Raw genomic sequence first — 57316 nt, forward strand, 5'->3', positions numbered from 1 at the left:
ATCGGCAAGAGCGACCTGGACGATCTGCTCTCCAACCGCGAGAAGCTCAACCAGGGCCTGGAGTTGATGATCGACTCTCCCGCCGTCGGGTGGGGCGTGCAGATCGACCGGGTCGAGATCAAGGACGTATCGCTCCCGGAGACGATGAAGCGCTCGATGGCGCGGCAGGCCGAGGCCGACCGCGAACGGCGGGCCCGCGTGATCAACGCGGACGCCGAACTGCAGGCCTCCAAGAAGCTGGCCGAGGCCGCGCACGAGATGTCGGACGAGCCGGCCGCCCTCCAGCTGCGGCTGCTGCAGACGGTGGTGGCGGTCGCCGCCGAGAAGAACTCGACGCTGGTGCTGCCCTTCCCCGTGGAGCTGTTGCGCTTCCTGGAGCGGTCCACGCAGCAGCAGCAACAACAGCAGCCCGCCGCCGTGCCCGAGTCTCCCGCTGCCGTGTCCGAGTCCCCCGCCGCCGTGCCTCAGGCTTCCGCCGCGCTGCCGGAATTCGGTACGAGGGATTCGGAAGCCGGAGAGCTGGGTGCGCCAGGAGCGTCGAGAACCGGACAGGACTAGTCCTTACCCGCTGCCGATCACCCGCTCGCACGCGGTGTTTGCAGCGGGAACCGACGTGGTGAGACCGGCGCCGGTGAAGACACGGGGGGCGCAACGTGATTGTCGAGTGCGCGTCCTGAAGTAGACCTTGTGTGCTACCAGGCGGTATCGGGATAGTGGGCCGCACCCTTTGGCATGGACGCGGCTTTCGTAGCGTGAGCGACTCCGTGCCGGTACGCCTTCCGGTCCCCAGGTCCCCACACCGAACGGGCCGACCCCCCACAGGAGGACGTGACTTGAAGCACCGACGCATATCCAAGCGACGTGCAGCCGTGGCAGGTGCGGGCATCACCGCACTGATCGCCGCCGGAATCACCTTCCAGACTGCGAACGCGAGTGAGAGTGCCCCGACCCCCACGCCGGACACCCTCTCGGTCGCGAAGGCCGGAAAGCTCGCCTCGTCCCTGGGCAAGGACCTCGGCCTGGACGCGGCCGGCACGTACTACGACGCCAAGGCCAAGAACCTCGTCGTGAACGTCCTCGACAAGAGCGCGGCCGACGCCGTCGAGTCGGCGGGCGCCAAGGCGAGAATCGTCGAGAACTCCCTCAAGGAGCTCAAGAGCGCCCGCTCGACGCTCAGCGACAAGGCGTCCATCCCCGGCACCTCGTGGGCGGTCGACCCGGCCACCAACAAGGTCGTCGTGACGGCGGACCGCACGGTCAAGGGCGCCGACATGGACAAGCTCGACGCGGTCGTGAAGGGGCTCGGCGGCAAGGCCGAACTCCAGCACAGCAAGGGGGAGTTCAAGCCCTTCATCGCAGGTGGCGACGCCATCTGGGGCGGCGGGAGCCGCTGCTCGCTCGGCTTCAACGTGGTCAAGGACGGCGCTCCGCACTTCCTGACCGCCGGCCACTGCACCGAGGCCGTCACCAGCTGGTCCGAGGAGCAGGGCGGCCCGGCCATCGGTGAGAACGCGGGCTCCAGCTTCCCCGAGAACGACTACGGCATCGTCAAGTACAGCGGCGACACCGCGCACCCGAGCGAGGTCAACCTCTACAACGGTTCGACCCAGGCGATCACCAAGGCGGGCGACGCGACCGTCGGCCAGAAGGTGCAGCGCAGCGGCTCGACCACGCAGCTGCACGACGGCTCGGTGACCGGTCTCGACGCCACCGTGAACTACGGCAACGGCGACATCGTCAACGGACTCATCCAGACCGACGTCTGCGCCGAGCCCGGTGACAGTGGTGGCGCGCTCTTCGCGGGTGACACCGCGCTCGGTCTCACCTCGGGCGGCAGCGGTGACTGCAGCTCGGGCGGCGAGACGTTCTTCCAGCCGGTTCCGGAAGCGCTGAGCGCCTTCGGTGCGGAGATCGGCTGACCCTTCGGGTAGCTTCACAGGAAGTTCCGGTCCCACCCCTGCGAGAGCAGGGGTGGGACTTTTTCTGCGAAACGGGAAGCGCGCCTGATCCGGTTCGCCGTCCGCGGGCCGTGTGTGGCTTGCCGCGCAGTTCCCCGCGCCCCTGACGGGGCGCGGCCTAGCGCTTGGGCCAGTACCACAGCGGCTCGTCCAGTGGCCCTTCGCGCCCTGCCACCGTCGTCTGGCCGAACTCCTTCAGCAGTTCTATGGAGTTCACGTCGAGGCGGTGGCGCGGGGCGCCCTTCTCGATGGCGTCCGCGAGGGGGCGGGCATGGGTCACCAGGACGATCTGCGTGTCCTTCGTCGCGGTCAGGATCAGGTCCGCGAGGGGGCGCAACAGATCCGGGTGCAGGCTCGTCTCCGGCTCGTTCAGGACGAGGAGCGAGGGTGGCCGGGGAGTGAGCAGGGCAGCGGCCCACAGCAGATAGCGCAGCGTTCCGTCGGAGAGCTCGGCCGCTCCGAGGGGGCGGTTCAATCCGCGCTGGTGCAGCTGGAGTTCGAAACGGCCCCCGCTGTCGACGACCCCCACCCGGCTGCCGGGGAAGGCGTCGTCCACCGCCGCGTCGAGGGACGCCGGATCGCCGATCTCGCGGATGGTCTGCAGGGCCGCCGCCAGGTCCGCGCCGTCATGGCCGAGGACGGGGGTGCGGGTGCCGACGCGGGCGGCGCGGGCAGGAGCCTCGGCGTCGGTGCGCACGTGGTCGTAGAGCCGCCAGGAGCGGATCAGTTCGCGCAGCCTGAGCAGGTCGGGGGCCAGCTGCGGGTCGGCCAGTTCGCTCAGCATGCTGTCGTACGGGCGGATGCCCTGGGTGCGGTGCCAGCCGCCGTCGGCGGTGCGGGTGCGCACGGTGGGGCCCGCGCGGTCGCAGAGCAGCGCGGCGGGGCGCAGCACGGGGCCCGCCCAGGTGCACTCGCGCTTGATCTCCGGGTCGAGATTGAACAGGGAGGGTTCGGCGCCCGCGCCCGAGGTGGGGATCGGGTGCCCGAAGTCGACCGCGTACCCGAACTCGTCGCCCGCGAAGCCCAGGCGCAGGCTGGTCGGCTCCGCCTTCGTGGGGCCCGCCCACAGCGCGGAGGGCAGCCCGCCCTCGCGGGCGAGCGCGGCCACCGCACCGCCTCGGGCCGACTCGGCGAGCAGGCGCAGCGCGCGGTACAGGCTCGACTTGCCGGTGCCGTTCGCGCCCGTCACTACGTTCAGGCGGTCCAGCGGGACGATCAGTTTGCGCAGGGAGCGGTAGTTCTCGACCGCCAGGGTGGTGATCATTGCTCAAGCCTCGCACCCGGGTCTGACAACGGCCGCGGGGAGCGGGTCTTCACCGGCGGTGGGCGCCGGTGTCTCCCGTGTCCTCCATCGCGGGCCGCCGGCCCGGCTGGTGGTCGCCGCGCAGCGCGGACATGACCAGGGTCACGGCGGTGCCCACGACGGCCCAGGCGGTGAGCACCAGCATCGGTCCGGTGATCGCGTTGCCCTTGAAGTACGCGATCGAGCGCGCCACCCAGGTGCCCGCGCCCGGCGGCAGCCAGGGGCCGATCTCCTTCCAGAACGGCGGCAGCATCGGCAGCGGGAAGGCGCCGCCCGCGCTCGGGTTGCCCGCGATCACGACGAGCAGGACCGCGAGGCCGATACCCACGATGCCGGTGAGCGACTGCAGGGCGAGCGTGATCATGCCGACCCCGAAGACGACCAGTGACCCCAGGCCCCACAGGCCCATGATGCTGCCGGGCAGGGCGCCGAGGATCGGCCCGATGATCAGCGCGCCGCCCAGGCCGCCCGCGATCGAGTAGAGCGCCATGACGCCGGTCCTGATCAGCGCGCGCGGGCCGTTGGCGGCCCGGGAGCCCGCGCTGATCGCCAGGATCGACGCGCACAGATAGCCGCCGACGCACCAGCCGACGACCAGGTAGAAGGACGAGAGGCCGTCGAAGTCCTTGGTGGACGCGGGGGCCACGTCCACGGTCTTGACCGTCCGCTTCTGGGCCCCTTCGACCTCGGTGGCGATCTTCTCCAGCGCGGTGGCCAGGACGGTGCCGCCGCCCGAGCCGACCAGGAGGGTGTCGGTGGTGCCCCGGGGGTCGACGATCAGGGCGCCGTCGATGTCGCGGTTCATGATCTGGTGCCGGGCCGCGGCCTCGTCCTTGACCACGCGCGGGTCGAGTGGTTCACCGGGGAGTTTCCCGAGCTTGTCCGAGGTCTCCTCGGCCGCGGGGCCCGGAGCGACGACTCCGAAGGGCACGTCCTTCGGTTTCGGGTCGTGCAGGGCCCCTACGTAGGAGGCGATGAACAGCAGCTGCAGGGCCAGTACACCGATGACCAGCAGGGCTGCTCGCGGGGTGACGGCGCTCTTCAACTCATCGGTGAAACTCATGCACCCACGCTCCGTGGCCTCTGTCGTTCCCGCAGGTGGGCGGGGCCGAATGGGCGACGAGGGGTGCCGTTCGACTCGGGTGTCGTACGTACGTTCGAAACTTGGTCTATGGTGGAGGCGGGGGATGTGAGGTCGGATCGGTTCAGGGTTCAGGAGGTGCGTGTGCCAGGGTTCACGCATCTGCACACCGTCTCCGGGTTCTCCCCGCGCTACGGCGCCTCGCACCCGGAGCGGCTCGCCGAGCGCGCCGCCGAGCGGGGCATGGACGCCCTCGCGCTCACCGACCGGGACACCCTCGCGGGCACCGTCCGGTTCGCCAAGGCCTGCGCGAAGGCGGGGGTGCGGCCCCTGTTCGGGACCGAGCTCGCGGTGGGTGAGCCTGCCCCGGCAGGCGGTGCGCGGCGACGGACCCCGGTGCGCGGAGGTGCCTTCATCGACGAGTCGACCCCGCGCGTCACTTTCCTCGCCCGCGACGGCGCCACCGGCTGGGCCGCGCTGTGCCGCCTGATCACCGCAGCGCACCGGAGCGGCGAGGCCCGGCCCGTGCTCCCGTGGGAGGAGAACCACGGCGACGGCATGACCGTGCTGCTCGGCCCCGCTTCCGACGTGGGGCGCGCGCTCGCCGCCGGACGCCCCGACCGCGCCGCCCGCCTCCTCACCCCCTGGCGCGAGCGCTACGGAGACGCGCTGCGCCTGGAGTCCGTGTGGCACGGCCGCGAGGGCACTGGACCCGGTTCGCTCCGCCTCGCCGCCCGCACCGTCGGCTTCGCCGCCGAGCAGCGCGTCCGCCCCGTCCTGAGCAACGCCGTCCGCTACGCCGACGCGGGCCTCGGTCCGGTCGCCGACGTGCTCGACGCCGCGCGCCGCCTCGTCCCCGTCGACCCGACCAAGGAACTCGACAGCGGGGAGCGGTGGTTGAAGGGCGCCGACGCCATGCTGGGCAACGCCGAGCGGATCGTGGAGGCGGCAGGATTCCGCCGTGACACCGCTCACCGTCTCGTCGAGCAGACGCAGACGGCCGCCGCCGAGTGCCTCGTCGACCCCGAGGACGACATCGGCATCGGCTCCGTGCGCTTCCCCGAGCCGCACCTCGTCGGCGCGGGCCGCCGTACCGCGCAGCGCGTGCTCGCGTCGCGGGCGGCTGCGGGCATGGTGCTGCGCGGCCATGACTCCCGCCGGGAGTACTGGGAGCGGATGCACCACGAGCTGGACATCATCGCGTACCACGGCTTCGCCTCCTATTTCCTCACCGTGGCCCAAGTGGTCGACGACGTACGCGACTTGGGGATCCGCGTCGCGGCGCGCGGCTCCGGAGCCGGGTCCCTGGTCAATCACCTCATCGGCATCGCGCACGCCGACCCCGTCGAACACGGCCTGCTCATGGAGCGGTTCCTGTCCACGCGCCGTGCCGTCCTGCCGGACATCGACATCGACGTGGAGTCGGCCCGCCGCCTCGAGGTCTACCGCGCGATCATCGGCCGCTTCGGCACCGAGCGGGTCGCGACCGTCTCCATGCCCGAGACCTACCGCGTCCGCCACGCCATCCGGGACGTGGGCGCCGCCCTCTCCATGGATCCGGCCGAGATCGACAAGCTCGCCAAAGCCTTCCCGCACATCCGCGCGCGGGACGCCCGCTCTGCGATGGACGAGCTGCCCGAACTGCGGGCGGTGGCAGGGGAATCGGAGAAGCACGGTCGCCTGTGGGAGCTGGTCGAGGCGCTGGACGCGCTGCCGCGCGGGATCGCGATGCACCCGTGCGGGGTGCTGCTCTCCGATGCCTCGCTGCTCGCGCGTACGCCCGTCGTGCCCACCAGCGGCGAGGGCTTTCCCATGTCCCAGTTCGACAAGGAGGACGTGGAGGACCTCGGGCTGCTCAAGCTCGACGTGCTCGGCGTGCGGGTGCAGTCGGCGATGGCGCACGCGGTGGGGGAGGTCGAGCGGGCCACGGGCGAGCGGGTGGACGTGGACGCGGTGCCGCCGGGGGACCCGGCGACGTATCAACTCATCAGGTCCGCCGAGACGTTGGGCTGTTTCCAGATCGAGTCGCCGGGCCAGCGGGACCTGGTCGGGCGGCTGCAGCCCGCGACCTTCCACGACCTGGTCGTGGACATCTCGCTCTTCCGGCCGGGTCCTGTCGCCGCCGACATGGTGCGGCCCTTCATCGAGGCCCGGCACGGCCGCGCGCCCATCCGCTATCCGCACCCGGACCTGGCGGGGCCGCTCAAGGAGACGTACGGCGTCGTCGTCTTCCACGAGCAGATCATCGAGATCGTGGACATCATGACCGGCTGCGGGCGCGACGAGGCGGACCGGGTGCGGCGCGGGCTCTCCGACCCCGAGTCGCAGGGGCGGATCCGGTTCTGGTTCGCGCAGCAGGCGGCGGCCAAGGGGTACGACGCCGAGACGATCGGGCGGACCTGGGAGATCATCGAGGCCTTCGGTTCGTACGGCTTCTGCAAGGCGCACGCGGTGGCCTTCGCGGTGCCGACATACCAGTCGGCGTGGCTGAAGACCCATCACCCGGCCGCCTTCTACGCCGGGTTGCTCACCCACGACCCCGGCATGTACCCGAAGCGGCTGCTGCTCGCGGACGCGCGGCGGCGGGGGGTGCCGATCCTTCCGCTGGACGTGAACCGGTCCGCGGTCGCTCACCGTATCGAACTGGTGTCCGAGCCCAGGGAGGCTTGGGGCCTGCGCCTCGCGCTCTCCGACGTCCACGGCATCAGCGAGGCCGAGGCCGCGCGGATCGCGGACGGGCAGCCCTACGCCTCGCTCCTCGACTTCTGGGAGCGGGCAAGGCCCGGCAAACCGGTGGCGCAGCGGCTTGCGCAGGTCGGTGCGCTCGACGCGTTCGGCGCCAACCGCCGTGATCTGCAACTGCACCTGACGGAGCTCCGGCGGGGCTCGCGGGGTGCGTCCGGCGGTCAACTCCCCTTGTCCGGCGGGCGGAAGACGGCCCCGGCGGGGCTGCCCGACCTGGACGACGCGGAACGGCTCAGCGCCGAGCTCGGCGTCCTGGGCATGGACTCCTCGCGCCATCTCATGGGCGACCACGCGGAGTTCCTGCGGGAGCTCGGCGTGCTGACGGCCCGTCGCCTCCGGGAGGCCGAGCACGGGGCGACCGTCCTTGTCGCGGGCGCCAAGGCGGCCACCCAGACCCCGCCGATCCGCTCCGGGAAGCGGGTCATCTTCACCACTCTGGACGACGGTACGGGCCTGGTCGACCTGGCCTTCTTCGACGACGCCCACGAACGGTGCGCGCACACCGTCTTCCACTCCTGGCTGCTCCTGGTCCGCGGAGTGGTGCAGCGGCGCGGCCCGCGCAGCCTCAGCGTGGTCGGCGCGGCGGCGTGGAACCTGGCGGAACTGGTGGAGCTGCGGCAGGAGGGCGGGCTCGAAGCGGTGGGCGCGCGGCTCGCCGAGCCGGGACCGGAGGAAGAGCCTGACGGATCCCCGGCGGGCGACGGTACCTCGCCCCCGGCGGACGGCGGGCGCCGCATCCGGATGTCCACGGGGTACGAGATGCACCCCTGGGCCGACCTGCAGCCACCCGGTGAACGGGCGGCGACAGGGCGGAAGTTGTGGCATCAGAGCCCGGGGAGTGCGGGATGAGCGGGGCGGAGCGGGAGCGGGCGGAGACGCCGGAGACGCCGGAGATGTCGGAGACGCCGGGGGAGGGCGAGGGTGGGTGCTGGGTGCCGATGCGGGTGTCTGATTCCGAACCCGATTCCGAGCCCGAGCCCGAGTCCGAGTCCGAGCCTGCGGGCGTTCTCCACGTGCGTTTCCTCCTCCCGCCCATGTACGAAGCCGTCCTCCCCCAACTGCTCTCGCTGCTATCCGAGTTCACCCCCGGGGTCGAAGCCCTGCCGCCCGACTCGGCGGTCGTCGACATACGGGGAGCGATGCGTTACTTCGGGCGTGATGCCGTCCAGCTCGCCTCGGTGATACGGGTGCGGGCGCTCGCCCTCTACGGAGTGGACTGTGTGATCGGTGCCGGGCCGGGGCCCATGGTGGCGCGGATGGCCGTGCGGGACGCCGTGCCGGGCGTGACCCGGGTGGTGGGCCCGGACCCCGGCTCCGTCGCGGAGTTCCTGGGACCGAAGCCGGTCGGCGAACTGCCGGGGGTCGGACGTGCCACCGCCCGCACCCTCTGCTCGTACGGGCTCGACTCCGTCGGCAAGGTGGCCGCCGCGCCGCTGTCCACGCTGCAGCGCCTCGTCGGCGCCCGCGCCGGCCGCGAGCTGCACGAGAAGGCGCACGGCGTCGACCGCGCGCACGTCGTGCCGAATGCCGCCGCCCGCTCCCTTGCCTCGGAACGGCCCTTCCCCCGCGATGAGTTGGACCCCACGCGGCACCGCAGGGCGCTGCTCTCGATCACCGAAGAACTCGGTGCGCGGATGCGCGACGAGGGCCAGGTGTGCCGCTCCCTGACCCTCACCGTGCGGTACGCCGACCGTTCCACGACGACCCGCACCCGTACGCTGCCCGAGCCGACCGCGCACTCCTCCGCCCTGACCGGATCCGCGTACCGGATGTACGAGGCGCTCGGCCTCCAGCGGGCCCGGGTGCGCGGCATCTCGCTGCGCGCCGAAGGGCTCGGCCCCGCCGAGCACGCCGCCCACCAGCTGATGTTCGACCCGGTGGACGACAGGGCCCGCCGGATCGAGGCGGTGGCCGACCGGGCACGGGCGAAGTTCGGCCCCGGCGCGATCGTGCCGGGAACGCTGGCCGCGTAACCGCGTAACCGCGTAACCGAGTTCCGGGGGGCTACAGGTCGCGGCGGTGCTCCGTCACGACCGTGACGGCCGCCGCCACCAGCGGCCACACCGCGAACACGATCCACGCCTCGGTGACCGAGACCGGGTACGGGCCCTCCGGGAAGCCGATCGAAGGGTTCTCGACCAGCTTCTGCCACGCGGTGACCGGCATCGCGTTGCCGATCTCCATGACCCAGCGATGGGTATCGCTCTGGAAGAGCGCGGGGAGCAGGAGCAGCGTGATCAAGGTCGTGACGACGGTGCCCGTGGCGTGCCGCACGAGGGCGCCGACCGCCATGCCGACCAGCGCGCACAACGGAGCGAGCAGAGCACCCGCCGCGACGGCATGCAGCGCGCCGGGATCACCGAGCGACAGGCCGCCGTACTCCCTCAGGATCGCCTGGGTCGCGCCGAACGAAGCCCCCGACACCACCGCGCCGAGCACGAGCATCACCGCCGCCACGACGGCCACCTTGGCCGTCGCCACAGCGCGCCGGTCGGGGACGGCCGCGAACGTCGTACGCGCAAGACCGCTGGTGTACTCGCCGAAGACGGCGATGGCGCCGACACTGCCCGCGATGACCATGAAGATCTGCCAGGCGGGATCGACGAAGGCGGTGTGCAGCGGATCGAACCGCATGTGTGGATCCAGGCCGTCCGGGGGCGGCAGGTGCGCGAGGTGATCGGCGTTGGACCGCGCGGAGTTCACGTTGATCCCGACGACGACCAGCGCGCCGACCCCGAGGACCCAGTACGTGGAACGCAGCGACCAGAGTTTGATCCACTCGGCGGCCACGAGGTCGCGGAATCGGGCGCGGGGTTCTTCCTTCGCGGCGACCGCGAGGGCGAGTGTCGTCGTCATCGGGCTTCTCCTGCCAGGTATTCCGCGCTGTCGGCGGTGAGTTCCATGAACGCCTCCTCCAAGGACGCGGTCCGAGTGGTCAACTCGTGCAGCAACACCCGTCGCTGGAAGGCGAGTTCGCCGATACGGGCGGCGGGCAGACCGGTCACGGTAAGCGCGTCGCAGTCCGCCTCCACCGACGCGCCTTCGGCGCTCAGTGCGTCCGCCAGCGTCAGGGCGTCCGGCGTACGCACGGTCACGCTCAGCCGAGTCCCCCGCGCCGCGAAGTCCGTGAGGCTCTCGGCCGCTATCAACTCGCCCCGGCCGATGACGATGAGCTCGTCGGCGGTGTTCTCCATCTCGGACATGAGATGGCTGGACACGAAGACGGCGCGGCCCTCGGCGGCCAGGCGCCGGAAGAGCCCTCGTACCCACAACACGCCTTCCGGATCCAGCCCGTTGAGGGGTTCGTCGAAGAGCAGCACCGGTGGATCGCCGAGGAGAGCCGTCGCGATCCCGAGCCGCTGCCGCATGCCCAGCGAGAATCCGCCGGTGCGCTGCCGGGCCACGTCGGCGAGGCCGACCTCGCGCAGCACCTCGTCGACCCGGGCCCGCGGGATGCGGTTGCCGCGGGCCAGAGCGGCCAGGTGGGCCACCGCGGTGCGCCCGGCGTGCACGTCGCCCGCGTCGAGCAGCGCGCCGACGTGCCGCAGGCCGCGCGGCCGGTCACGGAAGGGGCGGCCGTCGATGGTCGCGGTTCCGTCGCTGGGTTCGATCAGGCCGAGGAGCATCCGCAGGGTGGTCGTCTTGCCCGCGCCGTTCGGTCCGAGGAACCCGGTGACCCGCCCCGGGCGCACGGTGAAACTCAGCTTCCGTACGGCGTACTTGGCGCCGTATCGCTTCGTCAGTTCGTCGACTTGAATCACGTGGCCCACGGTGCCGCCGGCCGGGGCCGCACGGCATCGGGCCGAAGGCCACACCCGCCGCGGCTCGGTAGCCCACGGGCGTAGGACCGTGGGCCAATACCCCTGCGGGCAACGGGCACATACGATCGGCGCATGGACATCGACCCAGGTCAGCCCGCGACCGAGGAGGTACGGGGCCGACGCGTGCCCGGACGTCTGTGGCCGTCGGTGCGTGCGGCCCTGGCCTGGAGCGGAGCCGTCGTCCACCCGTTCGTCACGTACGTGACCTTCGACCACGGACAGCAGGGCTTCGACCTTCTGATGGTCCTCGCGTCGATCGCGCTGACGGCCGTGGTCGCCTCGCTCCTCAGACGCAGGCCACTGCCGGCGCTGTCCTTCCTGCTGCTGGGCGCGGTGGCGGCCACGATGGAGATGCGCAAGACGGAGGTCAGCTATCTCCAGACGCTGGTCGGGGTCTGCGCCGTCGGCTATCTCGCCGCCACCCGGCCGCGCCGCACCTCCGTCGTCGCCGCCCTCATGGCGTTCACGACGCAGGCCATCACTCTCTTCGCCTTCCCGCCCGACGGCGACTGCCGGCCCCCGTACCAGGCGGGCGGCTGCGGATCCTCCGGCTGGGCGAGCAACAACGGCGAGACCGTCGCGTTCATCGCCGTCGCCCTCATCGCGGCCTGGACGGCGGGCAGTTCGGCCCGCGAGCGCCGTACGCACGCCGACGTGCTGCGCGCCCAGGCCACCGCCCGTGCTGTCACCGCCGAACGGCTGCGCATCGCACGGGAGTTGCACGACATGATCGCGCACAGCATCGGCGTCATCGCCATCCAGGCGGGCGTGGGCAGCCGGGTCATCGACACCCAGCCCGCGGAGGCCCGCAACGCGCTCACCACCATCGAGGCCACCAGCAGGGAGACCCTCGCGGGTCTGCGCCGGACGCTGGTCGCGTTGCGCAGACCCGAGCCGGAGCCGGGAGCCGTTCACGCACCGGATCCGGGAGCCGCCGATGGGACGGGCTCCGCCCGCGACGCGTCCGCCGCGCCACCCCGCGAACCCGCCCCCGGGCTCGCCGACGTCGACCGCCTCGCCGCGTCGGCGCTCGACGCCGGGGTCCACGCGGAGGTCATATGGCGGGGGGAGCGCGGGCCGCTGCCCGCCGACATCGACCTGGCCGCGTTCCGCATCCTTCAGGAGGCCCTCACCAATGTCGTACGCCATGCGGGAACGGATACCTGCCGGGTGACCGTCGCGCGGCGGGACGGCGAGCTGTCCCTCGGGATAGAGGACGACGGCCGCGGCGGACTGCCCGCGGGTATCGGCTTCGGCCTCGTCGGCATGCGCGAGCGCGTCGCCCTGCTGCACGGCCGGTTCACCGCGGGACCGCGCCCTGAGGGCGGCTTCCGGGTGACGGCCCTGCTGCCCCTGCCGCCGGAGGCGGCGCGGTGACCGGCCCCGCCGTCCGCGTCCTCCTGGCCGACGACCAGCCCCTCGTCCGCGCGGGCCTGCGCGTCCTGATGGTCGACACCCCCGACATCGAGGTCGTGGGGGAGGCGGGGACGGGCGCCGATGCGGTCCGACTGGCCCGTGACGTACGTCCCGACGTCGTCGTGATGGACATCCGCATGCCCGGCATGGACGGCATCGAGGCCACGCGCCGCATCATGAGCGAGTCCGGCGCGACGACACGCGTCCTCGTCCTCACCACCTTCGACGATGACGACTACGTGTACGGGGCGCTCCGCGCGGGCGCGAGCGGATTCCTCGTCAAGGACATGGCGCTGGAGGACATCCTCGCGGCGATCCACGTGGTGGCCGCCGGGGACGGGCTGATCGCGCCGAGCGTCACCCGGCGCCTGATCGAGGAGTTCGCCGCGCGGCCCGAGCCCACGCCCTCGGTGCGGCGGACCGTGGACGGCATCACGGACCGCGAGTGCGAGGTGCTCACGCTGGTCGGACGCGGCCTGTCGAACGCGGAGATCGCGGCCGAGCTCGTCATCACCGTGGCCACGGTCAAGGCGCATGTGGCGCGGCTCTTCACCAAGCTGGACTCCCGTGACCGGGTCCAACTGGTCATCATCGCCTACGAGGTGGGGCTGGTGGAGCCCCCTCGGTAGGAGCCGGAACGGGGCCGGGGGCACCGGGAGGGGCCCGTGACGGGGGCCGTGAGGGATCGCGCCAGTGATTACTGGAAAGTTTTACTGACGCGTAACTTCACACTTCTACGACCCGCGCTTAATTTGGCGTGTGCACGGCATCCTCGTGATCCGGATCACAGGGCTCACTCATCGCAACTCCCTTGAGCCGCAAGGAGATCACACGATGCTGCCCTGGAGACGAGCGCTCAGAGCGTTCACCGCCGCCCTTCTCATGACGGGCGCGCTCACCCTCGCCCCGGCCGCCACGGCGTCCGCCGAACCTGCTGCCGCCGCCTCGTCGCGCGGCTGGAACGACTACGACTGCGAGCCGTCCGCCGCCCATCCGCGCCCCGTGGTCCTCGTCCACGGAACCTTCGGCAACTCCATCGACAACTGGCTCGTGCTCGCGCCCTACTTGGTCAAGCGCGGCTACTGCGTCTACTCCCTCGACTACGGCCAGCTGCCCGGTGTGCCGTTCTTCAACGGCCTCGGCCCGATCGACAGATCGGCCGAGCAGCTCGATGGTTTCGTCGACAAGGTGCTCGCCTCGACGGGCGCCGCCGAAGCGGACCTCGTGGGCCACTCACAGGGCGGCATGATGCCCCGCTACTACCTGAAGTTCCTCGGCGGTGCGGAGAAGGTGAACGCCCTCATCGGCCTGGCGCCCGACAACCACGGCACCACCCTGCTCGGCCTGACGAAACTGCTGCCCTACTTCCCGGGCATCGAGGACCTGCTCACCACCAAGACCCCGAGCCTCGCCGACCAGGTGGCCGGATCGCCGTTCCTGACCAAGCTCAACGAAGGCGGCGACACCGTCCCCGGCGTCCGCTACACCGTCATCGCCACCAAGTACGACGAGGTGGTCACCCCGTACCGCACGCAGTTCCTGAACGGCCCCGGCGTACGCAACGTCACCGTCCAGGATCTGTGCCCCGTCGACCTCTCCGAGCACGTGGCGATCGGCATCCTCGACCGGGTCGCGCACCACGAGGTCGCCAACGCCCTGGACCCGGCGCACGCGACACCGACCACCTGCTTCTCCTGAACCGTGAGCCGCCGCTGACTGGGCTCAGCGGCGGCTCACGGCGTTCTCAGGGGGGGGCTCAGCGGCCGTGGCGTGCCGTCCGGCGGCGGGCCGTGCCGAACATGGCCGCGGCACCGATCGCGAGGGCGGCGGCGCCACCGATCGCGATGTACGGGGTGGTGCTGTCGCCACCGGTCTCGGCGAGGTTCTCGTCGGCCGCCGCGACGGGCTTCGCCGCGCCGCCGTTCACCTCGGGCTCGTTGGCCGCGGCGTCGTCACCCGCGGCCGGAGCCGCCTCGGTGGCCTCGGCGCCCGTCTTGGCGTCGCTGTCACCGTGGCCCTTGTGCTCGACGGTGGACTTCTCCGCGCCCGCGGCGATGTCCTTCTCCGAGGGGGCGGAGGCGACGGGGGCCTCAGCCGCTGCGTCGCCGCCACCGCTGTCCTTGCCGAAGACGACGTCGGAGCAGGTGTAGAAGGCCTCGGGGGAGTCCGAGCGCTGCCAGATCGAGTAGATGAGGTGGCGGCCCGACTTGGCCGGGACCTTGCCGTCGAAGACGTAGTCGCCGTTCTCCATCTTCGGGTCGGCGACGTCGACGAACGGCTTCTCCTCCAGGTCAGACCACTTCAGGGGCTTGGTCGGGTCGTACGAGTCCTTCGTGATGTACAGCTCGAAGGAGCCCTTGTGCGGGGCGGTGCCCTTGTAGTGGAAGGTGTGGTTGCCGCCGGACATCTTGCTGGACGGCCAGTCGGCGCGCGGCAGGTCGAGGCCCTTGTACTTGTCGTTGCCGGCGCTGCACAGCTTGCCGTCGGGGATGATCTCCTTCGACTTGCCGGCGGCGTTGGCGATGTTCACGCCGTTCCAGTCGTAGAAGGCCTGCGCGCCGCTGGCCGCGACAGCCGCCTTGCAGGCGGCCGAGGTCGGCGACTCCGGGCCCTCCTGGAAGCACGCGGAGACACGGCTCACCGGGTCCGTCATCGAACCGTGCGCGGCGGCGGGGGCGGCCGACAGGGCGGTCAGGGCGAGCGGGGCGATGCCGACGGCGGCGATCGCGGCGACCTTGCTTCGGCGTGCGGTCATGAGTGGTTCTCCTCAGCGGCGGTTCTGGGGGTGTGGGGGACACGAGACGGTTGCGAACGGCCGGTGCCGCCCCCCGATCGCGTGCGGCGCCGACGGTTCGTAACCGCCCCGGCGCCGAGAAAGCTAGCCGCTCGAAACCCCGAATTCGCCTGCTGAGAGGGGGTGATGGCGATCTTTATGGTCGAGTTAAGGGAGCCCTCAGGCTCCGCTCAGGTCGCGCCCGAATTGCGCCCCCAGCGGAGCGTCACCGCACCCACCGGTACCGCCGCTCCGGACGCCCCGTCCCCCCGTACCGAAGTGTCACCTCGACCCGCCCCGTGTCCGCGAAGAACTCCAGATAGCGGCGCGCGCTGACCCGGGAGAGTGCCCCCTCCTGTGCGCACTCCGATGCCGAAAGCCCGCCCGGGTGGCCCCGCAGCGTCTGCTCGACCAGGTCCGCCGTGTGTGCCGCCAAGCCCTTCGGGAGTTCGCGGGAGCCGGGTGGGCGGGGGCCGAAGAGCTGGTCGACGTCCTCCTGGCGCGCCTCGTCCAGGCCGTCGAGGCGGGCCCGCAACGCCGCCACGTGCAGCAACTGCTCGCGCAGCGCCGCCTGGTTGAACGGCTTGATCAAGTAGTGCAGCGCACCGGCCCGCAGCGCCGCCCGCACGATCTCCGCGTCCCTCGCGGCCGTGATGAACAGCGCGTCCAGCGGCTGCCGGTCCCGGTCGCGCTCCTCGGCGGCCCGCAACTCCCGCAGCACCGCGATGCCGTCCATATCGGGCAGATAGACGTCAAGGAGTACGAGATCGGGGCGCAGCCGCTCCACCGCCGCAAGCGCCTCCGTACCGCTGTGCGCCACTCCCACCACCGAGAATCCGTCCACCGCGGACACATATCGGCTGTGCAGTTTGGCGACCATGAAGTCGTCGTCCACGACCAGCACCCTTGTCATCGCCGCAGGCTATGGGCGCGACCACAACGACCACAACGTCCGTTGATTGCGGAAGAGAGACAGCTCCTTAACGCGCAGGCAACATGTGGGCCACCTCACAGGTATCCCCGTCCCCGCGGACAGCGGCCGGGTTCCCGCCCCCACGGGGAACCCGGCCGCACCAATTCCTCCGTACCGACATCGACTCCTACGTACCGACAGGTGGTGGCACTCGTGCGTCTGCGCACACCCCTTGCCCTGCTCGGGGCCGCGCTGCTCGTGCTCGCAGGGCCGCCGCTGCTCTCGACGGGCAGCGGCACCGAGACCGGCACACAGATCCCCGGCCTGCGCCTCATGGTCCCCAACACGCCGGGCGGCGGCTACGACATCACCGCCCGCACGGCGGCGAAGAACGCCGAGGACGCCGGCCTCACCCACAACATCGAGGTGTTCAACCTGCCCGGCGCGGGCGGCACCGTGGGCCTCAGCCGCCTCGTCGGCGAGCACGGCAACGGCAAGCTCGCGATGTCCATGGGTCTGGGCGTCGTGGGCGCCGCACGCTCCAACGACTCGGCCAAGACCCTCGCCGACACCACCCCCATCGCCCGCCTCACCGAAGAGCCGGACGTCGTCGTGGTCGCCAAGGACTCCCCGTACAAGAACATCAAGCAGCTGGTCACCGCCTGGAAGAAGAACCCCGGCAAGCTCCCCGTCGGCGGCGGATCGTCCCCCGGTGGCCCCGACCACCTCGCCCCGATGCTGATGGCACGCGCCGCCGGGATCGACCCGAAGAAGGTCAACTACGTTCCCTTCGACGGCGGCGGCGAACTCCTCGCGTCGATCCTCGGCAAGAAGGTCGCGTTCGGCGTCTCGGGCGTCGGCGAGTACCTGGACCAGATCAAGTCGGGTGAGCTGCGGCTCCTTGCTGTCACCGGGCCTGAGCGCGTCGACGGGCTCAAGGGTCCGACCCTCAAGGAGTCCGGCTACGACGTGAACTTCACCAACTGGCGCGGCATCGTCGCACCGCCCGGCCTCTCCGACGCGGAACGCAAGAAGCTCACCGGCCTGGTCAGGAAGCTGCACGACTCCCCTCAGTGGCGCAAGTCCCTCAAGACCAACGGCTGGGACGACGCCTTCCTCACCGGCGACAAGTTCGGTGACTTCCTGGCCGCCCAGGACAAGAGCGTGGTGTCCGTGCTGAAGGAGCTGGGACTGTGACGACGTCCACGACCGGAACCCCGCCCGAGCAGAGCGGCGGCCGCCGCGCCTGGCTGCGCGAGCACTCCGAACTCGGCGTCTGCGTGATGCTGTTGGTGCTCGGCGCCCTCGTGCTCACCGACGCGCTCACCATGGACGTCGAGATCGCCCAACGCGGCCCGATCGGCCCCAAGACCGTCCCGATCGCCGTGGGCATCGGACTCCTGCTCGTCGCCGTGATCCTCGCGATCGACGTCCTGCGCGGCGGCCGCGGCGAGGCCGAGGGCGGCGAGGACATCGACCTGTCCGAACCCGCCGACTGGCGCACCGTGGTGCTCCTCGCCGGAGTCTTCCTCGGCGCCGCCGTCCTCATCGATCCGCTCGGCTTCCCCATCGCGGGCGCCCTGCTCTTCTGGGGCGCCGCCTACGCCCTGGGCAGCCGTCACCTGGACCGCGACCCGCTCATCGCGGCAGGGCTCTCCCTGCTCACGTACGTCGTCTTCAACAACTTGCTCGGGGTGCCGCTCCCCGGCGGACCGCTGATGGGAGTGCTGTGACATGGATGCCTTCAACTCCCTGATGGACGGCTTCGGCACGGCCCTCACCCCCATGAACCTGCTCTGGGCAGCCGTCGGCGTGCTCCTGGGCACCGCGATCGGCGTGCTGCCCGGCATCGGCCCCGCGATGGCGGTGGCGCTGCTTCTGCCCGTGACGTACGGCCTTGAGCCGACCGGCGCGTTCATCATGTTCGCCGGCATCTACTACGGAGCGATGTTCGGCGGCTCGACCACGTCGATCCTGCTGAACACCCCGGGCGAGAGCGCAGCGGTGGTGGCCGCCATGGAAGGCAATCCGATGGCCAAGGCGGGGCGCGGCGCACAGGCGCTCGCGGCCGCCGCCATCGGCCACTTCGCGGGCGGCATCATCGGCACGATCCTCCTGGTCGCGCTCGCACCGACGGTCGCGGACCTCGCGGTCGACATCGGGGCGCCCGACTACTTCGCCATCATGGTGCTCGCGTTCATCGCGGTGACGTCGGTCCTCGGCTCCTCGCGCGTACGAGGGCTCGCCTCGCTCCTCATCGGCCTCACCATCGGGCTGGTCGGCCTCGACCAGATGACCGGACAGCAGCGCCTGACCTTCGGCTCGCTCCAACTCGCCGACGGCGTCGACGTGGTGATCGTCGCGGTGGGCCTCTTCGCCATCGGCGAAGCCCTGTGGGTCGCCGCGCATCTGCGGCGCACGAGCGGCGAGGCGATCCCGGTCGGCCGCCCCTGGCTCGGCAAGGCCGACGTGAAGCGCACCTGGAAGTCCTGGCTGCGCGGCCCGCTCATCGGCTTCCCGTTCGGCGCGATCCCCGCGGGCGGCGCGGAGATCCCCACCTTCCTCTCGTACGTCACCGAGAAGCGCCTGTCCAAGCACAAGGACGAGTGGGGCAAGGGCGCGATCGAGGGAGTGGCGGGCCCCGAGTCGGCGTCATCGGCATCGGCGGCGGGCACGCTCGTCTCCATGCTGACGCTCGGCCTGCCCACGACAGCGGTGGCGGCCGTGATGCTCGCGGCCTTCCAGCAGTACGGCATCCAGCCGGGCCCGCTCCTCTTCGAGCGCGAACCGGACCTGGTCTGGGGCCTGATCGCGTCGCTGTTCGTGGGCATGGTCCTGCTCCTGGCCCTGAACCTGCCGCTGGCCCCGGTCTGGGCGAAGCTCCTTCGCATCCCGAGGCCCTACCTCTACGCGGGCATTCTCTTCTTCGCGGCGGTGGGCGCCTACGCGGTGGGCGGCGAGTCCCTCGACCTGGTGATCCTGCTCATCATCGGTCTGATCGGCTTCGGCATGCGGCGCTACGGACTGCCCATCCTGCCCGCCGTCATCGGCGTCATCCTCGGCCCGAACGCGGAGCAACAGCTGCGCCGCGCCCTGCAGATCAGTGACGGCAGCGTCAGCGGCCTGGTCGAAACGCCCTTCTCGATCACGGTGTACGTGATCATCGCGCTGATCGTGCTCTGGCCGCTCCTGAAGAAACTGCTGGTGCGGGGCAGGAGCACTGACGTAGACGTAAAGGCATGACAGCCGACATCCGTCTCGCCACCGCCGCCGACGTCACCGCCGTGAAGGCGGTGACGTCGGCGGCGTACCACCCCTACATCGAGCGCATCGGTGTCGTGCCCGCCCCCATGGAGGCGGACCACGCGGCGGACGTGGCGGCGGGGCGGGTGTACGTCACCGGGGATCCGGTGGTGGGCGTCCTGGTCCTCGTCCCGCACGAGGACCACCTGTTCCTGGAAAGCGTCGCGGTCCACCCCGATGCGGCGGGCCAAGGAGTGGGCCGCCGCCTGCTCGCCTTCGTGGACGAGCGGGCGCGGTCCCTTGGACTGCCACAGGTCCGGCTCTACACGAACGCGATGATGTGGGAGAACCAGCGGCTCTACCCGCGATACGGCTACGAGATGGTGGAGCGCAGGGTGGACGGCCCGTACGACCGCTACCACTACAGCAAGCGCCTCTAGCGGTAGCCGCCCGGATCGGTGCCCCGCGCCTGCGGGCGTCTCATGCCCCGCCGGGGCCGGGCCTCACCCATCGGGCCACCAGGTCCGCTGGACGTCCTTGCGGACCTCGGGGCGTTCGCGGGGCCGCTCCTCGGCCTCGTACCTCTCCCGGATCTGTCGATTGGTGGGCTTCCCGACGGTCTTGTGCACGGTCACACGGCGCATGGCTGCCTCCCTGTACTACCGATGTCCAAGGTGGGACGTCTGTAGACCTCTGCCGGGAGGGTTTCTCATCGGAGTCGGATTGTCAGTGGCGGGTGTCACGCTCGGGTCATGACGATCGACTGGGACGCCGAAGCGGCCACATTTGACGACGAACCGGACCACGGCCTGCGGGACCCGGCGGTCCGGGACGCGTGGGCGCGGCGGCTGCGCGACTGGCTGCCACAGGCCACGGGCGACGTCCTCGACCTGGGCTGCGGCACCGGAAGCCTCTCCTTGCTGGCGGCCGAGCAGGGGCACCGCGTCACGGCGGTGGACCTCTCCCCGGACATGGTGGAACGGGCCCGCGAGAAGCTGGCGGGGCATGACGCACAGGTGCTGGTCGGTGACGCGGGAGAGCCCCCGGTGGAGGGGCGCCGCTTCGACACGATCCTGGTCCGGCACGTGCTGTGGACGCTGCCGGATCCGGAGGCGGCGCTGCGGCACTGGCGCGGTCTGCTGCGCAGAAGTGGACGCCTGATCCTCGTCGAGGGCGTGTGGGGCACGAAGAGCCCTTCCGGGATCCCCGCGGCCCGCCTGATCAGCGCGCTGGGGCCGGTGGCCACGCAGCTCCACACCGAACGCCTGTCGGGCGACGAGCGGCTGTGGGGGAAGCGGGTGGAGGACGAGCGGTATGCGGTGGTGGCGATCATCGCCGGGCCCCACCGCCACAAGGAGGTGGTGGACGTCCACCTCATCCTGCGCCGCGGCGAGGAGGTGCTCCTCGCCCGCCGCGCAGGCACCGGTTACGGGGACGGCTTGTTCAACACCCCCTCCGGCCACGTCGAGCCCGGCGAGGACGTCCGCACGGCGGTGCTCCGCGAGGCGAAGGAGGAGATCGGCCTCGACCTCGCCCCCGAGGACGTGAGCGCCGCACTGGTCGTCCAGCACCGGGGCCCCGGCGGGAAACCCCGCATCGGCTGGTTCTTCGAGGCGACGTACGGGGCGGGCGGCGAGCCGTTCAACGCGGAGCCGCACAAGTGCGACGAGCTGAGCTGGCACCGGGCGGACGCGCTGCCGGACGACATGGTGGCGTACTGCAGGGCGGGGCTTGAGGCATGGCGGGTCGGGGAGCGGTTCCTCCTGCACTTGCAGGAGGAGGGAGACCCGGTGGGATACGACAAGGGCGGGGCCCAGCGAGCAGTCGCCCTCGCGCCCCCGCGAGGTGCGCACCATGTGGAGCTCTGGGTACCGGACTTCGACGCGGCGGAGGCGTCGTGGGGCTGGCTGCTCGGGGAGTTGGGGCATGTCCGCGAGCAGCGGTGGCCGGGTGGCGGCAGCTGGCGCCGGGGCGCGACGTACGTGGTCCTGGAGCAGTCACCGGACATGCGGGACGGGGGACACGACCGGCTGCGGCCCGGCCTGAACCACCTGGCGTTCCACGTGGCGAGCAGGCCGGAGCTCGACCGGCTTGTGGACCGGGCGCCGGGACACGGATGGTCCTTGCTCTTCCCCGAGCGGTACCCGTTCGCGGGAGGGGAAGGGCACTGCGCGGCGTACTTGGAGGACGGGGCGGGGTTCGAGGTGGAGCTGGTGGTCGGCGGCTGAATCGAGAAGCAGGACTCAACTGCCGGAGGGAGGCGGGACCAGAGGCGGGACCAGAGGCGGGACCAGAGGCGGGACCAGAGGCGGGACCAGAGGCGGGACCGGGGAGAGGGAACCTTCCCCGCGTGCCAGACGCTCCAGCTCGTCCAGGGCGGCCAGAGCCGCCGCCGCGGCCTCGGGATCGCGCTCGGCAAGGCCGCTCTCGGTGAACTCGTCCTCGTCCAGGCGGACGATCGTCCCGCCGTCCGCCGAGCACCACAGGTCCAGGTCCAGGTCCTCCACCGTGAGCGTGGCGCCGTCCCGTTCCGCGGGGCGCGTCACGTCGCAGTACCAGCCCTTCAGGACGCCCTCGGACGTGCGGACCTCCTTCACCGCGTACCAGCGGTCACGCCAGTAGTGCTCCGTGAAGACGTCACCGGGCTCGAAGCGCACGAAGCCGAAGTCCCGTACGCCGTCGGCCGCCCACGGCGCGCGGACCGTCACCACGGTGCCGTCGTCCGCGACCACCTGTGCCGGGTAGCGGATCTTCGTGCGGCCCGCCTTCACCAGGACGACGTCCACCCTTTCGGCCGAGGTGTCGGTCGAGGTGTCGGTCGATGGGGCGGTCCATGTGTCAGCCGAGGACTCGGACATGACGTACCTCCGTCGCGCAGATCTCGTAGCCGAACCACTTGTTGATCGCCAGCATCGGCTCGTTGCCGGCGTCGTTGCCGGTGAACGCCTGGGTGCAGCCCGCGGCCCGCGCCCGGTGCAGGGAGTCGTTCTTGGCGAGCTTGGCGAGTCCGCGCCCACGGAACGCGCGTGCGGTGCCGGTCATGCCGCTCGCGTAGCGCGAAGCGTCGTCCGTGCGGGCCAGCGTGAAGGCCGCGGGGCGGCCGTCCACCACTGCCACCGAGGTCAGCTCGCGGTTCACCAACGGGTGGTTCCAGGTCTCGGCGAGCCAGTGCCCGTAGTCCGTGAACTCCGCGGCCACATCGCCCGGTTCGTCCGCGACGGTCTCCGCGTCCAGGTCGAAGAGGGCGCGCGGGTCGTCCCCGAACTCCGCTCCCGTACGCAACTCCACGCCGGCGGGCGGCTCTTGGCGGGCCGGCAGCGCACCGCCCGCCAGGTCGAGGCGGAGGAAGTGGGCCGAGCGGCTCGCCCGATAGCCGCGTACGGCGGCGAAGGCGCGGTTCGCGGGCTCGTCCAGGACCCAGGAGAAGACCGTGGTGACTCCCGCGTCCGCCAGATACTCCTCTGCCGTCCGCAGGATCAGCGAACCGGCACCCAGACCGCGCCGCTCGGGGAGTACGTAGACGTTGGCGAAGCCCTGGCCCGGCTCGGGGCTGTCGTGGGCGACGCCCACCTGCGCCGTGCCCACGATCTCCCCGTCGGCCTCGGCGACCAACTGGAGGTACCGGGCGTCGGGATGGGCGTGCGCCAGGTCGAACCGGATGGAATCGGCGGTGGCGAGCATGGCGGGCACGCAGGCGCGGCGGACGACGGCGAAGGCCTCGGCATCGAGTCCGTTGCCGGGGCGCAGGGCGCGGACTAGGACGGTCATGGAGCCGCACGCTACGCGCGGAGCGCGCCGGGGTGCCTCTTATTTTCCGGGGGTGCGGGACAATCGCCGCGTGACTTTGAAGATCGAGATCGACGGTGGCGCGGCGGAGAGTGGCGCGCCGCCCTACGAGCAGGTGCGGGCCCAGATCGCCGAGCAGGCGCTAGGTGGTGCGCTGCCGGTGGGGTACAAGTTGCCGACCGTGCGGGGGCTCGCCCAGGAGCTGGGGCTCGCCGCCAACACGGTGGCCAAGGCGTATCGGGCGCTTGAGGCGGACGGGGTGATCGAGACGCGGGGGCGTCATGGGACGTTCGTCGCCGCCGCGGGGGACGCTGCCGCGCGGGAGGCGTCCGCCGCGGCCCAGGCCTTTGCCGAGCGGGCTCGGCGGCTCGGCCTCTCCGAGGCGGGGGCGTTGTCCGCTGCGCGGGATGCGTTGCGTGCTGCCTATGGGGAATCGGGGTGACTTCTGCCCCGTGGCGGGGCGGTACTTGACGCCTGGCTGTATCGGCACCCCGTAGCTTCGCGTCGTGCCCACCCTTCCCCAAGCTCTCGGCTTCGCTCGAGCAGGGGAGACCCCGATCGCCCTGCGGAACGCCTGCCCACAACGGGGACGACTACAGGTACAGCCCCGCGTCCGCCCCCTCCCGGGGATCCGGGACCGACGTAGGGGAGGTCCCGCGACGCAGCGCGTACAGCTCCGCCAGTGTCGCGCCCTCGCGGGAGACGCCCTCCTCCGTGCCGAGCCAGTCGATCGACTCGGCGCGGGTGAGGCCGCCGACCTCGATCCGGGCGAGGCACCGTCCGGGCCGCACGACCGCCGGATGGAGCCGCTCCAGGTCCTCGTTCGTCGTCACGCCCACCAGGACGTTGCGGCCTTGGCCGAGGAGCCCGTCCGTCAGGTTCAGGAGCCGCGACAACGCCTGCCCCGCCGTGTGCTTCGCCTCCCCCCGGATCAGTTCGTCGCAGTCCTCGAGGAGGAGCAGCCGCCAGCGGCCCTTCGCCGTGCCGTCGTCCTCGCCGATCGCGATGTCCATCAAGTACCCGACGTCGCTGAACAGCCGCTCCGGGTCGAGGACACAGTCCACCTGGCACCAGTCACGCCAGGACCGCGCGAGCGTCCGCAGCGCCGACGTCTTGCCCGTGCCCGGCGGGCCGTGCAGCAGAAGCAGGCGGCCGGAGATGTCCTCGGGGCCCGTCTTCATCAGGGTGTCCATGGCCTCGGCGACCGGCGCGGTGTAGTTCTCCCGCACCTCCTCCCACGTACCGGCGGCGATCTGCCGCGTGGTGCGGTGCGGGCCGCGCCTCGGGGACACGTACCAGAACCCCATGGTCACGTTGTCCGGCTGTGGTTCGGGTTCGTCCTGCGCGCCGTCCGTCGCCTGCTTGAGGACCTTCTCCGCGAGGTCGGCGGTCGTCGCCGTCACTGTGACGTCGGCGCCGCGGTTCCAGCGGGAGATCAGGAGCGTCCAGCCCTCGCCCTCGGCCAGCGTCGCGCTGCGGTCGTCGTCGCGGGCGGCGCGCAGCACCGTCGCACCCGGCGGGAGCAGCGTGGAGCCGGACTTGACGCGGTCGATGTTCGAGCTGTGCGAGAAGGGCTGCTCGCCGGTGGCGAAGCGCCCGAGGAAGAGGGCGTCCACGACATCGGACGGAGAGTCGCTGTCGTCGACGTTGAGCCGGATCGGCAGGGTGTCCTGAGGGTTCGCAGACATGCCGCCATGATCCGGCACGCAAGTGCCCTCGTGCATCCTGGTTTACGTACTCCGTTCAGGGCCGGGTCGGCCGCGGGCAGGCCCGCGGAGCCGTGGGAAAGCCGCGAACCTGTGGCGCGGAACCTGTGCTACCGCCAACTGGCCCGGTTACGCTTGCCCTTGATGGGACGTCATGGGTGGAATTCGGGGGCACTGCGCTGGCGATTCGCCGCGCTGCTCGGCGTTGGTCTGGCCGCACTGGCCCTGGTCCTGACCGTCATCACCACGCTCCCCGGCGACGGCACGGGCACCGAGGGCACCACGCGCGACGGGGACAAGGTGCACGGCACCCCCGCCGTCCCGCCCGGAGAGGCGAAGCCGGCCGTCGGCTGGGGCTTCACGCACACCCAGTACAGCGCGGACGAGGGCACCGGGGCCGCCACGCGGCGCGCCGAGGCGATGCTCGTGGACCAGCCGCGCCCCCTTCCGCAGATCCAGCACATCATGGGCTGGGGCGCGAGCAACCCCGAGCCGGTCAAGGGGCGTTACGACTTCGAGGAGATGGACCGGCGGATGGACTTCATCCGCGCCACCGAAGGCACCCCGGTTGTCACCCTGTGCTGCTCCCCGGACTGGATGAAGGGCGGCAAGCCCGGCGCGGACAACACCGACTGGAGCGAGAAGGCCCTGGAGACCGCCCCGGACCGCGCCCACTACGAGGACTTCGCCGAGCTCGCGGCGACCGTCGCCAAACGCTATCCGGACGTACGGCACTTCATCGTCTGGAACGAGTTCAAGGGCTTCTGGAACGACGAGAAGGCCCGCTGGGACTACGAGGGCTACACCGAGCTCTACAACCTGGTCTACGAGGAGCTCAAGAAGGTCAACAAGGACATCATGGTCGGCGGCCCCTACCTCGTGATGGACAGCGTCGACCCGCGCCAGAGCGAGGGGGCATCCTCGAAGGTCAAGGGCGCATGGGGCCGCATGGACCAGCGGGTCCTCGACGCCTTCGACCACTGGAACAAGAACAAGGCGGGCGCGGACTTCATCGTCGTGGACGGCTCCAGCTACACCGTCGACGACGAGATGCTCCCGGACGAGTTCAAGGCCACCGACAAGCTCACGGCGGTCGGCAAGTGGGTACGCGAGCGCACCGGCGACCTGCCGCTGTGGTGGGCCGAGTACTACGTGGAACCGGGCGACAGCAAAGACGACCGCGACGACTGGTCCGAGCCGCACCGCGTCGCCGTCCAGGCGTCAGGACTGATGGCGATGGTCCGCGGCGGCGCGAGCAGCGGCTTCTACTGGAATCCGCAGAACAGGGGCGAGGACTGCGCGGGCTGTCTGTGGCGCTCCACGGAACTGGGCGACGGCGGCACGGAGCTGCCGATGCTGAAGATGCTCGCCCGGTTCAACGAGGCGTTCCCGCCCGGCACGGCGTACGAGAAGGTCTCCGTCGCGGCCGACGACGTACCGAACGTACGCGTCCTCGCCGACGACAAGACGGTGCTCGTCGTGAACACCCTCGACCGCTCGATCGACGCGAAGGTCGACGGCAAGCGGTTCGCGATGAAGGGGTACGAGGTCAAGTGGCTGAAGCGGTGATCTGACCCGCCTCAGCCACGCTCGCGTAAGCCACGCTCGCGTAAGCCACGCTCGCCTCAGCCACGTACGCGCACCCCCGCACCCTCACGCCATCGTCAGGAACCGCTGGATCAGCGAGGCGAGCAGCACCGCGAGCAAGGGCAGCGAGAACCAGAAGCTGCTCTGCAGTCGGCGCAACTGCCGCACGCTCGGCTCCACCGCCACCCGTACGACCTCCCGTGCGGTGAGCAGCAGGCCCAGGGCGATCGCCGCGAGCGCGCCCACCACCGACCAGGGAGTCCAGGTGATCTGCGGGCCGATCGGGCCCGGAGCGGCCTTCTCGACCTCGCCGCCCGGCTGCTCGCGCAGCGTGTAGAGGGTCGCGTCGTCGTTCGTGAGGACCTTCTTCAGCTCCTGGCGGTTGTCCAGGTTCGTGATCAGCCGGGTGTCCCAGGTCCTGGAGTAGCCCACGTCCATCTGGAGATAGACCGTCTGACTCTTGTTGATCATCAGATACGAGTTGGGGCCCGCGTCCTTGAGCGCCTTCACCAGACTGGAGACCAGGACCGGGTCGGCGGGGGCGAGGGTCGGGACGTACTGGACCTTCTCCATGTCGCGCGTGCCCCACGGCATCGCCGGCGTCACGTTGTTGACGGTGTCGTCGCTCATCCACAGCAGCCGCACCGTCGGGTCGTCGTGCTCGTACACGTACTCCATCGCGGCGACCTCACCGGCCCGCGTGCGCTCGAAGGGTTCGTTGCCCCAGCGCGCCACCAGGAAGCCGCCCATCAGGACGAGACCGGCGAGGAGCGCGGCGAGAGGCGCCAGACTCACCCGGTCGCGGTCCCGCTCCTTCGCGGTGATGCCCGCCCGCGGGAACAGTGCGAGACCGGCGAGGAGCGCGGCGCCCGGCAGCGCGAACATGAAGACCCGCAGGGCCATTTCGCCGCCGTACGACTGCATGCCGAAGCCCAGGAACGGCACGAACGTCAGGACGAGCAGCGAGCGCTCCGTGTACTTGTGGTCGCGCCGCCGCCACCAGCCCCAGCAGGCCAGCGCCATCACGCCGCCGGCGAGCGCCACGCGCGCGTAGAGCACGAGTTGGTGGGTCGAACTGCCGCCCTCGATGCGCCCGGAGACCGACGACGTCACATTTCCGCCGACGCCGCCGACCCCGCCGAACAGCTCGGCGAAGTGCCCCGACCAGTACGGCTCCGCGAGGAAGCCCAGCCAGACGGCGACGAGGACCGCGAAGAGGATCGGCAGGCCGCGCAGCTCCGAACGCCCCACCAGGACGAGCACGGCAAGGACGCCGAGCATCACGAACGGCGTGAGCTGGTGCGCCGGGACCGTCGCCGCGAACAGGGCGATCAGGACCACGAGCAGCACCGCGCGCTGCCGCCGGTCGACGGGCTCGACCTCCAGCTCGCCGGGGCGCCGCTTGGCCCACAGCACGTGCGGCGCGCGGAACCACACCAGGAGCACCGCGACGAACACCAGATAGAGCAGAAACGTGAAGCCCTGCGGGGAGAAGTAGTCCTGGCCTACCCAGCCGCTCAGCGCGAAGATCCACAGCCCGGCCCACTTGGCGCGCCAGGCCGCCCGCATGGAGCGCACGAGCAGGAACATCGGGGCCAGGTAGAGCAGTTGCATGGCAAGCGGCCACCAGCGGATCACCTCGGTCATGTCCGAGACGCCGCACGCCTTCGCCACGAACGTGGCCGCGGCGAAGAACCCGGGCCAGCTCCAGCGCGCGTCCAGGTCGGGTACCGCCGAGCCGGTCCTGTCGATGTACTCCATGAAGCCCAGGTGCTGCCAGGCCGTCGCGAACCGCGGCTCGTCCTCGATGACGGCGGGCAGCGCGTGCAGACACACCACCGTGGCGATCAGCGTCACCATGAGCAGGGCCTTGTGCGGCCGTTCCATCCAGAGCAGCGAGGCGAAGACGACGACGAGCAGCGCGGCCCCGAGCAGCGTCGGCGCGGGCAGGATGGAGATGAGCCCGAGCCCGCCCATCGCGTCCAGGTCCGCCTCGGTGATGCCCACGGCGGGCAGCCAGTAGAGGGCGAGCGCGAAGGCCAGGAGCAGCGCCATGAAGAGGGCGCGGCGGCGGGGGAGCGGTGGTTCCTGTTCGACGACGGGCGCGGGCGGGGCCTCTTCCGGGACGCGCGCGTGGGTGCCCGGCTCCTCGGCGGGCGCGGTGACGGCCGATGACACCGAAGGCGGCGCGGGCGGCGACGCCGCCGGTTCGCGCGGTGCGAGCGGCGTTCTCAACGCCCAGGTCGGCCGGTGCTCCATGTCGTCCCCCTCGTCCCCCGTGCCCGCGCCCGCGGACCTACCCGAAGCGGACTTCCCCGAAGCCGGCACGGGCTTCCCGGGAGTGCTCTTCCCGAAGGCAGGTGTCCCGGACGCGGGCGTGCCCGGCCCCGGACGTACGTCGGGCCTGCGCTCCGGATGCTCGAAGTCCATCTGCACGGCCAACTGCAGCGTGTCCGAGTCCAGTGTCTCGCGCAGCGCCCAGGCGGGCCCCCGCCGTTCCTTCGCCTGCTCCGTCCCCTCGGCCGCGGGCGCGGACGGCGCCTCGCGCGCCCCCAGATCGGCGAGATCGCCGTCCGGCGCCGCGCCGACGGCCGACGCGGACGAGGGAGCGCCCCGCGCCACCCGGTACAGCTTCGGCGCCGCGATCGCCACGATCACCGCGAGGCTGGAGATCTCCGCGACGCCCGCCCCCGTGAGCCCCATCCGCGGCAGCAGAAGCAGCGTCAGGCCGAGCACGAGGACGCACAACAGGCCCTGCATCCAGGCGATCCCGGACGTACGGCTCTGCGCGCGCATCACCGCGAAGTACGTCTCCATGACGACCCGCAGCGCCGCGCCCACCGCGAACCAGCGAAGCAGCGGCGTCGCCGCGTCCGCGTACCCCTGGCCGAAGACGCTCAGGATGTAGGGCGCGCCGATGAAGAGCAGCCCGCACACCGGCAGCATGATGCGCGCCATGCGGCGCAGCGCGGCCCGGGTGTTCGCCGCGAGCCGCGCCGGATCGTGCGCGCCCTCGACGGTCAGCGAGGCGCCCATGTTGATGGCGAGCAGATTGACCGTGCCGCCGATCGTGGTGGTGATGTAGAAGTACGCGTTGTCGACCGAGCTGACCTGCGAGGCGACGATCACCGGTACGAGATAGACCACGGCGAGCGAGAACAGCGAGCCCGTGTAGTCGCCGGCCAGGAAGCGGCCCATCTCACGCAGCGTCGGCGGATGCGCCTTGTCCTGCGTCGCCTTCACGTGCCGCGGCACGAGCCGCCGGAACACCAGATAGCCGAGCGGAATGACCGACACGGCGATCGCGGCGACCCAGGAGACGAACACGCCCGCCGTCGGGATCGCAACGGCCACCGCGATGAGCAGCACCAGTTTGACGACCGAGAAGATGGTGTTGCCGACCGGCACCCACAGCGCGCTGCGCAGCCCCGTGAGCACCCCGTCCTGCAGGGTGAGCAGCGACCAGGCGACGACCGCGGCGATGAAGCCGAGGCCGTTGAGCGGCCCGTGCAGGAATTGGTAGGAGGGCCCCCACAGATCGAGGGTGACCAGGAAGATCAGCGCGGCGAACGCGACGATCAGCGAACTCGCCGCGTACGTACGGAAGATGATCTTGCCCGTGGCGCGGCCCGCGACGGGGATGAAGCGGGCGAGCGCCCCCATCAGGGTGAGGGCGGTGAGTCCCGCGAGGAACTTCATGGCGGCGATCGCCGCCGAGCCCTGGCCGACCGCCGACTCGGAGTAGTACCGAGCGGCGGCCAGCCAGAAGCCGACGCCGAGCACGCCGGAGATGCCGGTGTTCAGCATCAGTGCGTAGGCGTTGCGGAACAGGGGGCTGCCGCCACCGGAACCGCCGCCCCGTCCGGGCAGCCGCATTCTGCGCGGCCTGCCCGACTTGCCGGACGGCGGCCGCTGTTCGGTGCTGGGAGTCCCAGATACGTCTGCCTGGGCGGTCGACGTGTCAGACACGGGTACGAGTTGCCTTCCGGCGGGCCTGTCGGGCTCTGCGGACCACGGCGTACCCCTTGGTGAGGGCGCAGTCCCTTGCGAAGTTGCGGGTGATCGCACGGCCTTCCACGAGCCGCTCGAACTCCTCGATGCCGGTGGAGCGCCGCACCGTCACCCGCCGCAGGGCGTACGGCCCCTGGCTGCGCCGCGCGAGGCCGTTGCCGACCGCGAGCGCCTGGGCGAATCCGGCGCCGCGCACCGTGCCGCGCACCCGGCGGCTCGAATAGCCGTACGGGTAGGCGAAGGAGGCGGGACGGGTGCCGAGTTCGTCGGTGACGATCTCCCTGCAGCGCGACAGCTCGAACCAGAGGTCGTCGTCGTCGAGTTGGTCGAGCTCCGGGTGCGTGTGGCTGTGTCCGCCGATCTCGGTTCCCTCCGCGGCCAGTTGGCGCACCTGGTCCCAGCCGAGCATCACGTCGAGGCCGCCCCCGGTGTCGTGCTCTCCGCGCAGCCAGCCCGTGGAGACGAAGAGCGTCGACGCGAAGCCGTGCTTGGCGAGCACGGGAAGACCGTGCCGGTGCACGCCCTCATAGCCGTCGTCGAAGGTGATCAGTACGGGCCTCGCCGGAAGGGCCCGGCCGGGCGTGCGCCAGATCGCGGCGAGCCCGGCGGTGGTGAGCGGCGTGAAACCCCGCTCGCCGAGCAGCTCGAGCTGCTCGGCGAAGGCCCCCGGGGACACGGACAACGCCCGTGTCTCCAGGGTCGGTTCATGCGCGATCGAGTGATACATGAGGATCGGCACAGGAGCGATCATGACGGCCCCCCTCGGCCGTTCGGTGCCGTACTCATGCCGCAGCCCCCTCACCGTCCGCTTCCTTCCCGATCTCCACGACCGAGAAAGTGGCGCCTCCCCTGCGCGCGCGGACACTCCCGATGACGTACCCTCCGGCCGCCGTGACCACGCCCGCCACGATGGCCCCCGCCCGGCCCGCGCCGCCCGGACGCGCGAGCAGCGCGTCACGCAGTCCGCGCCCGACGCCGGCGGGCAGGACGCGCGTGGTGTACCGCCGCTCGGATTCAAGTCCCTTGTCGGCTCCGACACTTCGGGCCACGAGCGCCTTGGAGAGGCCCTCCGCGTACGTCCGTGTCCGGAAGTAGTCGAAGCGCTCCCGTGCGGCGGGGACACGGTGGTGGATCACCGCGCGGTCGTCGATGAGCAGGATCGCGTCCGGTCTCGCGCGGGCGAGACGGATGCACAGCTCCGTCTCCTCGCAGCCCAGCGGGCGCTTGTCGCCGTCGCGCCCTATGCCGGTCGCGAAGCCGCCCGCCGCCTCGAAGGCGATGCGGCGGAAGGACGCGTTGCCGCCCAGGACGTTGCGCACCCGCACACGGCCCTCGGGCAGCCCCTTGTACGTACAGCCGACGACCCAGTCGAACTCCTCGGGGAACCAGAGAGGCCTGCGCCGGGACTCCCAGACGGGCATGGTGCGCCCGCCCACCGCGAAGACCTTCGGGTCGGCGTACCCCTCGGCGAAGTGGCGCAGCCAGTCCCGCTCCGCCACGGCGTCGTCGTCGAGGAACGCGATGATCTCGCCGCTGGACGCGGCGATCCCGGTGTTGCGGCCCGCGGAGAGGCCGCGGGGGCCCGCGTTGGCGAGCACCCGCACCCCTTCGGTCTCCTTGTACTCCTTGGCGAGCCGGTCAAGGAGCGCGGTGTTGTGATCCACCACGAGCAGCGTCTCGTGTGCCGTCAGGGACTGCGCCCGCACCGAGGCGACCGCCGCGAGGATGTCCTCCCAGCGGTCATCGGTGTAGACGCAGATGACGACTGAGAAGTCGACGAGCCCCGCGGCCGTGCTTCCCCCGTGGTGTACGGCAGTGCTCAAGACACCTCTCCCTGGCGCGTGCGGAAGGGGACACCGCGCGTACGACGGCCCTGCCGGCCGCGGCGGTTGGAGCGCTCCGTGAGGATCACCTTCAGGACGCGCAAACCGTCGCGTACGGCTCTGAGATTGCTGACGCCGTGGATGCGCAGATACTCGTGGCTGGGGATCTCCTGCACCTTGAGCCCTGCCTTGACCACCCGGATGTTCATCAGGGTCTCCACCTCGAAGCCCGTGCAGTCGAGGTCGATCTTGTCCAGGCAGTGCCGCCAGAAGGCGTTGTAGCCGTAGCACAGGTCGGTGTAGCGGGCGCCGAACTTGGCGTTCACGACGGAGCACAGGACGTGGTTGCCGAGCTTGCGGATCGGCGTCATGTCGTCCGTGGCACCGCCGTTGGCGAATCGGGAGCCCTTGGCGAAGTCCGCGCCCGAGACGAGGGCGGAGACATAGCTGACGATCTCTTCCCCGTCGGCCGAGCCGTCCGCGTCGACCATCACGATGATGTCGCCCGTGCATGCCTCGAATCCGGTGATCAGGGCGTCGCCCTTGCCCTTGCCGAGCTGCCGGACGACCTTCACGTCAGGCCACAGCTCGCGTGCCACGGCCACCGTGTCATCAGTGGAATTGCCGTCCACGAGGACGACCTCGTGGATCCAGTCGGGCAGTGTCTTGAAGACGTAGGGAAGATTCTCCGCCTCATTCATCGCGGGAATCACGACACTCACCGGCGGCGTGATCGCCAAGTGCGAGGATATCGGCCGGTAGTTTCCGGACAGCGTCGGCTTTAACGGGTCCTGGCCCGGCTCGGTCGCCGGGCGCACAACAGAAGTCATGAGTCTGATCCCTCTCGTCCGGTGGACCGCCCACCCCCGGGCGGTCCGGCTTTTTATCCGGTTCGAAAGGGGGGTTCTCACTTGCGCATGACGAAATAGATCTCCGTGCATGCCGAGTGAGCTGGCATCGCGCGGGACGTGACTCGGCACGGATTCAGTCGCCGAGCACGGCACCCCCCTACCGCGCCCCGCGCCGGAACCACCGCGATCTTGAGCCCTCCCCTAGATCGCATTGCGTGATGGACCGATGCGGGTGGATGTACGACGGTATTGATGATTGAGACCTTATGGCAAGACCTGGAACGTGGCCTCACATTTTTGTTGATTTGGCCAATCTCGGCGGGTCTATGCGGAGCACCCAGTTCCTCGCCGACTTCCCCCTATTCTTTCTTTCTTGATCGGATTTCCCCCATCCGTTTGAGCAGCTTGTCGGCCGGTTCGAATAATTCCGGTCGTGACAAGACGGTGTTGCGCAGCGCCCTGACCGGAGCGCGTCGCGCCCGGTGGGTGATCGCCGCAGGATGGCGCAGAGCCACCCATCCCTCGGACACGGTGAGTTCGCGTGTCTTCAGGGAGTCCTTGTACTGCTTCTGTCCGCGCCCGAGATCGAGATACGCGATGCCGTCGGCGGCGGCCGCCTCGGCCATGCGCAGATGCAGGACCAGGCCCGGCGAGTACTTGCCGAACGCCGGGTCGTAGGCCGGGAACCACTGGGCGAAGACCCGCTCGGAGCGCAGCCCGAAGTGCCCCGCGACCGGCACGTCGTCGACGTAGAGCATGGAGAGCAGGCCGGAGAACTGGTCGGACCTGGTGTGGAAGAGCTGCCGCACGAGCTGGGTGATCCAGGCCTGCGCGAAGCGGTCGCTGCGGCCGGTCCTGCGGTACTGGGCGGACTTCCACCCCATCAGGGTGCGCAGGGCCGCGGGGTCGCGCTCGTCGTGCACATAGCGCACGGTGCCGTGGTCGCGCTCGAGCCTGCGCCCCTTGGCGAGGGTGGTGCGGGTGAACTTCGGCGACTTCGCCTTGAGGTGGCCGAGATACGCCTCGTACCCCTGATCGATGTCCATGACGGGGGAGGCGAAGGAACCGGAGGCGCTCGCCTCGAACGGCCCCTGCCCGTCGGCCAGATGGTCGAACTCGTACATCGCGAGCCCGCAGGCCCGTAACAGTTCTCGCGCGTCCCAGGTGAAGCCGGGCCGGTGCACCAGGCCCTGGCAGTCGGAGACGCCGAGGCCGATGGCCCGGCCGACGCCGGTGATGGATCTCTGGAACGGGAAGAAGGCGGCGGGCTCGCCGCCTTCGCGTACGACCGCGATCCGTACCCCGCGTCTGAAGTGGCCCACCGCGAGGGTGAACTCGGGGGAGAGGAACGGATTGGCCAGCTCCGGTGCGCCGTTGAGGTGGGCCTTGGACTGCAGCGCCGTCCAGGCCACCCGGTCCGCGGCGGTGAGTTCTCCGGGGCGGTGCACGGTGATGTCCACGTCAGGAGGTCCGCCTCGTCGGGGTACGGCGTCGCAGCCGCCGTACCAGTACCAGCAGATAGGTGAGCGAGCCGATCACGGTGAGGGCGACCACCCCGCCGCGCACCGACCACATGTGCAGGGCCAGCATCGCCTGGGCCACCAACAGGTTGACCGCGACGGCCCCGGAAACGGAAGCCACGATCCGGCCCCATGGCTCAAGTCCCTTGAGTGCGGCGCCAATTGCGAAGCCGGGAGCGGCGAGCAGGAAGAAGAGGGTGAAGGGGGCGCGCAGCGGGGAATCGATGTCTGTGAGCGCCAGCATCGCACCGACCATGCCCACCACCACGGCCATGCCCGCGAGCAGCGGCAGCGCGTCCTGGCGACGGCTCGGCCGGTCGTCGGGCTCACGCCCGGTGTCTGATGACGGTGCCTTGATCCTGATGGTCTGCATTGGCGACTTTGCCCCCCGACGCGCCGGATGCCGGGCTTCAATGTCGCGCAGTGGACGGCGGCGCGTCAAGATGCGGAGGGAGTGTGGAGGTGTCCGCCGTCGAGGCCTTGAACCGCAAGGGAACTCCCTGTGTGGGCAAGGGAATTACAGGCGAACTCATTGACATGCACACTACCGGCGACCTGAGGGGAGTGGTACCACAGTCGTGGCAGAAATCCTGCTAAGGGAGGTTCCATGAGATTGTCCCGAATCACGGCATACGCTTCCTCACTCCTCCTCGCCGCCGCCTTCGCCCTCACCGGGGCTCCAGCGGCTCAAGCGGACCAGCAGACCAACCAACAAGCCACGGCCACCGGCTATGTGGCGCTCGGTGACTCCTACTCGTCCGGTGTCGGAGCCGGCGGATACGACAGCGGAAGCGGCGACTGCAAGCGCACCCCGCGCGCGTACCCCGCGCTCTGGGCCGCCGCGAACTCACCCTCCAGCTTCCACTTCACGGCTTGCTCGGGCGCTCGTACGAGTGACGTTCTGGGCGGCCAACTCGGCCCGCTCGGCTCCGGAACGGGCCTTGTCAGCCTCTCCGTGGGCGGCAATGACGCCGGCTTCGCCGACGTCATGACGACCTGCGTCCTGCAGTCCGAGAGCAACTGTCTCGCCCGGATCGTGCAGGCGCGCGGCTACGTCGAGACGACGCTGCCCGGCAACCTCGACAAGGTCTACTCGGCGATCAGCGCCAAGGCACCGGCCGCACAGGTCGTCGTGCTCGGATACCCCCGCTTCTACAAGCTCGGCGGCGGCTGCCTCGCCGGCCTCTCAGAGAAGGAGCGCGGCGCCATCAACAGCGCGGCCGACTTCCTCAACTCCACGACCGCCAAGCGCGCCGCCGACCACGGCTTCACCTTCGGCGACGTGACCTCCACCTTCACCGGGCACGAGATCTGCTCGGGCGACGCGTGGCTGCACAGCGTGAACTGGGGCAACATCGGCGAGTCCTACCACCCCAAGGCCGCGGGCCAGTCCGGCGGCTACCTCCCCGTGTTCAGCGCAGCGGCGTCCTGACCCGCTGACCCGGTCAGTTCGGTGCATAGGAGGAGGTCCCGCCCGTCGGGGTCTCCTCCTCGCATGTCACCGAGTACGCAACGGAGTTGGACGACCCCTCCACCGGGCTGCGCACCTCCACGCTGATCTCGTTCCGATACGTCGAGCCGGGCTCACCCCCGACCGTCTCCGTGTGGTGCACCTGCTGGGACTTGCCGCCGCCGGAGGAGAAGCTCAGCGACTTCCAGCCGGGGCCGCTCGGCTCACCGGACTTGGTCACCCAGCGGTAGTCGACGGTGACCGGCACCCGCCCCACGGTGAACGTCGCGGTGAACGATGGGGCCTGCCCGGCGGCCGGTGGACAGGCGCCGCTGTACTCCGTGTTCGCGCCCGTGACGGAGACCTTCACGGACTGCGCCGGGTGCGTGGTCGAACCGCCGTTGCCCCCGCCGTTGGTGCCGCCCCCGCCGTCCGTGGATCCGCCGCCGGTCGAACCGCCGTCGCTGCCACCGCCGTTGCCCGAGCCGCCGCCGTCGCTCCCGCCCGACGTACTGCTGCCGCCGTTCTTCCCGCCGCTGTCCCCGGCTCCTCCTTCGGAGGAGCCGCCGGAGCTGCCGCCTCCTCCGCCGTCGCGATTGACCAGGGCGTACGTGAGCCCGCCCAGCGCGAGCGCGAGAGCGATCAGGCCCGCGGTGAAGACGAGCACCGTGCGGCGCGAACGCGTCGGCGGGACGGTGGTGGTCGTCGCGACAACGGGCTCATGCCTGTCAGGCGGAGGCGGCAAGGGGGCGGCTGCCTGCTGCTGATACGGCTGCTGCTGTGACGTGACGGTCGGCATGTACGGGAGAGGCGTCTCCACTCGTGGTGTGCCGCCCGCGGCGACGAGCCGCAGTTGAGTCTCGGCGTCGGCGGCGGAGATCCGGTCGGCGGGGTCCTTCCGGAGCAGCCCCTCGATGGCAGGGGTCAGCGGCCCCGCGTTCCGTGGCGGCGGCAACTCCTCGTCGACGACGGCACGCAACGTACTGAGAGGGGTGTCCTGGCGGAACGGCGAACTGCCCTCCACCGCCGCATACAGCAGCACGCCCAACGACCACAGGTCGGACTCGGGACCGGGCCTTCGCCCCAACGCCCGCTCAGGGGCCAGGAATTCGGGGGATCCCACCACCTCACCGGTCATGGTGAGAGCCGAACTCCCCTCCACCATCGCGATCCCGAAGTCGGTGAGGACGACCCGGCCGTCGTTCGCGATGAGTACGTTGCCGGGCTTGACGTCGCGGTGCAGGACCCCGGCGTCGTGGGCGGCGCGCAGGGCGGCGAGCACCTCGGCGCCGATGCGGGCCGCGCGCTGCGGAGGCATCGGACCCTCCGCGTCCAGGACGTCCGAGAGCGAGAGCCCCCGCACGATCTCCATGACGATCCACGGGCGCCCGTCCTCGCTCGCCACGTCATAGACCGTCACCACGTTGCGGTGCGGGATGCGGGCGGCGGCCCATGCCTCGCGCTCCAGGCGGGCGTACAGCCGGTCGACCTCACTGGCCGGGAGCCCGACGGGGGCGCGCACTTCCTTGACCGCGACCTCGCGGCCCAGGACTTCGTCGCGGGCCCGCCAGACCGTGCCCATGCCGCCTTCGCCCAGAGGGGCGAGGAGGCGGTAGCGCCCCGCGATCACACGGTCGTCGTCGCTCACGGGCGTCCCCCATCCTGAGCCGTGCGATTCTCCACAAAACTACCTCAACCGAGCGCGGTTGCCGCCCCTTTGAACACCAATCCACCGCCTGAGGCGCTTCGCCGACCTGCAGCGCCAGGCCGTCACCCTGGTCTACTGCCGCGTCCGCGATCCTCGCCGTCCAACTCGTCCGTACCGACCACCGACTCGACCGCGAGCGCGCCGAGGCACGTGAGATCGCCCACGTCCTTGCTGCTCCGGACGCCCGCGCGAGCGGTGAGCGGGACGCGAGGGGGGTGCGGCATCAACGTCGTCGCGTCCGAGTCCAGGCGGCGCGCCGTGGTGACCGTCACAGGGCTCGCGGCGCCGCCTGTGGGCCGCGTGCACCAACTGTGGGTGATGCGCGCACCGCGTCGGCGCCCCGTTCCGTGGGCCTGGTCGACGGTGAAACGCCGCTGATCGCCGCGAACCTGAGCGCGTCCGCGACGTCACTGGCCGTGACGATCGAACCCGGCGAGGGCTAAAAGGGGCCCACTTCTGCCCCGCTTGTCCAACTCGCCCTGGAATCAGTCGGATTCGGAGAGTAATCGTCAACCTCCTTACGGGGTAGGTGAATCCTGCGACCGGGATACACGAGTGTCCGGACGGGGCGATAGGGTTAACCTGCCCTGGGCCGGGTGCCCTCGTACGGGTGGGGAGTGACATGGAACAGATAACGGTGCGCAGCAGGGCGCGTGTCCCTGCGATCACCTGCGGGAGCAGCGCGACCAGCTCGCGTCTCGACCGCCATCTCTCAGTGCTGGGCGGTCCCGCCGTTCCGCAGCGCGAGACGGCTGAGGCGACGTTGCTGATGCGTGAGCTGACCTCACGGGGCGCGCATGACCACAGTGGCCGTCGTGCACGTGTGCGGAGGGTCTCTCTCTTCGCTCCCTTGCGCAGGCTGCGGCGGTCGCTCTTTGGGGGTCGCTGACCGCGGGTGGTCGGGGGTTCGGCCGCCGCTCAGCGGCGGATTACTCCCATCCACCCGCCCCTTCTCCCGCCGCACACGTCACTCGTCATGTCCCTGCCGTAACACCCGTGTCATGCGCACCTGTTGACGCCGCAACTTTCCGGCCCCAATGTGGCTGATTGTTTGGCCGATACACCCAACCTCACCCCCGGAGGTGCGCGTGTGTGACCTGCACGATCAGCATGAGCATGAGGCACTCCCCGCGAGCGGCCCGCCCTTGAGCCGCCGCCACATCATGCAGCTCCTCGGCGCGGCCGGCGTCACCGCCGGCGTGATGACCGCCGACGCGGACCCGGCGATGGCAGCCGGCGCCGACGACAGCCCCGCCGCCTATGAACCCCCCGAAGGCCTCGCGGCCGACACCCCCGCCAAGCGCGCGGCGCTCGACTGGATCACCTCCCACGACGACCGGATCACCGGCCTGAACGCCGAGATCTGGGACAACGCCGAACTGTCCCTGCGCGAGTGGAAGTCCTCCATCGCCGAGGCCGATTTCCTCGAACAGGCCGGATTCGACGTAGAGTTCGGCACCGCGGGCTTCCCGACGGCGTTCACCGCGACCTTCACGCACGGCAGGGGCGGCCCCGTCCTCGGCTTCAGCGGCGAGTACGACGCCCTGCCCGGCCTCTCGCAGAACAAGGGCGTGGGCTACCACGATCCGCGCGAGTACGTCCACGACCCCTTCGCGCCCAGCTACGGACCCGGCCACGGCTGCGGCCACAGCGCGCTGGGCACGGCGGCAGCAGCAGCGGCGGCGGCCGTCGCCCAGGCCGCCGAGAAGCACAAGCTCCCCGTCACCGTGAAGTTCTTCGGCTCCACGGCCGAGGAGATGCTGATCGGCAAGACGTACGCCGTCAGCAAGGGCGTGTACGACGGCCTCGACGCGTTCCTGGACTGGCACCCCTCGACGGCCAACGCGACGGGCTGGGGAAGCACCACCGCGATGACCGCCGTCACCTTCACCTTCCTCGGCGTGGCAGGCCACGGCGGGACACCGCTCGGCAACAAGTCCGCGCTCGACGCCGCCGTGATGATGGCGACGATGTCGGAGTTCCTGCGCGAGGAGAACCTCGCGCCGAGCGGACGCCTGCACTGGGTGATCAACAACGGCGGTGACATCCCGAACGTCACCGCGGAGATCGCCGAGATCTCGTACTACGTACGCGAAGGAAGCCCCGCCCGCGTCAAGGTCCTCCTGGACAAGGTGATCGCCGTCTCCGAGGCGGCGGCGAAGGCGTCCCAGACGACCGTCCGCCACCGCGTCACGTCGGCCTGCTGGAACCAGCTCCCGGCCAAGGCCTTCGCCGAACTCCTGCACGCGAACATGCGCGAGATAGGCCCGCCCCGATTCCCGGACGAGGCACACGAGTTGGCCAAGGAGCTCCAGGGGTCACTCGGCCTGCCCCAGAAGGGCATGCACGACAAGATCGGTGAACTGACCCCGCCCAACCCGGTGTTCATGGGCGGCGGCTCGACGGACGTCGCCGACATCAGCTGGAACGTTCCCACCGTCTCGATGGGTGCCGCGCTCGCCCCCATCGGCACCAAGATGCACACCTGGTCCACCGCCGCCTGCGCGGCGGCGGCTCCCGGCCAGGCCGCCGTGATCGCCGCGGCGAAGTACCTCGCGGCGACGGCGGTCGACCTGATCACGCAGCCCGAGCGCTTGAAGGCGGTCAAGGACGAGTTCAAGGAGCGTACGAAGGGCGTCAGTTGGAAGACGGCGCTGCCCGACGGCTATGAGCCGCCGATGTACGAACCCCCGGCGTGGTTCCTGAAGAAGACGGGTCAGAAGTGGCCGCCGTCGAACATCACCTGGCCGCCGAAGCGGGTGGTGTCCCAGGAGAAGTTCTCCTCGCTGGGACCGGAACTGGAACCCCAGAAGTAGTAGTCCGCTCCGAAGGAGAGCATGCGCGTCCGCTCACCGTCCCCCGCGCGTGTACCGGCGGACGGCGAGCGGCACGCACACGGCGAGCAGCACGAGCGACCAGGCGATCGACCCGGCCACGGGATGCGCCACCGGCCAGGCGGCGTCCGCCGGCACGGGCGCGTTGCCGAAGAGATCGCGCACCGCCGTGGCCACCGCGCTGATCGGATTCCACTCCGCGACGGTGCGCAGCCAGCCGGGGAGTCCGTCGGTGGGGATGTAGGCGTTCGAGAGCAGCGGCAGCATGAACGTCGCGCCGCCCAGCTGCCCCGCCGCCTCCTCGCTCTGCGACACGAGCCCGAGCAGGATGCCGATCCAGGTCGTCGTGAACCGGAAGAGCAGCAACAGGCCGAAGGCGCCCAGGGCTTGGAGCGGCCCGCCCTCGATCCGCCAGCCCATGGCGAGACCGACGAGCATCAGCGGCACGAGCCCCACGGCGGTGGTCAACAAGTCGGCGACGGCCTGCCCGAGCGGCACGGCCGAGCGGCTCATCGGCATCGTACGGAACCGGTCCATGACGCCCCGGTGGGAGTCCTGGGCGGCGGTGAACATGCCGGTCATGATGCCGTTCGCGGCGGTCGCGACGAGCATGCCCGGGACGAGGAAGGCGCGATAGTCGGCGCCGGGCATGGCGAGGGCGCTGCCGAAGACGTAGCCGAAGAAGAGCAGGAAGACGATGGGCATCGTCTGCGTCATGACGAGGATGGCGGGCGCGTGCTTGATGCGCTGCAGGTGCCGGCCGAGGACGGCGGTGCCGTCGTAGAGGATGGCGCTCACAAGGAATCCCTTCGGGGCAATCAGGTGGGTGGGCGGGAAGGCTCCGCCGCGAAGCGGTGGTCTAGGAAACGCGCGAGACGAGCCGCAGAAAGACCTCGTCAAGCGTGGGAGCCCGAAGCGTCGCGTCCACAACAGGCACCCCCGCGGAGTCCAGCTCCCGTACGACACGCGGCAGCGTGAGACCCGAGTCGAGGGCGACAACCCCGGCCGTGCGCCGCTCGGCGTCCAGGACCGGTTCGGCGCCGGTGAGCTGATCCAGAACGACTGCGGCAGCGGACAACGCCTGCTCGGCCGAGTCCAGCGGGAGCACCACCTCTACGTAACTGCCGATCTGCGCTTTCAGCGCCTCTGGCGTACCACGATGCGCCGCACGCCCCCCGTCGATCAGGACGACCTCATCGGCGAGCTGATCGGCCTCCTCCAGATACTGCGTGGTCAGCAGCACGCTCGTTCCCTCGGCCGCCAACTCCCGTACGGCGTCCCAGATGCCGCCCCGGCTGTGCGGATCGAGCCCGGTGGTCGGCTCGTCGAGGAAGAGGACCTTCGGCCGCACCAGAAGACTCGCCGCGAGGTCGAGCCGCCGCCGCATGCCCCCGGAGTAGGTGCGAGCGGGCCGGTCGGCGGCGTCCACGAGACCGAAGCGTTCGAGCAGTTCGTCACCCCGCGCCCGCGGAGCCCGCAGCAGCCGGGCGAAGAGCCGCAGATTCTCCCGCCCGGTCAGATCCCCGTCGACGGAGGCGTACTGCCCGGTCACGCCGATGAGCCGCCGCACCGTCGCGGCCTCCCGCACCACGTCGTGCCCCGCGACGAGCGCCCTCCCGGCATCCGGTGTCTGGAGCGTGGTGAGCAGGCGCACCGCAGTCGTCTTGCCCGCGCCGTTCGGGCCGAGCAGCCCGCAGACCGTGCCTTCGGGGACGGCGAGATCCAGGCCTCGCAGGGCGTGGACCTCCCCGAAGCGCTTCTCCAGACTCTCACTAAGTACAGCGTACGTAGAAGTCATGCCCGTACGGTACCTCACTTCGTACGCTGTACGTAACTAACATGGGTGGCGAGGTGATGATCAATGGCGGGCCGAGCGGCCGAACCGGAAGTGATCTGGGCGCGCCCCGAGCGTGCGGGCCGTGGCCCGAAGCCCGCGTACAGCAGGGCGGACATCGCGGCGGCGGCTGTCCGCATCGCCGACGCGGACGGCATCGATGCGGTCTCCATGCGGAGGGTCGCGGCCGAGCTCGGCTGCGGCACGATGTCGCTCTACAACTACGTGCCGCGCAAGGAAGACCTGTACGAGCTGATGGTCGACGCGGTGAGCGGCGAGTACGAATTCCCCGCGGGGCCGCCGGGCGGTGACTGGCGCGCCGAGATGCTGGCGCTCGGCCGCCAGACGCGCGGGATCATGCGACGCCACCCGTGGCTGCCGCGGATCATGTCGGCGCTCTACGGCTTCAGCCCGAACGCCCTGCGGTACCTGGAGCACTGCCTCGGCGCCCTGGAGGGGCTCGACGCGCCCTACGGCACCAAGATGGAACTCATCGGGATGGTCAACGGCTCGGTCATGACGTACGTCGTCAACGAGTTCGCCATGGCGGAACGCGCGCGGGCCCTGCCGTGGTCGGAGGAGCAGGAGCAGCGGGTGCGGTCCGCGTATCTCGCCGGGCAGGTCGCGGGCGGTGGCTATCCGCGGCTCGCGTCGGCGCTCGCCGAGGGGCCCGCGCCGGGGGACGCGGACGAGCTCTTCGAACGGATGCTGAACAGGCTCCTGGACTCGTTCGCCTGAGCGGCGGTGACGGCCGTGGCGGCGGGGCTAGGCCGAGGCCTCCTCCTCGTCCCGGAGTTCGATCCGGGCCAGTTCGCCGCGCGATGCCACGCCCAGCTTCGGATAGGCGTTGTAGAGGTGGTAGCCCACCGTGCGCGGGGACAGGAACAGCTGGGCGCCGATGTCCCGGTTGGTCATCCCGGTCGCCGCGAGCCGTACGACCTGCCGCTCCTGCGGGGTGAGTCGTTCCAGGGGCTCCGCGTCGCCGGCGTGCCGGGCCCGGCTCTCGCCGGTGGCCCCAGTTCGGCGCGGGCCCGCTCGGCCCACGGCTCGGACGCGAGCAGCTCGAAGGTGTCGAGGGCCGAACGCAGCGGCGTGCGGGCCTCGCTCCTGCGGCCCGCGCGGCGCAGCCACTCGCCGAACAGCAGCTCCGTGCGGGCCCGTTCGAAGGGGCGGCCGTCGTCGGTGTGCAGCGCGAGCGCTTCCTCGTACGCCGGTCCTGCCTCGGCCTCCGGGGCAAGCAGAGCGCGGCAGCGGGCGGCGAGCGCCAGCGCCCAAGCGGCCCCCGTGTGATCGGCCCACTCGGCGAAACCCCGCGCCGAATCCCTTACGGAACCGACCTGTCCGGTGCGGGCACGCACGGCGGCCTCGACCCGGTCCGGCACGCAGTACAGGACGACGATCGTGTGCCCCGACGGACTCGCCGCCACGTCCTCGTACGCGCGCAGGGCCGCTTCGTATCGGCCGAGTCCCAGCTCCAGCACGCCGATCGCGATCCCGCCCCACACCTGGCCCGGCATGACCTGCCGCAGATCACCCTTGGCGGCGAGCTCGCGGCAGCGCTCCTCGTCGCCGTCGAGCGCGGCCAGATGGGCGAGGATGCCCGACAACTGCCCGACGTAGTGCGGCTGTCCGGTGTCCTGGGCGATCCGCAGGCCCTCGACTGCGCCCGTGAGGGCGCAGCCGTGGCGCCCCAGGAAGATCCGCGCGCGGGTGCGCAAGAGGAGCACGAGCGGCAGCGGGCCGAGCGCGCCCTGCTCGCGGCACTCGCGGTCCAGCTCGGCGGCCAGGTCGTTGCCGGTCCCCAGATCGCCGAGCGGTGAGAACCGGGAGGCGATCGAGACGCGTTCGCGCAGGGTGTGCCCGTGGCCGTGGCGCTCGGCCCGCAAGCTGTCGAACAGCGCGCGCAGCGGCGGCAGTCCGCTGCCCGGGGTCGCCCGCCGCGAGCCGCGCGAGCGCCTCGGCCGCGGGCAGATAGGGCAGGGCGTCCGGGGAGGTCTTGAGGCCGAGTCCCGCGATGCGGGCGCTGGCCCCCCGACCGGCTGCCGGGCAGGCTCCTGGGGGCGGCGGGCCTACTCCTGGTGATCGGCGGCCTGTTGGGCATGCTGACGCTCGGTCCCGGTGCCGGTCTCTTCGACATCGGGTGGCGGCTCGCCCTGATCGGCGTGGGGCAGGCATTGTTCGGTACGCCGGTGAACGCCTCGCTCCTGGCGCCGCGCTGCCCGACCAGGTGGGCACCATCGGCGGTGTCGGCAACACCTTCCGCACCCTCGGCTTCACCCTCGGCTTCACCCTCGGCTTCACCGTCGGCCCCGCGGTCGCGGCGCCGGCGTACGGCCTGGGCGGCGGGGGAGTGGCCGGCTTCCGCACGGGGGCCGCTGCGCTCGCGCTGCTCCAGGTCGCCGGACTGGTGGCGTTGCTTGGTTCTGGCGGGGGCCGCGGGGAGCAGGCCAGGTGACGCGCGGGAACGGGACAAGGCCGGGCAGCGCCACGTTCCACGCCCGGCCGACGCAGCCACAGGCCTTGAGGGGCATCCCGAAGGGGCGCGGTGAACGGCGCGCTCAGCCACGACCGAGCCGCAGCAAGGCAACCGGCCATCCCAGCAGAGGCATCACGCACCTCACAGGAGGGCGAACTGGCCGCCGGGCCCCTCCTCGTGGTGGTCGAGCACCGACGCGGGGCGCCGCGCGGCCTCGGGCGCGGGAAGCACGCCCGCACCGCGCAGCGCTTCCGCCGTGATGCGGGGGCCGAGGGTCGCGATCAACTCGTCCTGCATCGGGCGGAGTTCCGCGAGCAGGGCCAGCACCGTGATCAGCTCGAGCAGCTCGGACGTCCACGCCTGCGGCCACTCCGAGGGCCGTATCGCCTCCAGAGTGCCCGCCTCACCCGCCGCCATGCGCCGCTCGAACCACAGCTCGAGCACGCGCACCCCGCTCACCTCGAACTCCCACGCCGCCCGTGGCACGGGCGAGATGCGGCCCGCGTCCACGCACAATGCCTCTTCGTCGGCGTCGTACGAGATTTCAGCGGGGCGTGCGGGCAGCGGCGCGCGCACGTAGGGGCGCCGTCCGCCGGGGAGCTTCGGCCGCGCCGCCCCGTCACCGCGCGCCTGGAGCGCGAGCATGCGGCGACCCAACTCCGTGCCCCGCGCCCAGCTCCCGGCGTCGGACGTCAGCGGCACCCGGCACCCGGCAGGCGAAGCCCCTGCCACGGCGAGCGTCCAGGCCAGCAGGTCGCCGGCGCCGACGTCCTGGCCGAGCTCCTTGGTGAGGTGGGCGAGCAGCCCCGGCGCCACGTTGGGTTCGAGACCCGCGGGGCGGCGGAACAGCGGCCGGATCCGTCCCGGCCGCCCCGCGGGGGAGCGGCCGTCCGGCAGCACGGCGGTGGCAAGGACCGCGGGCCCCGTGGAGCCGGTGACGTAGCCCTGCTCGACGAGGAACAGCTGCCCTTCGCCCGCCACCCGCCACAGCTCCGGGCGCGCGGCGTCGATGAGCCGGTGGTCCGGGATCAGCCACTGCTCGTCGAAGGGGCCGTGCAGGACGCGCACCGGAGCGGGGCAGGCTCCCGACTCGGCGGCCAGCGGGACCGTCGCGCCGTGGTGTCCGGGGAGTTGGGCGACCGCCGTGTGCAGCGTGCGCGAGCGTGAGGGGGAGAGCAGCTTCGCGCGCTCCGCCGTGTCGGCCCGCACGAACGCGGCCCACCGGGCTCTGAGGGATGCGGCGTCCGGTCCCATCGGCCACCCGCGGCCCGGCCGGAGCGGTGCGACGGACCACGGCATCAGGTCGGCGAGCAGCGCCGCTTCGTCGTGCGTCACGCCCGGCATCGTACGTCGAGACCCTTACGTCGCGTCGAGGGTGACCGTGAAGGAGAAGCGGTCGCCGCGGTAGTGGATGCGGGCCACGTCCAGGGCGCGCCCGTCGTCGTCGTAGGTGATGCCGGTGTAGTGCAGGATCGGGCTGAGCAGCGGCACTTCGAGGAGGCGGGCCGTCTCCGGGTCGGCGAGCGTGGCCTCGACGGTGTCGGTGATGCGGCTTATGCGGACGCCCACGACGTCGCGCAGGACCTTCGTCATGGGCCAGCGCGCGAGATCGTCGAGGTCGACGCGGTCAGCGAGCTCGGGGCGGATGAAGTTGTGGGCGTGATTGGTCGGTTCGCCCGTCTTGTCGTCGCTGCGCAGCCGGTGATAGGTCGCCACCTCGGCCAGATCCGGGAAGTGTTCGGCGAGTTCGCCGGAGACCGGAGCCGTGCCGTGTGCGAGCAACTGGGTACTCATGCCCGACTGCTGGGCCACGATCGCGTCGACCGAGCCGAGCAGCCGGACCGGGGAGCCGCGCTGGGCGCTGGGCTCGATGAACGTGCCCCGCCGCCGGTGCCGGGAGATCAGGCCCTCGTCCTCGAGCTCCTTGAGCGCCTGGCGCATGGTCAGGACGCTCACGCCGTAGTGCCCCGCCAGCTGCTCCTCGGTGGGCAGCCGGAGCGGGGCGTCGGGTGTGCGGCCGAGTATCGAGGCGCGCAGGGACTGCGACACCTGATACCAGAGCGGCAGTTTGCGATTCAGGACGATCGAGTCCGGGGCGAAAGCGGTCACGGTCTCTCCGAATCAGTCCGAGTCTGTCCGCGTTGACTTCGAAACGCGATCAGTTGCCGGATCCGTCAGGGACCCGGCACGGGATCAGTTTCGAAAATGGCGCTCCAGACCCTCCCACACATCGTCGTATCCGCGCTGTAGATGGGCGGCCTGAGCTGCCTGTTCGGTCGCCGTCACCGGCCAGCGTGTCTCGAACATGAAGGCAAGCCCGTCGTCGATCTTCTGCGGCTTCAGCTCGGCGGCCGACGCCTTCTCGAAGGTGTCGCGGTCGGGGCCGTGCGCCGACATCATGTTGTGCAGCGAGCCGCCGCCGGGCACGAAGCCCTCCGCTTTCGCGTCGTACGCGCCCTCGATCAGGCCCATGTACTCGCTCATCACGTTCCGGTGGAAGTACGGCGGCCGGAAGGTGTCCTCGCCGACCAGCCAGCGCGGCGCGAAGACCACGAAGTCGACGCCCGCGAGGCCCGGGGTGTCGGACGGCGAGGTGAGCACCGTGAAGATCGACGGGTCCGGGTGGTCGTAGCTGATGGAGCCGAGGACGTTGAAGCTACGCAGGTCGTAGACGTACGGGACGTGGTTGCCGTGCCAGGCGACGACGTCCAGCGGCGAATGATCGTACGTGGCCCGCCACAGGTTGCCGCAGAACTTGTTCACGACCTCCACCGGCCGGTCGTCATCCTCGTACGCGGCGACGGGGGCCCTGAAGTCCCGTGCGTTGGCCAGGCCGTTCGCGCCGATCGGGCCCAGGTCGGGGAGCTGGAAGGCCGCGCCGTAGTTCTCGCACACGTAGCCGCGGGCGGTCCCGTCGAGCAGCTCCACGCGGAAGCGCACCCCGCGCGGGATCAGCGCCACCTCGCCCGGCTCGACGCGCAGCAGCCCGAACTCGGTGCGAAGGAGCAGGCCGCCCTGCTCGGGCACGACGAGGAGTTCGCCGTCCGAGTCGCTGAACACCCGGTCCGTCATGGCGGAGTTGGCGTGATAGAGGTGCACGGCCATGCCGGTGCGCTGGGTCGCGTCCCCGTTGCCGCCCAGGGTCCACAGGCCCGTGAGGAAGTCCGTGCCGGCAGCGGGCTCGGGGAGTGGGTTCCAGCGGAGGCGGTTGGGGTCGGGGGTCTCGGTGAACGGCGCCGTCCGGATCGCGCCGTTGTCCACGCGCGTGAACGCCGGGTGCGCCGCCGAGGGGCGGATGCGGTAGAGCCACGAGCGGCGGTTGTGGGCGCGGGGCTCGGTGAAGGCGGTGCCGCTCAGCTGCTCCGCGTACAGGCCGAGGGGGGCGCGCTGGGGCGAGTTGCGGCCGTGCGGCAGGGCGCCGGGCACCGCCTCGGAGCTGTGTTCGTTGCCGAAGCCGGAGAGGTACGTCAGTGCCTCGGCCGTCTTGCGCGGGTCGTTCGCGTCCCCACGGCGGGCGTCGCTGGTCTGTTCCCGGCTCATCATCGCTCCCTCGTCAACGATTCCTATGGGTCACCGTAGGATTCACGATTTCCTTCCGCAAGAGGGATCCATGGATGTGAACAATGCTCTACTCTCCCGGGGATGCCCCACCGTGATCAGCGGAAGCCTCCGCAGCCCCAGAGCACACCCCCCAAAGCGCCCCCGAACACCTTGCGCCGCGTGCCCGTGCAGGAGCGCAGCGCCGAGCGCCTGGCCCGCATCCTCGACGCGTGCGCCGAGCTCCTGGACGAGGTCGGCTACGAAGAACTCAGCACCCGCGCCGTCGCCCTCCGTGCGGGCGTCCCGATCGGCTCGGTCTACCGCTTCTTCGGCAACAAGCGGGCCATGGCGGACGCCTTGGCCCACCGCAATCTCGACGCGTACGGCGAGCGCGTGGCGGCGCGCATGGCCGGGGTGGAGCGCGGCGACTGGCGCGGCGCCGTCGACGCGGCCTTCGACGAGTACCTCGCCATGAAGCGCACCGTCCCCGGCTTCGGCCTGGTCGACTTCGGCATCCCCTCGGCCCCGGAGGCGATGCCCGACGCCAACTCGGACGTCGCCGAGCGGGTGGCGGGCCTGCTCGCCGCCCATCTCGACCGGCCGCTGGACAAGAAGCTGCGCCGCACGGTGCTCGTCGGCGTCGAAGCGGTGGACGCGGTCCTCCAACTCGCCTTCCGCGCACACCCGTCGGGCGACCCCGCCCTCATCGACGAGACGCGGACCCTGCTGCACTCCTACTTCGCGGGTTCACTGGACTGAAGCGGGGCGCGCGGATTCGCGACCTGTTCCCCGCTGGGTCCTGACGCCGTGCATACCGGTCGGTATGGTGAAGGCGCACGCGCGCCGTCGCCGCCCGGGAGGGTCCTCCATGCCCAGCACAGCCCGTACCGCCCTGCGTATCTGCCCCCTCTGTGAAGCCACCTGCGGGCTCACGCTCACCATCGAAGGGATCTCGGGAGAGACCTCCGAAAGGATCTCGGGAGAGGCCTCCGAAAGGGCCTCGGAAGGCGCACGCGTGACCGGTGCGCGCGGGGACCGGGACGATGTCTTCAGCCACGGCTTCATCTGCCCCAAAGGCGCCTCCTTCGGAGAGGCCGACTCCGACCCCGACCGCCTGAAAGGCCCCCTCGTACGCAAGGACGGCGTACTCCAAGAGGCAAGCTGGGACGAGGCGTTCGACGCCGTCGCCGCCGGCCTTCGCCCCCTGATCGTGCGGCACGGACCGCAGGCGATCGGCGTGGTGCTCGGCAACCCGAACGTGCACACCATGGCGGGCGGCCTCTACCCGCCCGTGCTCCTGAGCTCCATCGGCACCCGCAACGTCTTCACCGCGAGCACCGTCGACCAGATGCCCAAGCACGTGTCCAGCGGGCTGCTCTTCGGGGACGCGTTCGCCATTCCCGTGCCCGACCTGGACCGCACCGACCATCTGCTCCTGCTCGGCGCCAACCCCCTGGACTCGAACGGGAGCCTGTGCACCGCCCCCGACTTCCCGGGCAAGCTGAAAGCGCTGCGCGCGCGGGGCGGCACACTCACCGTCGTCGACCCGCGCCGCACCCGCACCGCGAAGCTCGCCGACCGGCACCTCCCGATCCGGCCCGGCACGGACGCGCTGCTGCTCGCCGCCATGGTCCAGGTCCTCTTCGAGGAGAAGCTCACCGGCCTCGGCGCGCTCGAAGACCAGGTGGAGGGCGTCGACGACGTGCGCGACGCCGTACGCCACTTCACCCCCGACGCCGTATCCGCGGCCTGCGACGTGCCCGCCGACACCATCCGCGCCCTCGCCCGCGAGCTGGCCGCCGCGCCCACCGCCGCCGTCTACGCCCGCGTCGGCGCGAGCACCGTCGCCTACGGCACCCTCACCAACTGGCTTGTCGACGTCCTGAACGTCCTGACCGGCAACCTCGACCGGCCGGGCGGCGCCCTCTTCCCGCTCTCCGCCACCGACCGCGCGCCCCGCCCGGCGGGCCCCGGCAAGGGCTTCGCGCTCGGCCGCTGGCACAGCCGCGTGAGCGGGCACCCCGAGGCCAAGGGCGAGCTGCCGATCGCCGCGCTCGCCGAGGAGATCGATACCCCCGGCGACGGCGCGATCCGCGCGGTCATCGCCGTCGCGGCCAACCCCGTCCTCTCGGCGCCCGACGGCGATCGCCTCGACAAGGCACTGGCCTCGCTCGACTTCATGGTGAGCGTCGACCCGTACCTGAACGAGACCTCGTGCCACGCCCACGTGGTCCTGCCGCCGCCCCCGCCCTCCCAGAGCCCCCACTTCGACTTCGCCTTCAACGGATTCGCCGTGCGCAACCAGGTCCGCTACACCCGCGCCGCGCTGCCCCTTGCTGACGGCCGGATGGCCGAGACGGAGATCCTGGCCCGGCTCGTGCTCGCGGCAAGCGGGATGCACGGCGCCGATCCGGGAGGCGTCGACGCGATGGTCGTCGACCAGACCATCGGCAGGGCCGCCACCGAGCCGCACTCCGCCGCGTACGGCCGCGACCCCAAGGAACTCGCCGCTCTCCTCACCGGCGACAGCGGCCCCGAGCGCCGCCTCGACCTGATGCTGCGCCTCGGCCCCTACGGCGACGGATTCGGCGTACGCGAGGACGGCCTCACCCTCGACCGACTCCTCGCCCACCCCCACGGCATCGACCTCGGACCCCTGGACTCCCGCCTCCCGCAGGTGCTCAAGACCCGCAGCGGGCGCGTGGAACTCCTCCCTGGCCCGATCGCGGACGACCTGCCGCGCCTCACGAAAGCCCTGCGCGCCACCCCGGACGAGCTCGTCCTCGTGGGCCGCCGCCATCTGCGCTCCAACAACAGCTGGATGCACAACGTGCGCACCCTCACCGGCGGCTCCAACCGCTGCACCCTCCACGTCCACCCCGAGGACGCGGCCCGCATCGGCCTGGAGAACGGCGGCCACGCGCGCGTGCAGGCCGCCGGCGGCGGGCTCACCGTCCCCGTGGAGGTGACCGACACCGTGCGCCCCGGAGTGGTCAGCCTGCCGCACGGCTGGGGCCACGACCGCCCCGGCACCCGCCTGGCCGTCGCCGCCGAGAATCCCGGAGCCAATGTGAACCAGCTCCTGGACGGCAGCCTCCTCGACCCGCTCTCCGGGACGTCCGTGCTCAACGGCTTCCCGGTGTCCGTGCTGCCTCTGGTACCGGCAACTCGTTGACCAGGAGTTTTGCGCTTATTGCTCACACGTCAACATCTTGTTAACGCTCGAGAACGGGTCCTAACGTCAACCGGACCGCCAGACCTGGTGGGAGTTCGATGGTGAACGTTAGGTAGCCCCCATGCTGACAATCCTCGGATTCGTCATGATCGCCACCTTCCTGGTGCTGATCATGATGAAGAAGATGTCGCCGATCGCGGCACTGGTGCTGATCCCCGCGCTCTTCTGCGTGTTCGTAGGAAAGGGAGCCCATCTCGGGGACTACGTCCTCGAAGGCGTCGGGAATCTGGCGCCCACGGCGGCCATGCTCATGTTCGCCATCGTGTACTTCGGCGTCATGATCGACGTCGGCCTCTTCGACCCGATCGTCCGGGGCATCCTGCGCTTCTGCAAGGCGGACCCGGTACGCATCGTGGTCGGCACCGCCCTGCTCGCCGCGATCGTCTCGCTCGACGGCGACGGCTCGACGACCTTCATGATCACGGTCTCGGCGATGTATCCGCTCTACAAGCGCCTCAAGATGAGCCTCGTCGTCATGACGGGCGTCGCGGCCACCGCCAACGGCGTCATGAACACCCTGCCCTGGGGCGGCCCCACGGCGCGCGCCGCGACCGCGCTCAAGGTCGACGCGGCCGACATCTTCGTCCCCATGATCCCGGCGCTCGCCATGGGCCTCGTATGCGTCTTCCTGCTCTCCTACGCACTGGGCCTGCGCGAGCGCAAGCGGCTCGGCATGCTCTCCCTGGACGAGGTCCTGGAGAAGGAGACGGCGAGCGAGACGGTCCTGGTGGGTGCCGGTGGCGGCACTGCCGACGGGCGTACGTCGCTCACGAAGAAGACCACCGGGGGAGCGGGCTCGGGAACGGACGCCTCCGAGGCCTCCGGTGCCTCCGGTGCCTCCGACGACGACTCCGATGAGGACGATGGCTTCCAGGGGCTCGACCCGAACCGCTCCACCCTGCGCCCCAAGCTCTACTGGTTCAACGCCGGTCTCACCGTGGTCCTGCTCACCGCCATGATCATGGAGTGGCTGCCGATCCCGGTCCTCTTCCTGCTCGGCGCCGCGCTCGCCCTGACGGTCAACTTCCCGCACATGCCCGACCAGAAGGCCCGCATCGGCGCCCACGCGGAGAACGTCCTCAACGTCACCGGCATGGTCTTCGCCGCCGCCGTCTTCACCGGCGTCCTCCAGGGCACCGGCATGGTCGACAACATGGCCAAGTGGCTCGTCGACGCGATCCCGGAGGGCATGGGCCCGCAGATGGGCCTGGTCACCGGGCTCCTGTCGCTGCCGCTCACCTACTTCATGTCGAACGACGGCTTCTACTTCGGCGTCCTGCCGGTCCTCGCCGAGGCGGGCCAGGCGCACGGCGTCGGCACCCTCGAGATCGCCCGCGCCTCGATCGCGGGCCAGGCCCTGCACATGTCGAGCCCGCTGGTGCCCGCCGTGTACGTCCTCGTCGGCATGGCCAAGGTCGAGTTCGGCGACCACACCAAGTTCACCGTCAAATGGGCCGTGCTCACGTCGCTGGTGGTGCTGGCCTCCGGAATCCTCTTCGGCATCATCTGATGCCATCGACACCGGGCCGAGCCTGGTTGCTGCGCCTCGTCATCGCCTTCAGCTTCGCGCAGGGGGCGGTGTCGATGGCGCGTCCGGCCGTTTCCTACCGGGCGCTCTCCATGGGCGCCGACGAGCGGGCCATCGGCATCATCGCGGGCGTGTACGCCCTGCTCCCGCTCTTCGCCGCCGTGCCGCTCGGGCGCAGGACTGACCACGGGCGGTGCGCGCCGCTCCTGCCGATCGGTGTCGTCCTGATCTCGGGAGGGTGCGCGCTCAGCGGTACGGCGGGGTCGCTCGGCGCGCTCGCCGCCTGGAGCGGTGTGATGGGGCTCGGCCACCTGTGCTTCGTGATCGGCGCCCAGTCGATCGTGGCGCGGCAGTCCGCCCCCGACGAACAGGACCGCAACTTCGGGCACTTCACGATCGGCGCCTCGCTCGGGCAGCTGATCGGGCCGATCGCGGCGGGGTCTCTCATCGGCGGTGACATGGGGCGTACGAGCGCCTTCGCGCTGCTCGTGTCGGGAGCGGTCGCAGCCGTCTCGCTCACCTCGCTGTGGCGCATCGAGCACGTCCGACCGGCCGCCGCCTCGTCGAAGCGGGGTGACAAGGTCCCGGTGCTCGGCATCCTGCGCACCCGGGGCGTCCCCGCGGGGATCTTCATCAGCCTGGCGGTGCTCTCCGCCACGGACATCCTCACGGCCTACCTGCCGGTGGTCGGTGAGCACCGGGGCATCGCGCCCGCGACGGTCGGGGTGCTGCTCTCGCTGCGGGCCGCCGCGACGATCGCCTGCCGGCTCGTCATGACACCGCTGATCAATCTTCTCGGCCGTACGGTGCTGATCGTGGTCACGTGTCTGCTGGCTGCTGTGCTGTGCGCGGGGGTCGCGCTGCCGGTGCCTGTGTGGGGGCTGGGGGTGATGCTCGTTCTGCTGGGGTTCTGTCTTGGGGTCGGGCAGCCGTTGTCGATGACTACGGTTGTGCAGGCGGCGCCGGAGGGGGCCCGTTCCACCGCGCTTGCGCTGCGGCTCACGGGGAATCGGCTGGGGCAGGTGGCCGCGCCCGCGGGGGCGGGGCTCATTGCCGGGGTCGCGGGGGTGGCCGCCCCGTTCGTCATGCTCGGGGGACTCTTGCTCGTGGCGGCCGGGTTGGGGCTGAGGCGTAGCCCTGCGGGGCCTTCCCCGGGCCCGCCCCTTCCCGGGACTGAGGGCTCCGTCCCCAGACCCCCGCTCCTCAGACGTGGGAAGGGCTGAACGCCGCCCCTACTTCACCCGCATCTCGCACCGCATACGCCTCTCATGACCAACGATCCGCTCGGGCCCCGTCAGCATCAGCGGCACCCGGTGGCGGACTGCCGTGCTGGACGCCGCGACGCGGAGTTCCAGGGCTCCGGGCTCGACGAGGCGATGCCCCTCGGGGCCCGTGTACGACGCCAGATCGGCGTGGAACGTGGCGTGGACCTCCGCGGACTCGCCCGGAGCCAGCGGCACCCGGACGTAGCCGACCAGTCGGGCCACGGGGAGCGCCACTTGGCCCACGGGGTCGTGGAGGTAGAGCTGGACGACCTCCGCTCCGGGGCGATCACCCGTGTTGGTGACCGTGACGCGCACGGTCGTCTCGCCGTCCGTGGGCAGCTCGACCGGGACGGGGGACACGTCCCAGGCGAACGTCGTGTACGAGAGGCCGTGCCCGAAGGGGAACAGTGGCGTCGGATCGAGGCTGCTCGCCTCACCGCGGTGGCCGAGCGGGGGAGCCAGGTACGTCCAGGGCTGGCCCGTCGGCTCGCGGGGCACGCTGACCGGCAGCCGTCCGGATGGATTGACCCGACCTGACAGCACGCCCGCTACCGCACCGCCGCCCTCCTCGCCCGGGAAGAACGCCTGCACCACCCCGGCAAGGCGGTCGGTCCAGCGCCCGAGCGCGTACGGACGGCCGGTGAGCAGGACCAGGACGGTGGGGGTGCCCGAGGCGACGGCCCGGTCGAGCAACTCGGCCTGATTGTCCGGGAGTTCGAGGTCGGCGGCGTCGCAGCCCTCGCCCGACGTGCCCCGTCCGAAGAGCCCCGACCGGTCGCCGGCCACGACGACACAGACCTCCGCGTCGGCCGGATCCGCCACGAACATCGCTCCCGGGAACTCCGCGCGCAGTGCCTGGAGCAGCGTCGGAACGGCTACACCCATCGGCAGGTGCGGGTGCTCCACGCCCACATGGCGCGGGAAGGTGTAGCAGCCGAGCATCGCCGCCGGGTCGTCGGCGAGCGGGCCCACCACGGCGATCCGTGCGGCGGGTGCGAGAGGGAGCGCCCCGGCCGCGTTGGCGAGCAGGACCACCGACTCCTCGGCCAACTCGCGGGCCAGCAGCCGCATATGGGGCGGATCGAGGTCCACGGGCGGCGAAGCGGGCGGCCCCGCCGTCCAATCCGGGTCAAGCAGGCCCAGTTCGCACTTCTGGGTCAGTACGCGCAGAGCCGCGCGGTCCACCGCGTCCTTCGGGGCGGCGGCCCCCGCCCCGAAGCACCGCACCGCGGGGAGCTCGATGTCCACGCCTGCTGCCAGGGCCAGCGCGGCGGCCCCCGCCCTGGAGTCCGTGACCCCGTGGGCGGACTCCAGGAAGGACACCCCGAAGTAGTCCGAGACGACGGTTCCGGTGAACCCCCAGTCCTCGCGCAGGAGTTGGCTGAGCAGCGCCTGGTGGGCGTGGGCCGGGAGACCGTCCAGGTCGTTGTACGCGGGCATCACCGAGCGGGCGCCCCCGTCCCGTACCGCCATCTCGAAGGGAGGCAGGACGACGTCCGCCAGTTCGCGGGGGCCGATGGACACCGGGGCGTGGTTGCGGGCCCCGCGCGAAGCCGCGTAGCCCGCGAAGTGCTTGAGGGTGGCGACGATCCCCGCCGACTGGAGCCCCTGGACGTAGGCCGTGCCGATGGTCGCCACCAGGTAGGGGTCCTCGCCGATCGACTCCTCGGTGCGGCCCCAGCGCGGGTCGCGCACGACGTCGAGGACGGGAGCGAGCCCCTGGTGGACGCCGACCGCGCGCATCGAAGCACCGATGGACTCGGCTGCCCTGCCCACGAGTTCGGGGTCGAAGGAGGCGCCCCAGGCGAGTGGTGTGGGGAACACGGCCGCCTGCCAGGCGGTGAAGCCGGTGAGGCACTCCTCGTGCGCGACGGCGGGCAGGGCGAAGCGGTTCGCGGCGCGGATACGTTCCTGGAGTGCGGCGAGGCGGGCCGCTCCCTCGGCCGGTTCCACCGGCGCCGTGCCGAACGGGCGCGTCAGCTGGCCGAGTCCGTGGGGGAGCAGCTCCTCCAGGTCGACGTGTTCCGCCACCTCATGCTGGAGCGGCGCCACATCGGCGTTCTCCTCCTGGGCGTCCGAGCCGGGCCAGACGCTGTAGAGCTGGGCGAGCTTCTCCTGTGCGGTCATCCGGGCGAGCAGGTCCGCGGCCCGTTCGGACGCGGGCAGCGTGGTGTCCTGCCAGGGGTGGACCATGGAACTCCTCAAGTCAGCGGCCGCCCGCGCCCATCAGACCGTCGACCAGCTGACGGCGGGCGAAGAGATACACGGCGAATATGGGCACGATGGACAGGACCACCGCGGCGAGCAGGGCGGGCACGTCGACGCGGAACTCGCCGACGTAGTCGTAGAGGCCGAGGGTGAGCACCCGGGACTCGGGGGACTGGGTGAGGATCAGCGGGAAGAGGAAGCCGTTCCACGCCTGCAGGGCGGTGTAGACGGCGGCCGTGGAGATGCCCCCGCGCGACATCGGCACGACCAGGCGCAGCAGGATGCGGGCAGGGCCCGCGCCGTCCAGGGCCATCGACTCGTACAGCTCCTCGTCGATGTCCCGCATCGAACCGGCGAGGATCAGCACGCTCACGGGCAGCGCGAACGCTGCCGTCGGAAGGATCACCGCGAGCAGCGAGTCGTACAACTGCAACTTCGTGATCAGCAGGAAGACCGGGATGATCACGGCCTGGGCGGGGATCGCGAGACCCAGCAGGAACATCTGGAAGAGGCGCTGGGCCCCCCGGCCACGCGCCCGCACCACCGCGTAGCCCACGCACACCCCGAGGACCAGGACGATCGCGACGCAGGCGACCGTCACCACCGCGGTGTTGAGGAGGTAGGTGAAGAAACTGCTGTCCAGGACGCGGCGGTAGTTGTCGAGGGTCGGATCGGTGGGGACGGAGAGCGGGCCGCGGTCG

The 57316-nt window shown here is 71.0% G+C and carries 51 protein-coding genes (1 of these 51 cut by a window edge); 24 read left to right on the forward strand and 27 right to left on the reverse strand.

Annotation, left to right across the window (positions count from 1 at the left end):
- Window positions 1-558, forward strand: a 558-nt coding sequence (locus AC5P1C_RS27385; RefSeq protein WP_493868602.1) for an SPFH domain-containing protein, incomplete at its 5' end; no start/stop codon positions are given.
- Between the two features lie 275 nt (window positions 559-833).
- Window positions 834-1919 carry a S1 family peptidase gene (locus tag AC5P1C_RS27390; protein ID WP_493868603.1) on the forward strand — a complete coding sequence of 362 codons (1086 nt, stop codon included), beginning with the start codon at window positions 834-836 and terminating at the stop codon, window positions 1917-1919.
- 157 nt (window positions 1920-2076) lie between these two features.
- On the opposite strand, the gene AC5P1C_RS27395 is transcribed toward AC5P1C_RS27390, so the two are convergent.
- On the reverse strand, window positions 2077-3222 hold the full coding sequence (locus AC5P1C_RS27395; protein ID WP_493868604.1) for an AAA family ATPase: 1146 nt from the start codon (window positions 3220-3222) through the stop codon (window positions 2077-2079).
- Window positions 3223-3271: 49 nt separating this feature from the next.
- Window positions 3272-4324: a DUF3533 domain-containing protein gene (locus AC5P1C_RS27400; protein ID WP_493868605.1), complete on the reverse strand. Its 1053-nt coding sequence runs from the start codon at window positions 4322-4324 to the stop codon at window positions 3272-3274.
- Window positions 4325-4486: 162 nt separating this feature from the next.
- On the opposite strand from AC5P1C_RS27400, the gene AC5P1C_RS27405 reads away from it, so the two are divergent.
- Entirely contained in the window at window positions 4487-7936 is a 3450-nt protein-coding gene (locus AC5P1C_RS27405) for a DNA polymerase III subunit alpha (RefSeq protein WP_493868606.1), read from the forward strand.
- A 185-nt stretch (window positions 7937-8121) separates the two neighbouring features.
- A complete protein-coding gene (locus tag AC5P1C_RS27410) occupies window positions 8122-9060 on the forward strand; it encodes a DNA polymerase Y family protein (RefSeq protein WP_493868719.1) in 939 nt (312 codons plus the stop codon).
- 31 nt (window positions 9061-9091) lie between these two features.
- Here AC5P1C_RS27410 and AC5P1C_RS27415 read toward each other — a convergent pair whose 3' ends face one another.
- Together AC5P1C_RS27415 and AC5P1C_RS27420 are read right to left on the reverse strand one after the other, a co-directional pair.
- Window positions 9092-9943: an ABC transporter permease gene (locus tag AC5P1C_RS27415; RefSeq protein WP_493868607.1), complete on the reverse strand. Its 852-nt coding sequence runs from the start codon at window positions 9941-9943 to the stop codon at window positions 9092-9094.
- Complete coding sequence (locus AC5P1C_RS27420; RefSeq protein WP_493868608.1) at window positions 9940-10848, reverse strand: ATP-binding cassette domain-containing protein; 909 nt, start codon at window positions 10846-10848, stop codon at window positions 9940-9942. Before AC5P1C_RS27420 ends, AC5P1C_RS27415 begins: the two co-directional genes overlap by 4 nt.
- Before the next feature lie 132 nt (window positions 10849-10980).
- Between AC5P1C_RS27420 and AC5P1C_RS27425 the strand changes: the two genes are divergently transcribed.
- The 3 genes from AC5P1C_RS27425 to AC5P1C_RS27435 all read left to right on the forward strand — a co-directional run bounded on the left by AC5P1C_RS27425 (window position 10981) and on the right by AC5P1C_RS27435 (window position 14022).
- Entirely contained in the window at window positions 10981-12285 is a 1305-nt protein-coding gene (locus AC5P1C_RS27425) for a sensor histidine kinase (protein WP_493868609.1), read from the forward strand.
- Window positions 12282-12953, forward strand: coding sequence for a response regulator (locus AC5P1C_RS27430; protein ID WP_493868610.1), 672 nt, complete (start codon window positions 12282-12284; stop codon window positions 12951-12953). Before AC5P1C_RS27425 ends, AC5P1C_RS27430 begins: the two co-directional genes overlap by 4 nt.
- Before the next feature lie 205 nt (window positions 12954-13158).
- Entirely contained in the window at window positions 13159-14022 is an 864-nt protein-coding gene (locus tag AC5P1C_RS27435) for an esterase/lipase family protein (protein ID WP_493868611.1), read from the forward strand.
- 58 nt (window positions 14023-14080) lie between these two features.
- On the opposite strand, the gene AC5P1C_RS27440 is transcribed toward AC5P1C_RS27435, so the two are convergent.
- Both AC5P1C_RS27440 and AC5P1C_RS27445 read right to left on the reverse strand, forming a co-directional pair.
- Window positions 14081-15079, reverse strand: a complete 999-nt coding sequence (locus AC5P1C_RS27440) for a lytic polysaccharide monooxygenase auxiliary activity family 9 protein (protein ID WP_493868612.1) — start codon at window positions 15077-15079, stop codon at window positions 14081-14083.
- Between the two features lie 244 nt (window positions 15080-15323).
- Window positions 15324-16010, reverse strand: a complete 687-nt coding sequence (locus AC5P1C_RS27445; RefSeq protein WP_493868613.1) for a response regulator — start codon at window positions 16008-16010, stop codon at window positions 15324-15326.
- Between the two features lie 213 nt (window positions 16011-16223).
- Between AC5P1C_RS27445 and AC5P1C_RS27450 the strand changes: the two genes are divergently transcribed.
- Genes AC5P1C_RS27450 through AC5P1C_RS27465 form a run of 4 tightly spaced genes read left to right on the forward strand, consistent with a single transcriptional unit; the run spans window position 16224 to window position 19693 of the window.
- Window positions 16224-17207 carry a Bug family tripartite tricarboxylate transporter substrate binding protein gene (locus AC5P1C_RS27450; protein WP_493868720.1) on the forward strand — a complete coding sequence of 328 codons (984 nt, stop codon included), beginning with the start codon at window positions 16224-16226 and terminating at the stop codon, window positions 17205-17207.
- Window positions 17204-17743 (forward strand): tripartite tricarboxylate transporter TctB family protein, encoded by a 540-nt coding sequence (locus tag AC5P1C_RS27455; RefSeq protein WP_493868614.1) that lies wholly within the window; start codon window positions 17204-17206, stop codon window positions 17741-17743. Before AC5P1C_RS27450 ends, AC5P1C_RS27455 begins: the two co-directional genes overlap by 4 nt.
- A gap of 1 nt (window position 17744) precedes the next feature.
- Window positions 17745-19253, forward strand: coding sequence for a tripartite tricarboxylate transporter permease (locus AC5P1C_RS27460; RefSeq protein WP_493868615.1), 1509 nt, complete (start codon window positions 17745-17747; stop codon window positions 19251-19253).
- A complete protein-coding gene (locus tag AC5P1C_RS27465; protein ID WP_493868616.1) occupies window positions 19250-19693 on the forward strand; it encodes a GNAT family N-acetyltransferase in 444 nt (147 codons plus the stop codon). The genes AC5P1C_RS27460 and AC5P1C_RS27465 overlap by 4 nt, the downstream gene beginning before the upstream one ends.
- Window positions 19694-19756: 63 nt before the next feature.
- Here the strand turns inward: AC5P1C_RS27465 and AC5P1C_RS27470 are convergent, their stop codons facing one another.
- Window positions 19757-19897 (reverse strand): hypothetical protein, encoded by a 141-nt coding sequence (locus AC5P1C_RS27470; RefSeq protein WP_493868617.1) that lies wholly within the window; start codon window positions 19895-19897, stop codon window positions 19757-19759.
- A 108-nt stretch (window positions 19898-20005) separates the two neighbouring features.
- On the opposite strand from AC5P1C_RS27470, the gene AC5P1C_RS27475 reads away from it, so the two are divergent.
- A complete protein-coding gene (locus AC5P1C_RS27475; RefSeq protein WP_493868618.1) occupies window positions 20006-21481 on the forward strand; it encodes a trifunctional class I SAM-dependent methyltransferase/NUDIX hydrolase/VOC family protein in 1476 nt (491 codons plus the stop codon).
- A gap of 15 nt (window positions 21482-21496) precedes the next feature.
- Here the strand turns inward: AC5P1C_RS27475 and AC5P1C_RS27480 are convergent, their stop codons facing one another.
- Window positions 21497-22111 carry a ribonuclease FAU-1 family protein gene (locus tag AC5P1C_RS27480; RefSeq protein ID WP_493868619.1) on the reverse strand — a complete coding sequence of 205 codons (615 nt, stop codon included), beginning with the start codon at window positions 22109-22111 and terminating at the stop codon, window positions 21497-21499.
- On the reverse strand, window positions 22092-23021 hold the full coding sequence (locus AC5P1C_RS27485) for a GNAT family N-acetyltransferase (RefSeq protein WP_493868620.1): 930 nt from the start codon (window positions 23019-23021) through the stop codon (window positions 22092-22094). The genes AC5P1C_RS27480 and AC5P1C_RS27485 overlap by 20 nt, the downstream gene beginning before the upstream one ends.
- A gap of 70 nt (window positions 23022-23091) precedes the next feature.
- Here AC5P1C_RS27485 and AC5P1C_RS27490 point away from each other — a divergent pair, with 70 nt between their 5' ends.
- Entirely contained in the window at window positions 23092-23481 is a 390-nt protein-coding gene (locus AC5P1C_RS27490) for a GntR family transcriptional regulator (protein ID WP_493868621.1), read from the forward strand.
- A 151-nt stretch (window positions 23482-23632) separates the two neighbouring features.
- Here AC5P1C_RS27490 and AC5P1C_RS27495 read toward each other — a convergent pair whose 3' ends face one another.
- On the reverse strand, window positions 23633-24727 hold the full coding sequence (locus tag AC5P1C_RS27495) for a DUF5925 domain-containing protein (RefSeq protein WP_493868622.1): 1095 nt from the start codon (window positions 24725-24727) through the stop codon (window positions 23633-23635).
- Between the two features lie 162 nt (window positions 24728-24889).
- On the opposite strand from AC5P1C_RS27495, the gene AC5P1C_RS27500 reads away from it, so the two are divergent.
- A complete protein-coding gene (locus AC5P1C_RS27500) occupies window positions 24890-26314 on the forward strand; it encodes a GH39 family glycosyl hydrolase (protein ID WP_493868623.1) in 1425 nt (474 codons plus the stop codon).
- A gap of 84 nt (window positions 26315-26398) precedes the next feature.
- Here the strand turns inward: AC5P1C_RS27500 and AC5P1C_RS27505 are convergent, their stop codons facing one another.
- The 6 genes from AC5P1C_RS27505 to AC5P1C_RS27530 all read right to left on the reverse strand — a co-directional run bounded on the left by AC5P1C_RS27505 (window position 26399) and on the right by AC5P1C_RS27530 (window position 34910).
- Window positions 26399-30301, reverse strand: a complete 3903-nt coding sequence (locus AC5P1C_RS27505; protein WP_493868624.1) for a lipopolysaccharide biosynthesis protein — start codon at window positions 30299-30301, stop codon at window positions 26399-26401.
- Window positions 30294-31094 carry a polysaccharide deacetylase family protein gene (locus AC5P1C_RS27510; RefSeq protein WP_493868625.1) on the reverse strand — a complete coding sequence of 267 codons (801 nt, stop codon included), beginning with the start codon at window positions 31092-31094 and terminating at the stop codon, window positions 30294-30296. The genes AC5P1C_RS27505 and AC5P1C_RS27510 overlap by 8 nt, the downstream gene beginning before the upstream one ends.
- A gap of 31 nt (window positions 31095-31125) precedes the next feature.
- A complete protein-coding gene (locus AC5P1C_RS27515) occupies window positions 31126-32166 on the reverse strand; it encodes a glycosyltransferase family 2 protein (protein WP_493868626.1) in 1041 nt (346 codons plus the stop codon).
- On the reverse strand, window positions 32163-32996 hold the full coding sequence (locus AC5P1C_RS27520; RefSeq protein WP_493868627.1) for a glycosyltransferase family 2 protein: 834 nt from the start codon (window positions 32994-32996) through the stop codon (window positions 32163-32165). The genes AC5P1C_RS27515 and AC5P1C_RS27520 overlap by 4 nt, the downstream gene beginning before the upstream one ends.
- A 380-nt stretch (window positions 32997-33376) precedes the next feature.
- Complete coding sequence (locus AC5P1C_RS27525; protein ID WP_493868628.1) at window positions 33377-34477, reverse strand: GNAT family N-acetyltransferase; 1101 nt, start codon at window positions 34475-34477, stop codon at window positions 33377-33379.
- 1 nt (window position 34478) lies between these two features.
- Window positions 34479-34910 carry a hypothetical protein gene (locus AC5P1C_RS27530; protein WP_493868629.1) on the reverse strand — a complete coding sequence of 144 codons (432 nt, stop codon included), beginning with the start codon at window positions 34908-34910 and terminating at the stop codon, window positions 34479-34481.
- Between the two features lie 234 nt (window positions 34911-35144).
- On the opposite strand from AC5P1C_RS27530, the gene AC5P1C_RS27535 reads away from it, so the two are divergent.
- Complete coding sequence (locus AC5P1C_RS27535) at window positions 35145-35969, forward strand: SGNH/GDSL hydrolase family protein (protein WP_493868630.1); 825 nt, start codon at window positions 35145-35147, stop codon at window positions 35967-35969.
- Window positions 35970-35982: 13 nt separating this feature from the next.
- Here the strand turns inward: AC5P1C_RS27535 and AC5P1C_RS27540 are convergent, their stop codons facing one another.
- A complete protein-coding gene (locus AC5P1C_RS27540; protein ID WP_493868631.1) occupies window positions 35983-37635 on the reverse strand; it encodes a serine/threonine-protein kinase in 1653 nt (550 codons plus the stop codon).
- 122 nt (window positions 37636-37757) lie between these two features.
- On the reverse strand, window positions 37758-37967 hold the full coding sequence (locus AC5P1C_RS27545) for a hypothetical protein (protein ID WP_493868725.1): 210 nt from the start codon (window positions 37965-37967) through the stop codon (window positions 37758-37760).
- Between AC5P1C_RS27545 and AC5P1C_RS27550 the strand changes: the two genes are divergently transcribed.
- The 3 genes from AC5P1C_RS27550 to AC5P1C_RS27560 all read left to right on the forward strand — a co-directional run bounded on the left by AC5P1C_RS27550 (window position 37891) and on the right by AC5P1C_RS27560 (window position 40511).
- Window positions 37891-38073, forward strand: coding sequence for an anti-sigma factor domain-containing protein (locus tag AC5P1C_RS27550; protein ID WP_493868632.1), 183 nt, complete (start codon window positions 37891-37893; stop codon window positions 38071-38073). The two genes, AC5P1C_RS27545 and AC5P1C_RS27550, sit on opposite strands and share 77 nt — an antisense overlap.
- A gap of 244 nt (window positions 38074-38317) precedes the next feature.
- Window positions 38318-38584, forward strand: coding sequence for a hypothetical protein (locus AC5P1C_RS27555; protein WP_361195755.1), 267 nt, complete (start codon window positions 38318-38320; stop codon window positions 38582-38584).
- A 256-nt stretch (window positions 38585-38840) separates the two neighbouring features.
- Complete coding sequence (locus AC5P1C_RS27560) at window positions 38841-40511, forward strand: amidohydrolase (RefSeq protein WP_493868633.1); 1671 nt, start codon at window positions 38841-38843, stop codon at window positions 40509-40511.
- A 33-nt stretch (window positions 40512-40544) separates the two neighbouring features.
- On the opposite strand, the gene AC5P1C_RS27565 is transcribed toward AC5P1C_RS27560, so the two are convergent.
- Both AC5P1C_RS27565 and AC5P1C_RS27570 read right to left on the reverse strand, forming a co-directional pair.
- Window positions 40545-41327 carry an ABC transporter permease gene (locus AC5P1C_RS27565; RefSeq protein WP_493868634.1) on the reverse strand — a complete coding sequence of 261 codons (783 nt, stop codon included), beginning with the start codon at window positions 41325-41327 and terminating at the stop codon, window positions 40545-40547.
- Window positions 41328-41388: 61 nt separating this feature from the next.
- Window positions 41389-42327: an ATP-binding cassette domain-containing protein gene (locus AC5P1C_RS27570; protein WP_493868635.1), complete on the reverse strand. Its 939-nt coding sequence runs from the start codon at window positions 42325-42327 to the stop codon at window positions 41389-41391.
- Window positions 42328-42390: 63 nt separating this feature from the next.
- On the opposite strand from AC5P1C_RS27570, the gene AC5P1C_RS27575 reads away from it, so the two are divergent.
- The gene (locus AC5P1C_RS27575; RefSeq protein WP_493868636.1) at window positions 42391-43101 is read left to right on the forward strand and encodes a TetR/AcrR family transcriptional regulator; all 711 of its coding nucleotides are present in this window, start codon (window positions 42391-42393) and stop codon (window positions 43099-43101) included.
- 27 nt (window positions 43102-43128) lie between these two features.
- On the opposite strand, the gene AC5P1C_RS27580 is transcribed toward AC5P1C_RS27575, so the two are convergent.
- Window positions 43129-43278 (reverse strand): helix-turn-helix domain-containing protein, encoded by a 150-nt coding sequence (locus AC5P1C_RS27580; RefSeq protein ID WP_493868637.1) that lies wholly within the window; start codon window positions 43276-43278, stop codon window positions 43129-43131.
- A complete protein-coding gene (locus tag AC5P1C_RS27585; protein ID WP_493868638.1) occupies window positions 43275-44249 on the reverse strand; it encodes a hypothetical protein in 975 nt (324 codons plus the stop codon). Before AC5P1C_RS27585 ends, AC5P1C_RS27580 begins: the two co-directional genes overlap by 4 nt.
- Window positions 44250-44503: 254 nt before the next feature.
- Between AC5P1C_RS27585 and AC5P1C_RS27590 the strand changes: the two genes are divergently transcribed.
- Entirely contained in the window at window positions 44504-44818 is a 315-nt protein-coding gene (locus AC5P1C_RS27590) for a hypothetical protein (RefSeq protein WP_493868639.1), read from the forward strand.
- 162 nt (window positions 44819-44980) lie between these two features.
- Here the strand turns inward: AC5P1C_RS27590 and AC5P1C_RS27595 are convergent, their stop codons facing one another.
- The 3 genes from AC5P1C_RS27595 to hmgA all read right to left on the reverse strand — a co-directional run bounded on the left by AC5P1C_RS27595 (window position 44981) and on the right by hmgA (window position 48379).
- The gene (locus tag AC5P1C_RS27595; protein WP_493868640.1) at window positions 44981-46183 is read right to left on the reverse strand and encodes a type ISP restriction/modification enzyme; all 1203 of its coding nucleotides are present in this window, start codon (window positions 46181-46183) and stop codon (window positions 44981-44983) included.
- Window positions 46184-46198: 15 nt separating this feature from the next.
- Window positions 46199-46948 (reverse strand): GntR family transcriptional regulator, encoded by a 750-nt coding sequence (locus tag AC5P1C_RS27600; RefSeq protein ID WP_493868641.1) that lies wholly within the window; start codon window positions 46946-46948, stop codon window positions 46199-46201.
- 84 nt (window positions 46949-47032) lie between these two features.
- Window positions 47033-48379 (reverse strand): homogentisate 1,2-dioxygenase, encoded by a 1347-nt coding sequence (gene hmgA, locus AC5P1C_RS27605; RefSeq protein ID WP_493868642.1) that lies wholly within the window; start codon window positions 48377-48379, stop codon window positions 47033-47035.
- A gap of 102 nt (window positions 48380-48481) precedes the next feature.
- On the opposite strand from hmgA, the gene AC5P1C_RS27610 reads away from it, so the two are divergent.
- From AC5P1C_RS27610 to AC5P1C_RS27625, 4 genes are all read left to right on the forward strand, one after another.
- Window positions 48482-49138 (forward strand): TetR/AcrR family transcriptional regulator, encoded by a 657-nt coding sequence (locus AC5P1C_RS27610; RefSeq protein WP_493868643.1) that lies wholly within the window; start codon window positions 48482-48484, stop codon window positions 49136-49138.
- Window positions 49139-49247: 109 nt separating this feature from the next.
- Window positions 49248-51554 (forward strand): molybdopterin-dependent oxidoreductase, encoded by a 2307-nt coding sequence (locus AC5P1C_RS27615; protein ID WP_493868644.1) that lies wholly within the window; start codon window positions 49248-49250, stop codon window positions 51552-51554.
- Between the two features lie 121 nt (window positions 51555-51675).
- Entirely contained in the window at window positions 51676-53124 is a 1449-nt protein-coding gene (locus AC5P1C_RS27620; protein ID WP_493868645.1) for a CitMHS family transporter, read from the forward strand.
- The gene (locus AC5P1C_RS27625) at window positions 53124-54365 is read left to right on the forward strand and encodes an MFS transporter (RefSeq protein WP_493868646.1); all 1242 of its coding nucleotides are present in this window, start codon (window positions 53124-53126) and stop codon (window positions 54363-54365) included. Before AC5P1C_RS27620 ends, AC5P1C_RS27625 begins: the two co-directional genes overlap by 1 nt.
- 9 nt (window positions 54366-54374) lie before the next feature.
- Here the strand turns inward: AC5P1C_RS27625 and AC5P1C_RS27630 are convergent, their stop codons facing one another.
- Window positions 54375-56600: a beta-xylosidase/alpha-l-arabinosidase gene (locus AC5P1C_RS27630; RefSeq protein ID WP_493868647.1), complete on the reverse strand. Its 2226-nt coding sequence runs from the start codon at window positions 56598-56600 to the stop codon at window positions 54375-54377.
- A gap of 13 nt (window positions 56601-56613) precedes the next feature.
- Window positions 56614-57316 carry the 3' portion of a carbohydrate ABC transporter permease gene (locus tag AC5P1C_RS27635; RefSeq protein ID WP_493868648.1) on the reverse strand. It continues 185 nt past the right edge of the window, so the window shows 703 of its 888 coding nt (coding positions 186-888); its start codon lies off the right edge, out of view — the gene reads right to left on this strand; it ends in the stop codon at window positions 56614-56616.

This window comes from Streptomyces sp. A18 (genome assembly GCF_059026065.1).

Coding starts and splice junctions, on each gene's coding strand:
- AC5P1C_RS27395 (WP_493868604.1), bottom strand. CDS start 3,222: ATGATCACCACCCTGGCGGTCGAGAACTACCGCTCCCTGCGCAAACTG.
- AC5P1C_RS27400 (WP_493868605.1), bottom strand. CDS start 4,324: ATGAGTTTCACCGATGAGTTGAAGAGCGCCGTCACCCCGCGAGCAGCC.
- AC5P1C_RS27410 (WP_493868719.1), top strand. CDS start 8,122: ATGTACGAAGCCGTCCTCCCCCAACTGCTCTCGCTGCTATCCGAGTTC.
- AC5P1C_RS27415 (WP_493868607.1), bottom strand. CDS start 9,943: ATGACGACGACACTCGCCCTCGCGGTCGCCGCGAAGGAAGAACCCCGC.
- AC5P1C_RS27425 (WP_493868609.1), top strand. CDS start 10,981: ATGGACATCGACCCAGGTCAGCCCGCGACCGAGGAGGTACGGGGCCGA.
- AC5P1C_RS27435 (WP_493868611.1), top strand. CDS start 13,159: ATGCTGCCCTGGAGACGAGCGCTCAGAGCGTTCACCGCCGCCCTTCTC.
- AC5P1C_RS27440 (WP_493868612.1), bottom strand. CDS start 15,079: ATGACCGCACGCCGAAGCAAGGTCGCCGCGATCGCCGCCGTCGGCATC.
- AC5P1C_RS27445 (WP_493868613.1), bottom strand. CDS start 16,010: ATGACAAGGGTGCTGGTCGTGGACGACGACTTCATGGTCGCCAAACTG.
- AC5P1C_RS27460 (WP_493868615.1), top strand. CDS start 17,745: ATGGATGCCTTCAACTCCCTGATGGACGGCTTCGGCACGGCCCTCACC.
- AC5P1C_RS27465 (WP_493868616.1), top strand. CDS start 19,250: ATGACAGCCGACATCCGTCTCGCCACCGCCGCCGACGTCACCGCCGTG.
- AC5P1C_RS27470 (WP_493868617.1), bottom strand. CDS start 19,897: ATGCGCCGTGTGACCGTGCACAAGACCGTCGGGAAGCCCACCAATCGA.
- AC5P1C_RS27475 (WP_493868618.1), top strand. CDS start 20,006: ATGACGATCGACTGGGACGCCGAAGCGGCCACATTTGACGACGAACCG.
- AC5P1C_RS27480 (WP_493868619.1), bottom strand. CDS start 22,111: ATGTCCGAGTCCTCGGCTGACACATGGACCGCCCCATCGACCGACACC.
- AC5P1C_RS27485 (WP_493868620.1), bottom strand. CDS start 23,021: ATGACCGTCCTAGTCCGCGCCCTGCGCCCCGGCAACGGACTCGATGCC.
- AC5P1C_RS27495 (WP_493868622.1), bottom strand. CDS start 24,727: ATGTCTGCGAACCCTCAGGACACCCTGCCGATCCGGCTCAACGTCGAC.
- AC5P1C_RS27500 (WP_493868623.1), top strand. CDS start 24,890: ATGGGACGTCATGGGTGGAATTCGGGGGCACTGCGCTGGCGATTCGCC.
- AC5P1C_RS27510 (WP_493868625.1), bottom strand. CDS start 31,094: ATGATCGCTCCTGTGCCGATCCTCATGTATCACTCGATCGCGCATGAA.
- AC5P1C_RS27520 (WP_493868627.1), bottom strand. CDS start 32,996: ATGACTTCTGTTGTGCGCCCGGCGACCGAGCCGGGCCAGGACCCGTTA.
- AC5P1C_RS27530 (WP_493868629.1), bottom strand. CDS start 34,910: ATGCAGACCATCAGGATCAAGGCACCGTCATCAGACACCGGGCGTGAG.
- AC5P1C_RS27535 (WP_493868630.1), top strand. CDS start 35,145: ATGAGATTGTCCCGAATCACGGCATACGCTTCCTCACTCCTCCTCGCC.
- AC5P1C_RS27555 (WP_361195755.1), top strand. CDS start 38,318: ATGGAACAGATAACGGTGCGCAGCAGGGCGCGTGTCCCTGCGATCACC.
- AC5P1C_RS27570 (WP_493868635.1), bottom strand. CDS start 42,327: ATGACTTCTACGTACGCTGTACTTAGTGAGAGTCTGGAGAAGCGCTTC.
- AC5P1C_RS27575 (WP_493868636.1), top strand. CDS start 42,391: ATGGCGGGCCGAGCGGCCGAACCGGAAGTGATCTGGGCGCGCCCCGAG.
- AC5P1C_RS27580 (WP_493868637.1), bottom strand. CDS start 43,278: ATGACCAACCGGGACATCGGCGCCCAGCTGTTCCTGTCCCCGCGCACG.
- AC5P1C_RS27595 (WP_493868640.1), bottom strand. CDS start 46,183: ATGCCGGGCGTGACGCACGACGAAGCGGCGCTGCTCGCCGACCTGATG.
- hmgA (WP_493868642.1), bottom strand. CDS start 48,379: ATGAGCCGGGAACAGACCAGCGACGCCCGCCGTGGGGACGCGAACGAC.
- AC5P1C_RS27610 (WP_493868643.1), top strand. CDS start 48,482: ATGCCCCACCGTGATCAGCGGAAGCCTCCGCAGCCCCAGAGCACACCC.
- AC5P1C_RS27615 (WP_493868644.1), top strand. CDS start 49,248: ATGCCCAGCACAGCCCGTACCGCCCTGCGTATCTGCCCCCTCTGTGAA.
- AC5P1C_RS27620 (WP_493868645.1), top strand. CDS start 51,676: ATGCTGACAATCCTCGGATTCGTCATGATCGCCACCTTCCTGGTGCTG.
- AC5P1C_RS27625 (WP_493868646.1), top strand. CDS start 53,124: ATGCCATCGACACCGGGCCGAGCCTGGTTGCTGCGCCTCGTCATCGCC.
- AC5P1C_RS27630 (WP_493868647.1), bottom strand. CDS start 56,600: ATGGTCCACCCCTGGCAGGACACCACGCTGCCCGCGTCCGAACGGGCC.